The sequence below is a fragment of the Sphingobium sp. GW456-12-10-14-TSB1 genome (genome assembly GCF_059424385.1).
This window is the reverse complement of the sequence record NZ_JBWKZI010000001.1, coordinates 2086243-2143529: the sequence shown is the minus strand read 5'-3', so window position 1 is coordinate 2143529 and position 57287 is coordinate 2086243. Positions and strand designations below refer to the sequence as shown.

Annotated in this window: 50 protein-coding genes and 1 tRNA gene (2 of these 51 only partly in view); 31 read left to right on the top strand and 20 right to left on the bottom strand. The window is 64.0% G+C overall.

Annotation, left to right across the window (positions count from 1 at the left end; genetic code table 11):
- The 4 genes from aspS to AC07X9_RS10435 form a co-directional block, all read left to right on the top strand.
- Positions 1–1399, top strand: the 3' portion of a protein-coding gene (gene aspS, locus AC07X9_RS10450) for an aspartate--tRNA ligase (protein ID WP_017182840.1). Its footprint begins 386 nt before the window's first position; 1399 of the gene's 1785 nt are visible here — the last part of the coding sequence; its start codon lies off the left edge, out of view; the stop codon is at positions 1397–1399.
- Positions 1400–1511: 112 nt separating this feature from the next.
- Positions 1512–2303 carry a polyphosphate kinase 2 family protein gene (locus AC07X9_RS10445; protein ID WP_017182839.1) on the top strand — a complete coding sequence of 264 codons (792 nt, stop codon included), beginning with the start codon at positions 1512–1514 and terminating at the stop codon, positions 2301–2303.
- 84 nt (positions 2304–2387) lie between these two features.
- Complete coding sequence (locus AC07X9_RS10440) at positions 2388–3701, top strand: methyl-accepting chemotaxis protein (RefSeq protein ID WP_017182838.1); 1314 nt, start codon at positions 2388–2390, stop codon at positions 3699–3701.
- A 74-nt stretch (positions 3702–3775) separates the two neighbouring features.
- The gene (locus tag AC07X9_RS10435) at positions 3776–3961 is read left to right on the top strand and encodes a hypothetical protein (RefSeq protein WP_017182837.1); all 186 of its coding nucleotides are present in this window, start codon (positions 3776–3778) and stop codon (positions 3959–3961) included.
- A gap of 116 nt (positions 3962–4077) precedes the next feature.
- Here AC07X9_RS10435 and greB read toward each other — a convergent pair whose 3' ends face one another.
- The gene (gene greB / locus AC07X9_RS10430) at positions 4078–4563 is read right to left on the bottom strand and encodes a transcription elongation factor GreB (RefSeq protein WP_019052976.1); all 486 of its coding nucleotides are present in this window, start codon (positions 4561–4563) and stop codon (positions 4078–4080) included.
- Between the two features lie 81 nt (positions 4564–4644).
- The gene (locus AC07X9_RS10425; RefSeq protein WP_026002330.1) at positions 4645–6732 is read right to left on the bottom strand and encodes a lytic transglycosylase domain-containing protein; all 2088 of its coding nucleotides are present in this window, start codon (positions 6730–6732) and stop codon (positions 4645–4647) included.
- 99 nt (positions 6733–6831) lie between these two features.
- Here AC07X9_RS10425 and dapA point away from each other — a divergent pair, with 99 nt between their 5' ends.
- The 7 genes from dapA (at position 6832) to AC07X9_RS10390 (ending at position 14107) form a co-directional block, all read left to right on the top strand.
- The gene (gene dapA, locus AC07X9_RS10420) at positions 6832–7710 is read left to right on the top strand and encodes a 4-hydroxy-tetrahydrodipicolinate synthase (RefSeq protein ID WP_017182834.1); all 879 of its coding nucleotides are present in this window, start codon (positions 6832–6834) and stop codon (positions 7708–7710) included.
- A 107-nt stretch (positions 7711–7817) separates the two neighbouring features.
- Complete coding sequence (gene smpB, locus AC07X9_RS10415) at positions 7818–8300, top strand: SsrA-binding protein SmpB (RefSeq protein WP_017182833.1); 483 nt, start codon at positions 7818–7820, stop codon at positions 8298–8300.
- Positions 8301–8303: 3 nt separating this feature from the next.
- The gene (locus AC07X9_RS10410) at positions 8304–8900 is read left to right on the top strand and encodes a DUF2062 domain-containing protein (RefSeq protein ID WP_017182832.1); all 597 of its coding nucleotides are present in this window, start codon (positions 8304–8306) and stop codon (positions 8898–8900) included.
- 47 nt (positions 8901–8947) lie between these two features.
- A complete protein-coding gene (locus tag AC07X9_RS10405) occupies positions 8948–11377 on the top strand; it encodes a hybrid sensor histidine kinase/response regulator (RefSeq protein WP_017182831.1) in 2430 nt (809 codons plus the stop codon).
- Between the two features lie 96 nt (positions 11378–11473).
- Positions 11474–11830: a response regulator gene (locus tag AC07X9_RS10400; RefSeq protein WP_017182830.1), complete on the top strand. Its 357-nt coding sequence runs from the start codon at positions 11474–11476 to the stop codon at positions 11828–11830.
- Positions 11831–11929: 99 nt separating this feature from the next.
- Positions 11930–13003, top strand: coding sequence for a recombinase RecA (gene recA, locus AC07X9_RS10395; protein WP_026002329.1), 1074 nt, complete (start codon positions 11930–11932; stop codon positions 13001–13003).
- A 315-nt stretch (positions 13004–13318) separates the two neighbouring features.
- Positions 13319–14107, top strand: coding sequence for a transglutaminase-like domain-containing protein (locus tag AC07X9_RS10390; protein WP_017182828.1), 789 nt, complete (start codon positions 13319–13321; stop codon positions 14105–14107).
- A 119-nt stretch (positions 14108–14226) separates the two neighbouring features.
- Here AC07X9_RS10390 and AC07X9_RS10385 read toward each other — a convergent pair whose 3' ends face one another.
- The gene (locus AC07X9_RS10385) at positions 14227–18444 is read right to left on the bottom strand and encodes a translocation/assembly module TamB domain-containing protein (protein WP_017182827.1); all 4218 of its coding nucleotides are present in this window, start codon (positions 18442–18444) and stop codon (positions 14227–14229) included.
- Positions 18444–20561, bottom strand: coding sequence for an autotransporter assembly complex protein TamA (locus AC07X9_RS10380; protein WP_026002328.1), 2118 nt, complete (start codon positions 20559–20561; stop codon positions 18444–18446). The genes AC07X9_RS10385 and AC07X9_RS10380 overlap by 1 nt, the downstream gene beginning before the upstream one ends.
- Before the next feature lie 148 nt (positions 20562–20709).
- Here AC07X9_RS10380 and recJ point away from each other — a divergent pair, with 148 nt between their 5' ends.
- The 3 genes from recJ (at position 20710) to AC07X9_RS10365 (ending at position 23112) form a co-directional block, all read left to right on the top strand.
- Positions 20710–22476 carry a single-stranded-DNA-specific exonuclease RecJ gene (gene recJ, locus AC07X9_RS10375; RefSeq protein WP_086485761.1) on the top strand — a complete coding sequence of 589 codons (1767 nt, stop codon included), beginning with the start codon at positions 20710–20712 and terminating at the stop codon, positions 22474–22476.
- A gap of 101 nt (positions 22477–22577) precedes the next feature.
- Positions 22578–22652, top strand: a tRNA-Glu gene (locus AC07X9_RS10370).
- Positions 22653–22770: 118 nt separating this feature from the next.
- Positions 22771–23112, top strand: a complete 342-nt coding sequence (locus tag AC07X9_RS10365; RefSeq protein ID WP_017181507.1) for a MerR family transcriptional regulator — start codon at positions 22771–22773, stop codon at positions 23110–23112.
- Here the strand turns inward: AC07X9_RS10365 and AC07X9_RS10360 are convergent.
- From AC07X9_RS10360 to AC07X9_RS10345, 4 genes are read right to left on the bottom strand one after another with little or no spacing between them, the layout of a single operon-like run.
- On the bottom strand, positions 23107–23628 hold the full coding sequence (locus tag AC07X9_RS10360; protein WP_017181506.1) for a GNAT family N-acetyltransferase: 522 nt from the start codon (positions 23626–23628) through the stop codon (positions 23107–23109). The two genes, AC07X9_RS10365 and AC07X9_RS10360, sit on opposite strands and share 6 nt — an antisense overlap.
- Before the next feature lie 14 nt (positions 23629–23642).
- On the bottom strand, positions 23643–24185 hold the full coding sequence (locus AC07X9_RS10355; protein ID WP_017181505.1) for a SixA phosphatase family protein: 543 nt from the start codon (positions 24183–24185) through the stop codon (positions 23643–23645).
- Positions 24182–26935 carry an ATP-dependent DNA helicase gene (locus AC07X9_RS10350; RefSeq protein ID WP_017181504.1) on the bottom strand — a complete coding sequence of 918 codons (2754 nt, stop codon included), beginning with the start codon at positions 26933–26935 and terminating at the stop codon, positions 24182–24184. Before AC07X9_RS10350 ends, AC07X9_RS10355 begins: the two co-directional genes overlap by 4 nt.
- 41 nt (positions 26936–26976) lie before the next feature.
- Positions 26977–27345 carry a PilZ domain-containing protein gene (locus tag AC07X9_RS10345; RefSeq protein ID WP_017181503.1) on the bottom strand — a complete coding sequence of 123 codons (369 nt, stop codon included), beginning with the start codon at positions 27343–27345 and terminating at the stop codon, positions 26977–26979.
- Positions 27346–27471: 126 nt separating this feature from the next.
- Here AC07X9_RS10345 and AC07X9_RS10340 point away from each other — a divergent pair, with 126 nt between their 5' ends.
- On the top strand, positions 27472–29052 hold the full coding sequence (locus AC07X9_RS10340) for a lysine--tRNA ligase (RefSeq protein WP_017181502.1): 1581 nt from the start codon (positions 27472–27474) through the stop codon (positions 29050–29052).
- A 208-nt stretch (positions 29053–29260) separates the two neighbouring features.
- Here the strand turns inward: AC07X9_RS10340 and AC07X9_RS10335 are convergent, their stop codons facing one another.
- The 3 genes from AC07X9_RS10335 to AC07X9_RS10325 form a co-directional block, all read right to left on the bottom strand.
- A complete protein-coding gene (locus AC07X9_RS10335) occupies positions 29261–29731 on the bottom strand; it encodes an RcnB family protein (protein ID WP_017181501.1) in 471 nt (156 codons plus the stop codon).
- Between the two features lie 231 nt (positions 29732–29962).
- Entirely contained in the window at positions 29963–30649 is a 687-nt protein-coding gene (locus tag AC07X9_RS10330) for a 2OG-Fe(II) oxygenase (RefSeq protein WP_017181500.1), read from the bottom strand.
- Positions 30650–30745: 96 nt separating this feature from the next.
- Complete coding sequence (locus AC07X9_RS10325; protein ID WP_017181499.1) at positions 30746–31615, bottom strand: RcnB family protein; 870 nt, start codon at positions 31613–31615, stop codon at positions 30746–30748.
- Positions 31616–31858: 243 nt separating this feature from the next.
- Here AC07X9_RS10325 and AC07X9_RS10320 point away from each other — a divergent pair, with 243 nt between their 5' ends.
- Both AC07X9_RS10320 and AC07X9_RS10315 read left to right on the top strand, forming a co-directional pair.
- Positions 31859–32398: a biliverdin-producing heme oxygenase gene (locus AC07X9_RS10320; protein WP_017181498.1), complete on the top strand. Its 540-nt coding sequence runs from the start codon at positions 31859–31861 to the stop codon at positions 32396–32398.
- Positions 32391–34955, top strand: coding sequence for an HWE histidine kinase domain-containing protein (locus tag AC07X9_RS10315; RefSeq protein ID WP_017181497.1), 2565 nt, complete (start codon positions 32391–32393; stop codon positions 34953–34955). Before AC07X9_RS10320 ends, AC07X9_RS10315 begins: the two co-directional genes overlap by 8 nt.
- Before the next feature lie 10 nt (positions 34956–34965).
- Here the strand turns inward: AC07X9_RS10315 and AC07X9_RS10310 are convergent, their stop codons facing one another.
- From AC07X9_RS10310 to AC07X9_RS10300, 3 genes are read right to left on the bottom strand one after another with little or no spacing between them, the layout of a single operon-like run.
- Positions 34966–35535 (bottom strand): (2Fe-2S)-binding protein, encoded by a 570-nt coding sequence (locus AC07X9_RS10310; RefSeq protein ID WP_017181496.1) that lies wholly within the window; start codon positions 35533–35535, stop codon positions 34966–34968.
- The gene (locus tag AC07X9_RS10305; protein ID WP_017181495.1) at positions 35532–36014 is read right to left on the bottom strand and encodes a DUF2721 domain-containing protein; all 483 of its coding nucleotides are present in this window, start codon (positions 36012–36014) and stop codon (positions 35532–35534) included. Before AC07X9_RS10305 ends, AC07X9_RS10310 begins: the two co-directional genes overlap by 4 nt.
- A gap of 16 nt (positions 36015–36030) precedes the next feature.
- On the bottom strand, positions 36031–37239 hold the full coding sequence (locus AC07X9_RS10300; RefSeq protein WP_017181494.1) for an LL-diaminopimelate aminotransferase: 1209 nt from the start codon (positions 37237–37239) through the stop codon (positions 36031–36033).
- A gap of 143 nt (positions 37240–37382) precedes the next feature.
- Between AC07X9_RS10300 and AC07X9_RS10295 the strand changes: the two genes are divergently transcribed.
- From AC07X9_RS10295 to AC07X9_RS10270, 6 genes are all read left to right on the top strand, one after another.
- On the top strand, positions 37383–39122 hold the full coding sequence (locus AC07X9_RS10295) for a PHA/PHB synthase family protein (protein WP_017181493.1): 1740 nt from the start codon (positions 37383–37385) through the stop codon (positions 39120–39122).
- A 130-nt stretch (positions 39123–39252) separates the two neighbouring features.
- A complete protein-coding gene (locus tag AC07X9_RS10290) occupies positions 39253–40083 on the top strand; it encodes a phasin family protein (RefSeq protein WP_017181492.1) in 831 nt (276 codons plus the stop codon).
- Positions 40084–40194: 111 nt separating this feature from the next.
- On the top strand, positions 40195–40602 hold the full coding sequence (gene clpS / locus AC07X9_RS10285) for an ATP-dependent Clp protease adapter ClpS (RefSeq protein WP_017181491.1): 408 nt from the start codon (positions 40195–40197) through the stop codon (positions 40600–40602).
- Between the two features lie 117 nt (positions 40603–40719).
- On the top strand, positions 40720–42219 hold the full coding sequence (locus tag AC07X9_RS10280) for a catalase (RefSeq protein ID WP_086485966.1): 1500 nt from the start codon (positions 40720–40722) through the stop codon (positions 42217–42219).
- 144 nt (positions 42220–42363) lie between these two features.
- Entirely contained in the window at positions 42364–44151 is a 1788-nt protein-coding gene (locus tag AC07X9_RS10275; RefSeq protein ID WP_026002109.1) for a sensor domain-containing diguanylate cyclase, read from the top strand.
- 77 nt (positions 44152–44228) lie between these two features.
- Positions 44229–44606: a MerC domain-containing protein gene (locus tag AC07X9_RS10270; RefSeq protein ID WP_026002108.1), complete on the top strand. Its 378-nt coding sequence runs from the start codon at positions 44229–44231 to the stop codon at positions 44604–44606.
- 57 nt (positions 44607–44663) lie between these two features.
- Here AC07X9_RS10270 and glpX read toward each other — a convergent pair whose 3' ends face one another.
- Positions 44664–45647 carry a class II fructose-bisphosphatase gene (gene glpX / locus AC07X9_RS10265; RefSeq protein ID WP_026002107.1) on the bottom strand — a complete coding sequence of 328 codons (984 nt, stop codon included), beginning with the start codon at positions 45645–45647 and terminating at the stop codon, positions 44664–44666.
- Positions 45648–45765: 118 nt separating this feature from the next.
- Here glpX and AC07X9_RS10260 point away from each other — a divergent pair, with 118 nt between their 5' ends.
- A complete protein-coding gene (locus AC07X9_RS10260) occupies positions 45766–46194 on the top strand; it encodes a hypothetical protein (RefSeq protein WP_017181486.1) in 429 nt (142 codons plus the stop codon).
- 6 nt (positions 46195–46200) lie between these two features.
- Here AC07X9_RS10260 and AC07X9_RS10255 read toward each other — a convergent pair whose 3' ends face one another.
- On the bottom strand, positions 46201–47505 hold the full coding sequence (locus AC07X9_RS10255; protein ID WP_017181485.1) for a homoserine dehydrogenase: 1305 nt from the start codon (positions 47503–47505) through the stop codon (positions 46201–46203).
- An 85-nt stretch (positions 47506–47590) separates the two neighbouring features.
- Positions 47591–48367: a hypothetical protein gene (locus tag AC07X9_RS10250; RefSeq protein WP_017181484.1), complete on the bottom strand. Its 777-nt coding sequence runs from the start codon at positions 48365–48367 to the stop codon at positions 47591–47593.
- Positions 48368–48716: 349 nt separating this feature from the next.
- Here AC07X9_RS10250 and AC07X9_RS10245 point away from each other — a divergent pair, with 349 nt between their 5' ends.
- The 5 genes from AC07X9_RS10245 to AC07X9_RS10225 all read left to right on the top strand — a co-directional run bounded on the left by AC07X9_RS10245 (position 48717) and on the right by AC07X9_RS10225 (position 51825).
- A complete protein-coding gene (locus AC07X9_RS10245; RefSeq protein WP_017181483.1) occupies positions 48717–49376 on the top strand; it encodes an energy transducer TonB in 660 nt (219 codons plus the stop codon).
- A 72-nt stretch (positions 49377–49448) separates the two neighbouring features.
- On the top strand, positions 49449–50204 hold the full coding sequence (locus tag AC07X9_RS10240) for a MotA/TolQ/ExbB proton channel family protein (protein ID WP_174302239.1): 756 nt from the start codon (positions 49449–49451) through the stop codon (positions 50202–50204).
- A 115-nt stretch (positions 50205–50319) separates the two neighbouring features.
- Positions 50320–50808, top strand: coding sequence for an ExbD/TolR family protein (locus AC07X9_RS10235; protein WP_026002105.1), 489 nt, complete (start codon positions 50320–50322; stop codon positions 50806–50808).
- 24 nt (positions 50809–50832) lie between these two features.
- Positions 50833–51255, top strand: coding sequence for an ExbD/TolR family protein (locus tag AC07X9_RS10230; protein WP_017181480.1), 423 nt, complete (start codon positions 50833–50835; stop codon positions 51253–51255).
- A 240-nt stretch (positions 51256–51495) separates the two neighbouring features.
- Positions 51496–51825 carry a PilZ domain-containing protein gene (locus AC07X9_RS10225; protein ID WP_019053545.1) on the top strand — a complete coding sequence of 110 codons (330 nt, stop codon included), beginning with the start codon at positions 51496–51498 and terminating at the stop codon, positions 51823–51825.
- Between the two features lie 15 nt (positions 51826–51840).
- Here AC07X9_RS10225 and AC07X9_RS10220 read toward each other — a convergent pair whose 3' ends face one another.
- Positions 51841–53628 carry an ABC transporter transmembrane domain-containing protein gene (locus AC07X9_RS10220; RefSeq protein ID WP_017181478.1) on the bottom strand — a complete coding sequence of 596 codons (1788 nt, stop codon included), beginning with the start codon at positions 53626–53628 and terminating at the stop codon, positions 51841–51843.
- A gap of 106 nt (positions 53629–53734) precedes the next feature.
- Between AC07X9_RS10220 and dgcA the strand changes: the two genes are divergently transcribed.
- A complete protein-coding gene (gene dgcA, locus AC07X9_RS10215) occupies positions 53735–54709 on the top strand; it encodes an N-acetyl-D-Glu racemase DgcA (protein ID WP_017181477.1) in 975 nt (324 codons plus the stop codon).
- A gap of 9 nt (positions 54710–54718) precedes the next feature.
- Here dgcA and AC07X9_RS10210 read toward each other — a convergent pair whose 3' ends face one another.
- The gene (locus tag AC07X9_RS10210) at positions 54719–55867 is read right to left on the bottom strand and encodes a mechanosensitive ion channel family protein (RefSeq protein WP_017181476.1); all 1149 of its coding nucleotides are present in this window, start codon (positions 55865–55867) and stop codon (positions 54719–54721) included.
- 17 nt (positions 55868–55884) lie between these two features.
- Positions 55885–56868: a DNA topoisomerase IB gene (locus AC07X9_RS10205; RefSeq protein ID WP_026002104.1), complete on the bottom strand. Its 984-nt coding sequence runs from the start codon at positions 56866–56868 to the stop codon at positions 55885–55887.
- A 105-nt stretch (positions 56869–56973) separates the two neighbouring features.
- On the opposite strand from AC07X9_RS10205, the gene AC07X9_RS10200 reads away from it, so the two are divergent.
- Positions 56974–57287, top strand: the 5' portion of a protein-coding gene (locus AC07X9_RS10200) for a type 1 glutamine amidotransferase domain-containing protein (RefSeq protein WP_017181474.1). 241 nt of this gene lie beyond the right edge of the window; 314 of the gene's 555 nt are visible here — the first part of the coding sequence; the start codon lies at positions 56974–56976; the stop codon falls past the right edge of the window.

Below are 57287 nucleotides of genomic sequence, written 5' to 3'. Positions count from 1 at the left end.
CTTCCTCGACCTGCGGCGCGAAACGCTGCACGCCAATATCGTCAAGCGCACGAAGATCATTTCGGACATGCGCCGCCGGATGGAAGGCGCGGGCTTTACCGAATATTCGACGCCGATCCTGACCGCGTCCAGCCCGGAAGGCGCGCGCGACTTTCTGGTGCCCAGCCGTATTCATCCCGGCAAATTCTACGCTCTGCCGCAGGCGCCCCAGCAATATAAGCAGCTGCTGATGGTCGCAGGCTTCGACCGCTATTTCCAGATCGCCCCCTGCTTCCGTGACGAAGACCCGCGCGCCGACCGGCTGCCGGGCGAATTCTACCAGCTCGACCTGGAAATGAGCTTCGTGACCCAGGAAGAAGTGTGGGACACGATGGAGCCGGTGATCGCCCAGGTGTTCGAACAATTTGCCGACGGCAAGCCCGTCACCCCGGCCGGCAGCTTCCCGCGCATTCCGCATGCCGAAGCGCTGCTGAAATATGGCAGCGACAAGCCGGACCTGCGCAACCCGATCGCAATCGTCGATGTGACCGACCATTTCGTCGGCTCCGGCTTTGGCATCTTCGCGTCGCTGGTCGAAAGCGGCGCCCGGATTCGCGCGATCCCGGCACCCGGTGCTGGCGCGGGCAGCCGCAAATTCTTCGACGAAATGAACAATTGGGCGCGGGGCGAGGGCTATTCGGGCCTTGGCTATATCAACATCAAGGATGGCGTGCCCGGCGGCCCGATCGCCAAGAATCATGGTGAGGAAGCGACCGCAAAGCTGATCGCGGCGCTGGGTCTTGGCGACAATGACGGCGTGTTCTTCGCCGCTGGCAAGGAAGCGCAGGCCGCCAAGCTGGCTGGCCTTGCCCGCACCCGCGTCGGCGAAACGCTGGACCTCATCGACAAGGATCGGTTCGCCCTGTGCTGGATCGTCGACTTCCCCTTCTACGAATATGATGAGGACACAAAGTCGGTCGATTTCGCGCACAACCCCTTCTCCATGCCGCAGGGCGGTCTGGAGGCGCTGAACACGCAAGACCCGCTGACGATCAACGCCTATCAATATGACATGGTCTGCAACGGCTTCGAAATTGCGTCGGGGTCGATCCGCAACCAGTCGCCCGAACTGATGGTCAAGGCGTTCGAACTGGTCGGCCTGTCCCAGCAGGATGTGGAGGATCGCTTCGGCGGCCTCTACCGCGCCTTCCAATATGGCGCGCCGCCCCATGGCGGCATGGCCGCGGGCGTCGATCGCATCGTGATGCTGCTGTGCGGGGCGCAGAATCTGCGCGAAATCACGCTCTTCCCGATGAACCAGAAGGCGGAAGACCTGCTGATGGGCGCACCCAGCGCCGCCGAATTCAAGCAGCTGCGCGAACTGCATGTGCGCGTGGTGGAGCCACAGGCGAAGGGTTGAGTTTTCCTTTTTCGTCATGCTGAACTTGCTTCAGCATCCAGGGTGTCGGACACTGTCCCTGTCGCCTTGGATGCTGGATCAGGTCCGGCATGACGATTGAGGATAGCTGCCCATGACCATCGACCTCGCGACCTACGAAGATGCGCCCAAATTCACGGGCGATTATGATGCGGCGCTGGCTGCGCTCCAGCAACGCCTCGCCAAGATTCAGGTCGCCCATATCCTGCACAAGCGCCGCAGCGTCATTCTGCTGGAGGGCTGGGACGCAGCGGGCAAGGGCGGCATCATCAAGCGGATGTCGGCCGACTGGGATCCGCGCTACTATCATGTCCATCCCATCGCCGCGCCCAATGAGGTGGAGCGCGACCATCATTTCCTCTGGCGCTTCTGGACGCGCCTGCCCGCCAGCGGCAACATCGCGGTCTTTGACCGTAGCTGGTATGGCCGGGTGCTGGTGGAGCGGGTCGAGGGATTTTGCAGCAAGGCCGACTGGAAGCGCGGCTATGACGAAATCAACGCGTTCGAAAAGCAGCAGATCGACGCTGGCATGAACATCGTCAAACTCTTCGTCCACATCACTCAGGACACGCAGGACAAGCAGTTGGCCGAGCGGCTGGACATCCCGTGGAAGCGCTGGAAAACCGGCGCGGACGACTATCGCAACCGGGCCAGGCGCGCGGACTATCTGGATGCGATGCACGCCATGTTCAAAAAGACCGACACGAAACATGCGCCCTGGCATGTCATTGACAATAATCACCGCAAGAGCGGTCGCATCGCCGCGCTGACCTATGTGGCGGAACGACTGGAAGCACTCGTCCCGATGGATTTCCCGGCGGCCGACCCCGCGGTCGTCAAGCTCGCGCAGGACGCCTTTGGCTATCGCCCGGCCAAATCCGCATAAAATTCAGTGAAAACAGTTACTTGTAACAAAAATGTCATGAAATTCTAACGGCTCGTTTACCATTGGGCGGCTAAGGCTCTGGCCATGTTTCATGCCCCCATAATCCCGCCGGACGCGCCCGGCCTGGTCAGCCTGCCCCTGGCGCAGGACAAGCCGGTTATCTGGCTGGGGCGTCCGCTCAGTGAGGCGGTCGATTGCTTCCAGCGGGATTCCGCCCTGCGCCTGCTGCCGGTGCTGGACGCGCGCGACCGGCCCGTCGGCGCGATCTATGAGCGCGACATGCGCCGCATCCTGTTCAACCCCTTCGGCCATGCCTTGCTGCGCAACCCCAGTTTCGGCGGGCGGCTGGACGATCATGTCCGCCCCTGTGCCCTTGTGGACCGGGGTGCGGGCCTCGATCGGCTGGTCGATCTCTATGCCGCGCAGGGGACCGGGTGCGAAGGGCTGATCGTCACGGACGACGGGCGCTATGCAGGCGTACTGGACGGCACCCTGTTGCTGCGCCTGACGGCGCAGCGCGACGCGCAGGTGGCGCTGGCGCGATCGGAACGGGTCGAGCAGATACGGCGCGAAAGTGCTGGCTTTCAGGGCGATGTCGCGTTGCTGATCGCGGACATGGTGGCCATGGCCGACCAGTTGTCGGCGCTCGCAACGCAGGCGGCGGAGCGTGCGGCGGGCGATGGCGCGGACAGTGCGGCGATGGCGGTCGCCGCGGCGCAGACGGCCGATCGGCTGGCGAGCATCGCGGCGGGCGGCGTCGAACTGGGTCAGATATTCCAGGCGATGGAGAGCGAGGCGCGCGATGCGGGCGCAGCGATGCGCGATGCCGCCGCGCGCAGCCGCGCAGGCATGGCGCAGGGCGAGGCGCTGCGGAGCGAGACGGAGAATATCGGCGAAGTCGTCGCCCTGATCGACAGCATCGCGGGCGCGACGGCGATGCTGGCGCTCAATGCCAGTATAGAGGCGGCGCGGGCGGGTGATGCGGGCAAGGGCTTTGCCGTGGTCGCGCGCGAGGTAAAGTCGCTGGCCCAACAGACGCGCGATGCCGCGGCGGGCATCGCCGGGCGGATCGCGCATGTCCGCGCGACGGTCGCTGACGTGGCGGCGGGCCATATGCATATGGATGCGGCCATGGCCCGCGCCGACCGTCTGTCGGCTTCGCTGTTCGACGCGGTCGCCCGCCAGGCCGCTTTCAGCCGCGCCATTGCCGAAAGCGTGGCGGAAGCGGGGTCGTCCAGCGACCATATCCGCTCCGGCGCGCAGGCGATCAGCGGCAATGCGGACGCGACCGTGCTGGGTGCGCGCGCGATGCAGTCGGTGGCACAAAGACTAGCCGGAGAGGCTCATCGGCTGGAAGCGCGCGCGGGCGGCTTCATCATGGCGATCGGCGCGACCTGACGATCCGTAGAAATCCCTCTGGCGTCGCGCGCAAATGGCGATAGGCTGTGCGTCCATAAAAAGGAGAGGAAGCCATGCTCGTCATGTTCGTGGGCACTGACCGCACTGAAACCGCCGTCAACGCGTCGCAAGTCACCTTCGTCTCGTCGGTCAATGACGGCACGCGCATCCGCTTTGGCGAAGGCCGCAGCGTGACCGTGACCGAACCGATCGCTGAAGTGCTCGAAAGCCTCAACCGCTCGCTGCGCCCGCACGACTAGACGCCGTCTCGCTTCTGTTCGCCATGACCGGGCGGCACGGCATCCTGTCGTGACGCCCGCCATGGGTGGCTTGCTATCGGGCGGCGGGCGCGCGCCTTGCACCGCGCAAGCGCGGCTCAGTCCGGATAGCGGATCGCCATCACCTCATATTCCTTCTCGCCCGACGGCAGCATCACGCGGCGCAAGTCGCCGATGGCCGCGCCGCGCAGGGCGCGGGCAATGGGGGAGGACCAGCCGATCCGGCCTGCCTCGATGTCGGTTTCGTCATTGCCGACCAGCGTGACGATGCGGTGATTGTCATCCTCATCGGCGATGGTGACGGTCGCGCCGAAATAGACGCGGCTCTTGTCGCCCTGCTGCCGGGCGTCGACGACCTTGGCGTCCTTCATCTTCTTGGACAGGCGCTTCAGCTGAAAGTCGATCTCGCGCATCCGCTTGCGACCATAGAGATAGTCGCCATTTTCGCTGCGGTCGCCATTGCCCGCCGCCCAGCTCACGACTTCGACGATGGCGGGGCGCTCGACGCCCAGCAAATGGTCATATTCCGCGCGCAATTTGGCAAAGCCTTCGGGCGAGATATAATTGGGATAGGGGGTCGTCATCCCTCGATCCCATAACCGTTCGGGCGGACCTTGTCGAAGCCTTGCGCTTTGCTCAGGGCGAAGGGGGCGACGATAGGCCTCTCAACCCGGCGTCTGTTTCCCCAGATAGCGGCTCAGCACCGCGCTGGTCCCGCGAAATTTCGCCCGTTCCGGGTTCATTGCTTCATAGACGACCGCATTTTCCAGCACCCGCTGCACATAGTTGCGGGTCTCGAAAATCGGGATCTGCTCGATCCAGCGAAGCATGTCCGCTCCGGGCAGGCGCGGGTCGCCATTGGCGCGGATCCACTTGTTCACATTGCCCGGCCCGGCATTATAGGCCGCGACCGCCAGCGGATAGCTGCCGCCATAATAGTCCAGCATCCGCTGGAAATAGCCCGAACCCAGCATGATATTGTAGCTGGGATCGTTGAGCGAGGCGGGATTGTAGCCCAGACCCAGCTTGCCCGCCTGTTCGCGCGCCGTGCCGGGCATCAGCTGCATCAGTCCGCGCGCGCCTGCATGGCTGACGATCTGCTTGTCGAACTGGCTTTCCTGCCGGGCGATGGCATGCACCATGGTCCAGTTATATTGCGCCGTGGGCGGCACGGGCACGCGCGGGAAGGCGCTTTCGCCATAGCCGGTCAGGCCGCTGGAAACGGCGCGACGGCCGACCATGACGCTCATGTCGGTGCGGCCGATCTTTTCGGCCAGTTCCGCGGCGAGATAATGATCGGTGTCGCTGTCGGCATTGTTGGCGATGGCGCGGGCGAATTTGCCCTGATCCTGCCAATAGCCCATCTGCCCCAGCGCCTTGACCGCGCGAACGACGGATCGCTGGTCGAACGCGGCGCGTTCGGCGGCGGAAATCGGCACCGGGCGCTCGACCGTGGCGGGCGCGGGGATCGGGCGGCCCAGCCGTTCGAGCGCCAGCTGACCGTAAAACTGGTCGGGATAGACGCCCGCCTGTGTGAAATAGCCGTTGGCGCTGGCGGCGTCGCCCGCCTGAAGCGCGGCGCGACCGGCCCAATAATAGCCTTTCGACCTGGTCTGGGGCGATTTGGCCGCATCGGCATAGCGGCGGAACATCGCCACCGCGTCGGTCGGACGATTGAGATTGTAGAAGGCGGTCGTCCCGGCCAGCCAGGCAAGACTGGTATAATCGTCCCGCACGCCGATCGGCTGGTCGGACAGGTCGACGCCCGGCGGCACGGCATCGTCAATCTTGCTGGCGATGCCCCAGGCAAAGCTCCACTGGCTGTCATTGGCCGCGGCGCGCGCCTGTCCCAGCAATATTTCGTAGAATTTCTCGACGTTGGTCGGGCGATAGCTGAGCGGGCCGCGATTGGCGAGATATTGGCGTGCCGCGACCCAGTTGCCGCTGTCGCGCAGCCACAACGCCTTGTCGGCGATAAAGCCTGCATCGCTCGCGCCAACTGGTTCGGCGGCCTGCATCAGCATCGCAGCGTCGGCCGACTTGCGGCGGAAGGCGATGCGCGCCTGATAGACGGCGCGCCTGCCCGGCGAGACATAGGCCAGCATGCGCGTCGCCCCGACCGTGTCGTTGGCCCACAGCAGCATGTCGGCGCGCAGGTCGTGATCGGCAGGCGTCAGGCCGGACCCGAAGAGAGACAGCAATCGCGCTTCGTCCGCAGCGCTCAGGCTGCCGCTAATCCAGGCATTGCGCGCGGCGACCCGCGCTTCGTCCGTCCGCCCCATCTGCATCAGCGCGGTGGCGTTGCGGGCGTGGCCGGTCGCGGTGCGCGGCGGGAACCGGGCGAAGAAGGCCGTGACCTGCCGGGGATCATAGCTGTCAGGATTGATGCCGGTTTCGGCCAGCCGCCGCATCCTGTCCTCACCCGGCCAGCCCGGATTGGCGGTGATGAAGCTTGCATAGGTGGAAAAGCCCAGCCCGTCGCTTTGCTGCAGCGCGCGCCACTGGTCGATCGTCGCGCCGATCGTGCCGTCGCTGGCCATGCCGACGCGGGACGCCACCCTGTTCCATTGCGCCCCCGGCGTGTCCTGCGCGGGCAGCGGCTGGACCACGGCGCCGGGCGGGTCGGCGGGCGCTGACGCGGGGGCTGGGCCTTCGGTCTGGGCGCTTGCGCCGGCGGTAAACAGCAACAGTGCAACAAGGGGCATACGGATAATGTAACTTTCAATCATTCGGGGCGTCGCCATGCTGGACATTATCGCAAATGCATCCTTATCAGCGCCTGAATGACGCGCTATAGCGCGCCGCTTGACTGATCATGCCCCGGCCGGCCGGAGAATTGAAGGAGTTTAATCATGTTTTCCGGCTCGATTCCGGCTCTGGTGACCCCGTTTCGCGACGGATCGGTGGATGAGGCGGCGTTTCGCGCGCTGGTCGACTGGCAGATCGCCGAAGGATCAAGCGCGCTCGTCCCCTGCGGCACCACCGGCGAAAGCGCGACCATGACGGTCGAGGAGCATAATCGCGTCATCGCCATCTGCGTCGATCAGGCCGCCGGGCGCGTGCCGGTGATCGCGGGTTGCGGCTCCAACGACACGCGGATCGCGCTCGATCATATGTATGCCGCGCAAGGGGCCGGGGCGGATGCCGCGCTGGTGGTCGCGCCCTATTACAACAAGCCCAATCAGGACGGCGTCTATCAGCATTTCGCCTATCTCGCCGAACGCTGCTCGCTGCCGATCGTCCTCTACAACGTCCCCAGCCGCACCATCACCGACATCGGCGTGCCGGTGATCCACCGCCTGTCGGAAGAATTTCAGACGATCGTGGGGATCAAGGACGCCACCGGGAATCTGGGGCGGGTCAGCGCACAGCGTCTCGCCTGCCGCCCGGATTTCTGCCAGCTTTCGGGCAATGACGAAACCGCATTGGGATTCAACGCCATGGGTGGCAAGGGGTGCATCTCCGTCACCGCCAATGTCGCGCCGCGCCTTACCGCCGATTTCCAGGCGGCCTGCGCTGCGCATGACTGGGATGGTGCCTTGGCGTTGCAGGATCGTCTTTACCCCTTGCATGATGCCCTGTTCAGCGATTCTTCACCCGGGCCTGTTAAATATGCCCTTACGCGCGTGCGGCCCGACATGCCCGGCGACGTCCGCCTGCCAATCACCTGGCCGTCGGAATCCAGCCGGGCCGCGGTCGACCGCGCGCTGGAAATTGCGGGGCTGGTATAGAAGGCCCATCTCCGTTCGGTTCGAGCTTGTCGAGAACTGCGCGGGAAGGGTTCTCGCCCTTCGACAGGCTCAGGATTCTCGAACCGAACGGATGAAAAAGTAGATTAATGGCCCGCCCCCGTCCCGTTACCTTCGACAAGAAAAAGATCGTCGCCGAAAACCGGCGCGCGCGCTTTGACTATTTCATCGAAGATGTGTTCGAAGCGGGCATCGCCCTGCAGGGGACAGAGGTGAAGGCGCTGCGCGGCGGCGAAGGGTCGATCGCCGAAAGCTATGCCGAGGTGAAGGGCAATCAGGTGTTTCTGGTGAACAGCAACATCCCTGAATACAGCCACGGCAATCGCCAGAATCACGAACCCAAACGCCCCCGCAAGCTGCTGCTGCACGAGCGGGAGATCCACAAGATGCACAGCGCCGTGTCGCGGCAGGGCATGACGCTGGTGCCGCTGATGGTCTATTTCAACAGCCAGGGCCGCGCAAAGATCGAACTGGCGCTGGCCAAGGGCAAGCAGAATCACGACAAGCGCGAAACGATCAAGGACCGCGACTGGAAGCGCGACCAGCAGCGCATCATGCGGGACAAGGGCTGAGCCATGGACAACCGCCTCAGCCGCTGGTGGCACGCCAATGCGCCGACGCGCGAAAGCCTGGAGCATAACAGGTTCCTCGCGCCCGTCGCGCACCGCGTGCTGGAACCGTCGCTGTGGCGCTTCACGCGCCGGTCGGTGCCCCGCGGCGTGGCACTGGGACTGCTGGTCGGCATCTTCCTGTTGATCCCCGGTGTGCAGATTGCAGGCGCGGCGCTGCTGGCGCTGCCCTTCCGCGCCAATATTCCTGTCGCGGCCGCCATGACCTTCCTGTCCAATCCCGCGACCACGCCGCTGATCCTGTGGCTGTCGGTCTATATCGGCAACTGGATGCTGGGCCGCAGCGCGGACGCATCGGGCTTCATGACGCTGGTGGATCATCATGCCACGATTGGCCAATGGGCCGCCTGGCTGGTGTCCGAAGCAGCGCCCGCCTTGCTGCTGGGTCTCTCGATCATCTCGATCGTTGCGGCCGCGATCGGCTATGTCATTGCCGACTGGGTCTGGCGTCATCGCATGGGCCGCAAATGGCAGGCGCGCAAATTGAGGATTGGCAAGGCCCATAAAAGCAGCGCATTGGAGAAACCAGCTCCTGTCCTCTAGGATGGGCAAGCGGGTTTGACAGTGTCGATGCAGGGGAAGGGCCGCCCATGGCCGCGCGGGTGAACAGCAATGGGGATGCGTGGCTGACCCAGTCGCGATCGGGTTTTGCCCTGCCGCTTTTGCTGCTGGCGGCGGCACTTTCGGCCGGGCTGATTTTCTATGCGATCGACAATTGGCTGCTGGCTGGCGGATTTGCGGCCACCGTCCTCACCATCGCGGCGCTCATGGCCTGGTATCGCCGCCTTTATCCGCCGCAACTTTCCGACAAGGAAGCGATCCCCGACTGGACGGTCGCCCGCGCTGCCGCTGACGCATCCAGTATGGCGATCGCCGTTACCGATCGCGCCGGGCGGCTGGTTTGCGCCAGCGACCTGTTTGGCGAATGGTTCGCCGGCTATCCCACCCCGCCCGGCATCACCGGCGATCCGGCACTCACCGAAAGCCTGTCGGTCGCTGCCCGCGCCGCCTGGCGCGATGGGGAGGCGAAGGTCGGCGGGATCGCGCAGGGCGCGCTGCGGCTGGATGCGGAGGTGGTGCGTACCGGCCGGGCCGAGGATTATCTGCTCTGGCGCTTTGCCCCGGTGCGCCAGCCCAGCGCGCTGGACGACGTCAACCGCTTCCTGACCGGCGAAGCGGGCCGCCAGCTGGGCGAGGCGGGCGTGATGGCGGTGATGATCGGTGGCGAAGGCCGCATCCGTGCCGCCAATGGCGCCTTCCTGCTGCGCGCCGCCGGGCGGATCGACGCCAATATCACCGGGCGCGATTTCGCCGGCCATATGCGCGTGGATGACAAGGGGCGACTGTTCCTGGCGCGCGAAGAGCAGGGCGGCCTGCCGCTGCGCCTGCTACAGGTGCCGTTGAAGCGGGTGACGCAGGGCAACGGCATGGCGGCGCAGGTCAGCGCGCAGGACGGGCCGATGCTGCTGCTGTTGATCGACGAACCGGCGGGCGGCGGCGGCACGTCGGCGCTTTCCTACATCGAAACCCTGCTGTCGCTGCTGCCCTTTGGCCTGGCCATGGCCGACCGCGACGGGCGGGTGCTGTTCCTCAACAATGCCTTTGCGCGGGTCGCTGGCCTCAAACCCGGCGACAAGCCCAGCTATCCCGGCGATCTGGTTGTGCGGGAGGATCAGGCGGCGGTGGCCGACGCGGTGCGGCGCTTTGCCGTGGGGCCGCAAATGTCGGGCGACATAGCCGTGCGCATGCGGGACCAGCCTGACGAGCCGATCGCATTGAGCCTGGCTGGCGTGCGCGGGCTGGGCGAGGCGGCGGTGCTCCTCTCGCTCAAGGATAATAGCGAGGAATCCAAGCTCAAGCGGCAGGTGGCGCAGGCGACCAAGATGCAGGCGATCGGCCAGCTGGCGGGCGGCGTCGCGCATGATTTCAACAATATCCTGACCGCCATCATCGGCCATTGCGACCTGATGCTGATGCGGCATACGCCCGGCGACAGCGACTATGACGATATTCAGCAGATCAAATCGAACAGCAATCGCGCCGCCGGCCTGACCCGGCAATTGCTCGCCTTTTCGCGCCAGCAGACGCTGCGGCCCCAGATCCTGCAACTGCCCGACATCGTGGCGGACGTCTCCAATCTTTTGAAACGCCTGCTGGGCGAAAATGTGAAGCTGGACGTCAGCCATGGGCGCAATCTGGGCGCGGTGCGCGCCGATCCCGGCCAGCTGGAACAGGTGATCGTCAATCTGGCGGTCAATGCCCGCGATGCCATGCCCGAAGGCGGCACGCTCAATATCCAGACCTATGCCGTGCCCGCGATCAAGGTGCGCGAAATGCGCCAGCAAATCCTGCCGGCGGGGGACTATACCGCGCTGCGCGTATCGGACACCGGGCTTGGCATCCCGCCCGACATATTGGCCAAGATTTTCGAGCCTTTCTTCACCACCAAGGAACTGGGCAAGGGGACCGGCCTTGGCCTGTCCACCGTCTATGGCATCGTCAAGCAGTCGGGTGGCTACATCTTTGCCGAATCCGAACTGGGGCGCGGTGCCAGCTTCGTCATCTACCTGCCTGTCTATGCTGGCTCCGATGCGAATGACGTCGCGCCGGTCAAGCCGCCGGTCAGGCGCAGCGAGACATGGGGCACCGGCACCATCCTGCTGGTGGAGGATGAGGACATGGTCCGTGCCGTCGCAGAACGGGCATTGGTGCGGCAGGGCTATACCGTGCTGACCGCCAGCGACGGCGAGCAGGGGCTGGAGGTGCTGGCAGGCGATGTCGCGATCGACCTTTTGATCTCCGACGTGGTGATGCCCAATATGGACGGCCCCGCCATGGTGGCGCAGGCGCGTCGCGCTTTCCCCGACCTGCCAGTATTGTTCATGTCGGGCTATGCCGAGGAGCAATTGCGCAAGTCGATCGACATCGCCAACGTCGCTTTCCTCCCCAAGCCCTTCTCGGTCAACCAACTGGCCGAAGCGGCGCGGGACGCACTGGCGACACGACCCGTGGCGGAATGACCCTCGAATAAGTTGTGCTTGATCAAGGTAATTATCCTGTCCATTCCCGCACCGATGGGTTAGCGCATGCGCGTATCAACAGGGGATCGCCACGGCATGTCGGACGGCAAGAGCATTTTGATCGTCGAGGATGAAGCGATGATCGGCATGATGCTGGAAGATTATCTCGACGCGCTGGGTTATCGCTTGCATGCGGTCGCCGCTTCGGTCGACGAAGCCTGCGCCCATGCGCGCGACGGCGGCTTTGACGCGGCTTTGCTCGACTGCAATTTGCAGGGTGAGAAAAGCTGGCCCGTCGCGGACATACTGGTCCAGAAAGGCGTGCCTTTCGTCTTTGCGACGGGCGGCATGGCCGACGATCTGCCGACCCATCATGCCGACCGTCCCACGCTTGCCAAGCCCTTCACGATCGGCGCGGTCGAGCGGGCGTTGGGAAAAATATTGGGCGAATAGGAAATTTCCGTTCCCCTCTTGTTCTATTAGAACAAACAGGATACATCATCGCCAGGCGCCGAGAGAATCGACGCAGTCCGCTTGACAGGGATTAGGCCGATGTCCGCTATGCTCACACTCATCGATTCCAAGAAGAACGGGACTATGGACAGACAAAAAGCATTGGACGCCGCGCTTGCCCAGATCGACCGGGCCTTTGGCAAAGGCTCTGCGATGAAGCTGGGCAGCCGGGAAAAGATCGAGATTGAAGCCATCTCGACCGGCTCGCTCGGCCTCGACATCGCTCTTGGCATTGGCGGCCTGCCCAAGGGGCGGATTATCGAGATTTACGGCCCGGAAAGTTCGGGCAAGACCACGCTGGCGCTGCACGCCATTGCCGAAGCGCAGAAGAATGGCGGCACGGCGGCCTTTGTGGACGCGGAACATGCGCTCGATCCGGGCTATGCCAAGAAACTGGGCGTCGACATTGACGAACTGATCGTGTCGCAGCCCGACACGGGCGAACAGGCGCTGGAAATCGTCGATACGCTGGTGCGCTCCAACGCTATCGACGTGCTGGTGGTCGACTCGGTCGCCGCGCTGGTGCCGCGGGCGGAAATCGAAGGCGAAATGGGCGACAGCCATGTCGGCCTTCAGGCGCGCCTCATGAGCCAGGCGCTGCGCAAGCTGACCGGCTCGATCTCGCGCTCCAAATGTATGGTGATCTTCATCAACCAGGTGCGGATGAAGATCGGCGTGATGTACGGCAATCCGGAAACTACGACTGGCGGCAATGCGCTCAAATTCTACGCCTCGGTCCGCCTCGACATTCGCCGCACCGGCCAGATCAAGGATCGCGAAGATATTGTCGGCAATGCGACCCGCGTGAAAGTGGTCAAGAACAAGGTCGCGCCGCCGTTCAAGCAGGTCGAATTCGACATCATGTATGGCGAAGGCATCTCCAAGATTGGCGAAATCCTCGATCTGGGCGTCAAGGCCGGGATCGTGGAGAAATCGGGCGCCTGGTTCTCCTACGACTCTGTCCGCATCGGCCAGGGTCGTGAAAACGCCAAGACATTTCTGAAAACGCATCCTGAGATGGCGGATCGTCTGGAAAAGGCGATCCGGGGCAAGACCGAAGAGGTTGCCGAAGCGTTGATGGCCGGACCCGAAGCGGAGGATGATGACGAATAAGCGCAGATGCTCGTCCGGCCCGATCAGCCGGAACGATCTCTGGCGCAACTCGTCCGCCCCTCGCTTCACGCACTGAAAAGGCCCGCCGCGCACCCCCTGCGCAGCGGGCCTTTTACCGTCCGGCTCCATCAACGCCGACTTTCCGATAGGATCGGGCCAGCGCAAGATAATGTCCGATTTGCCGGGAAATATGCGAAGTTAAGCGGTTCAGTGCGTCCGGCACTTGCGCCCTGCCTGCGCTCTCGCAATGCTCTGCACCCTAATGGCGGCTGGCGCGTTACCGCGTCTCCTTCCCGCTTTTGAAAGGCTCCCCTGATGCGCGTCGCGATCGAGGCGATACTGGACTATGACTTCGCCGAACCGACCGATGTGCTGCTGGCGGTGGAAGCCGCCGCGCTGCCGGATCAGCGCATCGTCAGCCAGTCCCATATCATCAACAATGCCGGGCCATTGACCAACAAGGTGGGCGGCAGCGGCGTTGGCCGGCGCACTTGGACCCGCACCGGCACCGGACGGATGCTCAGCACCTACCGCGCCACCGTCGATGTCGACCGCCCCGCGATCGACCTTGCCAGCCTCGCCAAAAGCCCGCTGCCCAGCCTGCCGGAGGATGTGCTGCCCTTCATCTGGCCCAGCCGCTATTGCGAGGCTGACCGCTTCGTCAGCTTCGTCTGCGGCCATTTCCCCGATCTGGAGGGCGGCGCGCTGGTCGCGGCGCTGCGCGACTGGGTGCGCGACAATCTCATCTATGTGCCCGGCAGTTCCGACGGCACGACCACCGCTGCCGATACCTTCGTTGCCCAACAGGGTGTCTGCCGCGACTATGCCCATCTGACCGCCGCGCTGATCCGCTCCCGCGATATTCCGGCCCGGCTCGTCTCGGTCTATGCCCTCGACCTTGATCCGCCCGATTTCCATGCCGTTGTCGAAGTCTGGCTCGACGGGGCGTGGCGCATCGTCGATTCTACCGGCCTCGCCCCGGTCGAAACCATGGTTCGCATCGCGGTCGGCCGCGACGCCACCGACATCGCCTTCATGACCGCTTTTGGCAACGCCATGATGAACGCCCAGTCGATCCTCGTCTCGCGCGTGGACGAGGGCTAGGCAGCCCGTCCCCGTTCGCCCTGCGCCTGTCGAAGCGTCGTCCTGCTTGATGTAGGGACAGGGCTTCGACAGGTTCGGCCCGAACCGGCAATCTCAAGAGCGCGATGCCCGCGCTCCGCTCAATAATCCTTGGAATAGCGCAGGTTCGCCGACGATCCGGCATTGGTCCCGGTCTTCGACAACAGGCTCAGCGTCCTCGATAGCGCGATCTCCAGCTGGGTGGCGGTAAAGCCTTTGGAATCGGTGATCACCTCCACATAGACATTGTTGGAGATATGCTGCCCCACCGCCAGGCTCGTGCCGCGCCCGGTCGTTTCATCGCCGCCGACAATGCCGATGCGGTCGATTCCCGACGCGCCCTGCAACTTGCCCATCGGGTTCAACCCGCCGCTGCCGCCGCGCAGGCCGTTGAGCGCCGCCGCCAGCTGCACCGCCTGCATCGCAGACAGGTTGGCGACATTATCGCCGAACAATATGCGCGACAGGATTTCGTCCTGCGGCAGGGTGGGATTGGAAATGAACGCGATGTCGGGTTGCTGCGCTGATCCGGTCACCTGTATGCCCGCCGTCACCGTATCGATCCGCGTCTGCGCCTTGATCGCCAGCACCGGGTTCAGCATCGGTCCGTTAAAGGTGATGACCCCCTGTTCCAGGTCGAACTGCTTGCCCGAAAAACTATAGCGTCCACGCAGCACTTCCAGCTTGCCGACAACCCGCGGGTTGGCGGTGGTGCCGGTCACCCGCATCGCTGTCTTCCATTCCGAATCCAGCCCCATGCCGGTGACATAGATTTCATTGTCGGCCCGCACCCGGATGTCGAGCTTCCAGTCAGCGGGCTTCGCCGCCGCCTGACGCGCGGCCTGGCGCTGGTCCAGAATGTCCGCGCCTTCGCCCTTGCGCCGCACGCCCTGCAATTGGCGAATCTCGGTGCCACCCTGCCAGGCGACCCTGTAGCGGGTTTCGGGCAGGCTCAGGTCGCCCTTGATCAGGCCGCCATTGGCCGCGCTGTTGGTGATGGCCAGCGTCCCGCTCACGACGCTGGTGATTGCTTCGCTTCGGGCCAGCCGGGCGCGGTCGAGTTTGATGGCGATATTCATCGGGAACCCGCTGTCGGCGGCAAGGCCCACCGTGCCGGACGCCTGGACCGTGCCGTCGCCTGCCCGGCCGGAAAAGTCGCGCAACTCCAGCCGGTCGTTCGTGAAGCGGCCATCGAGCTTCATCTGGGTGACCCGCGTGCCGAACGTCTCATTTTCATAGGTCAGCGCATTGGCGCGGGCGACGCCGTTGATACGCGGATCAGCCAGTCGCCCGCTGAAATCGGCTGCTACCGCCAGCCCGCCGGTCAGTTGCTGGTCGGCAAGACCCGCGAAGGAAAAGAGAATGTCGGCCGGTCCGGCATAGCGGATGCCACCGCCCAGCGGCGCCGCCTGCAACTGCTCGCTCCAGCTGTTGCCGGGGCCGGGCGGGGCGAGCGTCGCCACGAATCGTCCCAGCGTCGACGAACCGCGCCGGATCAGCCCGCGCAGGTCGCCGCCCGCGCTGGACAGCTTGCCCTCCATGCTCATCGACACGGGATCGGACACGGCGGTCAGGCTGGAGCGCCGGAAATCCGAGATGGCGAGCCGCGTGGTCGCAGTCGGGAAAGCATTGCCGGTCTGCACATAGTCGATCGTCCCGGTCGCCTTGCCGCCAATACCCAGTCCTGGCGAGGCCATGTTGATGATCGCCAGGTCAAAATCCTTGAACCGCATCTGCATGGCCGTGCTGTCGCCAGACCGTCCGGCCAGATCGACCTTGCCCTGCGGCAGGATCAGCGTGGCCGGTTCCAGTCGATAGCCCCCCGGCTCCGTACGGATGATCGCGGGGTTGGCGAGGCGGAAGGGTATATTGCCTGCCTTGCCCTGCAACGCCACGGCATAGAGATCGGGGCGCAGCGCGGCATTGGCCGCGATCGAGAAGGGGACGCCGCTGGAGCCATCGGCCACCAGCTGCGCCTTGCCACGCCCGCCCTGATAATCGACCTTGGCGCGCGCCGTGCGCACCACATAGTCGCCATAGGCAGCGTTGGCGATCTGCACGTCCGCCAGGATTCGGGGCTGATCGGTCAGCACCATGGAGGCGTTGACGATGGCGCGGCCGATGATCACGTCCGCGTCGCCCGGCAGCTTGGCGTTATTGGCGGTGGCGTTCACATCCACGCCCTGCGCCTCGCCAACCGCCGCCAGCCGCACCGCGCCTGTAATGCCTGACCCGTTCAGGCTCAGCTGACCGGCAAAGGGACCGGCCGCGCTCTGCCGCAGCGTGCCTGCCATATCGACCCCGGCAAAGCGGGCCTTGGCGATGTCGATCGTCAACGGGCCAGCGGCGGTACGGATCAGCACATTGGCGAAGAAGGGGCCATAGGGCGATCCGCCGGTCGCTTCGAGCCGATAGCCTGCGGCCTCTCCGTTCAGCTTCGCGACCACATCATTCAGCTGCACGCCGACATTGGGCCGTGCCGCGCGCAACACCGCCTGCGGTCGCTCCATCGTCCCGCGGACGGTCAACTCCAGCGGCCCATATTGGCGCGAGGCGGCGGTGGCGTCGAACGCGATCTGGCCGTTGGTGTCGTAGCTGCCCGAACCCGACTGGATGGTGAAATTGGGCGCCGCGCCCTTCAGCCCGGCGAGCGTGAACTTGCCCTCCGGCGTCATGCCGATCCGCCCGGTGGCGATGGCGTTGCCGCCCAGGAAATCGCGTACCGACGCATTGTCCCAGCGCGCTGTTCGCACACCAAAGCGGCCCGACAGGCCAAAGCCGCCCTTGGGTCCGGGGACCAGCTCTATATCGGTGTTGAGATTGACGATGCCGACGCCGTCGATCCGGTAATCATTGACCCGTCCTTTCAGCGCCCCGCGATAAAGGGCGTTGTCCAGATCAGCGAGGATTATTGCGGTCGCGTCGATCTTGTCGCTGTCGATCTTGAGGTTGTCGCTGATCAACCTCCCACTGGCATAGGCGAAATCGCCCTTCACCCGCAGATTGTTCATCAATCCGCCAGCCGCGGCGTTAAGGCCGGTCACCCGGCTCGCGGTGGCGTTGACGGGAATGCGGATGCGGTCGGCGTCGATCACCGCGCGGCCGGTGGCTTTCAGATTTTCGATGCCGGTGGCGTCGAACGCGAGATATTTGGCGCTGATGTCATAATCGATGAACGGCGTGGCCATCGGCCCGTCCAGAACGATGGCGGCGCGCACGTCGCGACCCTTGACCTTCTCCATGATCGCGCCGGGGGTCAGCAGCGCCGCATTGATCTTCAGCGCGCTGAACCGGCTCGTGCCCAGATCGACCAGGCCCTGCGCATCGGCGGACAGGGCAGGGGAACGCAGCGTCGCCTTCAGGTTGACGCGCCGTTCGTTCAGGCCTGCAAACAGGTCGACGTCCAGCTGCGGCGCAGTCAGGCGATCGACCGTGCCGGCCATCATCAGGCCGGGGCGCAGCGGCCCCTTGGCGGAGAATGCGCCATCACGCGCGGCGACGGCGATGTTGGCGATCTCGCCCTTGGGACTGGTCGCAACGATGCGCCCGTTCCAGGCCTGCCATGTCCCCTTGCCATCCAAGGTCGCGGTCATCCCGTCGGTCAGGCCCGACATGGCGGCAATGACACCGCCCCTGGGCGCGGTCAGCGTGCCGCTCATGGCCAGCCGATTTTGCGCCGGAACCGCGTCCAGCTTCGCCTGTAACCGGTCGCCGCTGTCGACGATCGCGTCGGCGGACAGGATCGCGCGGCCGTCGGCGATATGGGTTACGCCGTCGATCGCGATTTCGCGCTTCTGACCGATGACGGGCTTCGCCAGCACGAATTTGCCGATCTTCAGCCGGTCGACGTCAATGTCCAGATCCGGCAGGATAGGGGCATTGGGATCGGTCGGCGTGGCGTTGAACTGCGGGCTGCGCGCCAGCACCACCAGCGGGGTTTCCAGCAGGCTGACCGAAATATGGTTGTTCACATAACGAAACGGCTTCCACACGACATGCACGCGCGGGGACACCGCGAACACGCCCTTGGGGTCGCGCAGCACAAGATCGTGAATCACCATGTCGCTATAGATCGACCCGTCGATCCGTCCGACTTCGATGGCCATGCCCGATTCGAGTTTCAGCGCCGCGATCTGCTGGATCAGGAATCGCTTGCCCGGCTGGGTGTTGAGGCCCAGCAGCAGGCCCGCCACCAGCACGACCAGCGCCACGACAAGGCCGACGACCCCGATCGCGATCTTCTGCCACAAGGGGCGACCTTCGCGCACGATCACGGCCTCGCTAGGGACGGTCTGGGCGGGGGTGTCATCCTGAGTCATTAGAAGGCCTGCCCAATACCGATATAGACGGCGAATTTGGATTCGCCCGGCTGCCGGTTGATCGGCATTGCAATGTCGGCGCGGAAGGGGCCGAAATTGGTGTAGAAGCGCCCGCCAATGCCGACGCCATAGCGCATGTCGGAAAATTTCGGGATCGCGCTGTTATAGACCTGACCTGCATCGACAAAGGCCACCGCGCCATAATTGCCAAAACGATACCGGCCCTCGACCGCAAATTCATTGACCGATCGGCCCCCGATGGGATCGTTGTTTACATCTTTCGGCCCCAGTTCCTGATAGCCATAGCCACGCACTGATCCGCCGCCGCCCGCATAGATGCGCCGCGATGGCGCGACATCGTCGCGCGACACGCCACTGATCGTGCCAAGCCGGGTGCGCGCCGCGATAACCAGCGAATCCGACACGGGATAATAGCCGGTCAGGTCGAACGTGCCGCGCACATACGGCGAAACATTGCCCTGCAACGACGCTTCGGGCGACACGCGCACACTGGCGCGGAATCCCTTGGTCGGGTTGAGCAGATCGTCGGACCGGTCATAGCCGACCTGCACCGGCAGCGCGCCGATGAAATAGGTCAGCCGCTTGTTCTGGCCAGTCGCCGGATCGATCGTCGTCTGTTCGTTCGACAGCAGGATTTCCGCGCCATAGGTATAGGTCCAGCGCTTCTGGAAGATCGGCGTCGATTGCCGCGCCCAGCTGATGTTCAGCCCGGCGGTGAAGGCTTCATAGGCGTCATATTTCTGATGGTTGATCAGCGCACCGGCCTGAAACGTCTTGTCGCGCTTGCCCGCGTTGGACCGGCGGAACGTACCCGACACGCCCTGTTCCTGCGTGCCCGCGACCACGCCAGCGATCAGCGCGCCTTCGGGCGGAAACAGGTTGCGATGGGTCCATGTCCCTTCGGCGCGGAAACCCTGACCGGTGCCATATCCCACCTCGCCCGCCAGCGTGCGCGGCGGCCCGGCAGCCTGTTCGACGTGCAGGTCGACATATTCGGTCCCGTCCGGCCCCGCCTCGTTGGTGCGAACGGGATCGACCGCGACGCTGGAAAACAGGCCGGTCGCGACCAGTGCCTTGCGCAAATCATCGACCTTGCGGCTGTCATAGACCTCGCCCGGCTTGTAGCGGCGGATCACCTCGATATGATCGGCCCCGAACGCCTGCTTGTCGCCACTGGTGGTAATCTTGCGGAACGTACCGCGCGGCCCGGTGTCGACGGGCAGGGTATAGGCGCCCGTCACCGTCGCGGGGTCGAGCAATATGTCGCGCTCCCCCACCTTGGCGAAAGCATAGCCTTGTTCGGGCAAGCGCAGCGCGACATTGGCCTCCGCGCCTTCGACCGTCGTCGCGACGATATAGTCCCCGGTCTTGAGCGGCAGGCTGTCGCGCACCAGCCCCGGCGGCACGGTCGGCCCGGCCTGCACGATGATGTCGCCCAGCTTGTAGCGCTTGCCCGGCGTCACGGAAATCACGGCGGTCAACGTGCCATCGCCGGTCTGGTCGAGGCTGGCGAGGGCGGTCGCGTCATAATAGCCTTCGGAATAGAAAAGCCGTACCGCCAGCTTCTCATCCTCCTGCGCCCGTGCCTGCACCATCGCGGCGGTCTCTGCCTTGCCATCGCCGTCGATCAGCGCGGATGCATCCCGGAATTCGTCTTCAAGGCCCGTCTTGCCAAAACCCTCGATCCGGGTGGCATAACGGACGTCGGGCAGCTTTGCGTTCGGGTCGCTGTCGGCCGCGACGTTGGCGGGCACGGTTACGCTGTCCAGCGGGGGCAGCGGTTGCGCCAGTTCCTGCTCCTCAGCCGGCTCGATGGCAGGCGGCAATTCCGCCGCTGCGCCGGTCGAGGGCATTTGCTGGTCGATCCAGCTGTCGATCGACGGCAGCGGCTTGGCGGGGTCGCTTCCCTCCATCTGCGGCAGGCGCGCCTCGAACTGGTCGTCCGGCAGGATCGGCTCTTCAGCCTGCGTCGCATCATAGGGCAAGGATGGCGTGGTGGCGGGCGGCGGCGTCTGCGCCAGCAGCGGCAGGGGGGATGCGGTCGCGATAAGAAGGCCCAACATGTGCCGGACATGATGCGCCTGTCTTATTATCATATGTCCGTCACGCCCCTCTGGTCGCCAGCCATGAAGGCGGCCACAAAGCAGCAATACGCTCAAGCAGTTGCCGCGGTTCCGTCCGGCGGGCAATTCGCCGCGACGGCCCGCGCTTCCATCCCTGCATGCAAGCGACTAGAGCGGCGGCATGACATTTGCGCTCAACATCTCCCGCTCCATCACTGGCCAGCCCTGGAAATGGCGGGGGGAGGGGGCGGATGCGCGCGAACCGGGCTATGCGCCCGACGATCTGGTGACGCAATTGCTGCTGGCGCGCGGCTGTCCGCGCGACGCGCTGGATGCGCACCGCAACCCCACGATCCGCGCCTTCATGCCCGACCCCAGCCTGTTCCGCGACATGGATGCCGCCGCGGAACGGCTGGCCGACGCGGTGCAGCGGGGCGAGGATGTGCGCATTTTTGGCGATTATGACGTCGATGGCGCCACCAGTGCGGCCCTGCTCATCCGCCTGCTGCGCGACCTCGGACTCTCGGCGAAACCCTATATCCCCGACCGGCTGATGGAAGGCTATGGCCCGTCCGGTGAGGCGCTGGTGCGGCTGGCGGGCGAGGGCGCGACCCTGATCGTCACCGTCGATTGCGGCGCGCAGGCATTCGAGGCGCTGGCCATGGCACGCGACACCGGAGTCGATGTTGTCGTGGTCGATCATCATAAATGCAGCGCGGCGCTGCCCATGGCGCTGGCCCTGGTCAATCCCAACCGGCTGGATGAAGGGGACGAGGCCGCAACCCATGGTCATCTCGCGGCGGTCGGCGTCGCCTTTCTTCTGGGCGCGGCGCTGGTGCGGGTGCTGCGCGCCCGCGGCTGGTTCGCAACGCGGGCCGAACCGGCGCTGATGGAATTGCTGGACATCGTCGCGCTGGGCACGGTGGCCGATGTCGCGCAGTTGAAAGGCCTGAACCGCGCCTTCGTGGCGCAGGGGCTCAAGGTGATGGCCCGGCGGCGCAATATTGGCCTGGCCGCGTTGATCGACGCCAGCCGCCTGACCCGCGCCCCGCTATGCCATGACCTGGGTTTTGCGCTGGGACCGCGAATCAATGCGGGCGGACGTGTCGGGCAGGCCGATCTGGGGGTGCGCCTGCTGACCACGCAGGATTCTGCCGAAGCCGCGCGGATCGCCGAACAATTGAACCAGTATAATGAAGAAAGGCGCGCGATCGAGGCGGCGGTGCAGGAGCAGGCCGAGGCATTGCTGACGGCCCAGGACAATCGCGCCATAGCGGTGATCGCCGGGCAGGGCTGGCACCCCGGCGTCATTGGCATCGTCGCCGGGCGGATCAAGGAAAAGGCAGGCCGCCCAGCCATCGTCATCGCGCTGGACGAAGATGGCGTGGGCAAGGGATCGGGCCGATCGATCAGCGGGGTCGATCTGGGCGCGGCGGTGATGGCGGCCAAGGATAGCGGCCTGCTGGTCGCGGGCGGCGGTCATGCGATGGCGGCGGGGCTGACCGTGGCGGCGGACCGGGTCGATGCGCTGGCCGATTTCCTTGACGATCGGTTGTCAGGTGCCGTCGCCCGCGCCCGCGACGACCGGGCGCTGCTGATCGACGCCGTGCTGGCCCCCGCCGGGGTCAATCCCGACTTTATCGCCGCGATCGAGGCGGGCGGACCCTATGGCGCGGGCTGGCCAGCCCCCCGCATCGCTGCCGGGCCGATGCGCGTGATCAAGGCCGATGTCGTGGGCAACGGCCATTTGCGCGCGATCATGGGCGGGGAGGATGGCCGCTCATTCAAGACCATCGCCTTCCGGCAGGCCGAGACCGATCTGGGGCAGGCGATATTGGGCGCGCCGCGCGACCGGCGGCTATGGGTCGCGGGTCGGGCGAAGATCGACGACTGGGGTAGCCGCCCGGCCGCCGAACTCCATCTGGAGGACGCGGCCTGGGCGGATTGAGGGTGGAGAAATCCGACACAGGAAAAAGGGGGGTTGACCCCTGCGCCGTCTCCTCCTAATGCCCGCCTCGCTTCGCAGCGCCATCCGGTGGCGCCGCCAACGGCCCCTTCGTCTAGCGGTTAGGACGCGGCCCTTTCACGGCTGAAACACGGGTTCGATTCCCGTAGGGGTCACCATCTTGCAGGCGGGCGTTCGATCGCCGGGCCTCGATGCTGTGCAGTTGCATGTTTTCCGCGCTAACCCGTAGTTTACCGTGATTGACCTTGATGGGTCTTAGGGTGCAACATTGCTGTCATGAAAAAGGCAGAGGGTGCATTGCTGACCATCAGTGAACTGGCTGATGAATTGGGCCTGCCCCAGCATATATTGCGCTATTGGGAAACGCGTTTCCCGCAACTGCGCCCGCTCCAGCGTTCCGGCAATCGCCGCTACTACCGTCCCGCCGACGTGGCGCTGGCCCGTCGCATCCATGATCTGCTCAACATCGAAGGCTTCACTGTGAAGGGCGCGCAGAAGATGCTGGTCGATGGCAATGGGACCGTATCGCCGGATGTGCCGGAGCCAGGGACGCACGATGATCTGCTGGCGCGGCTGGAGGGCATACGCGACCAACTGGCCCGCGCCATTCGCCTATAATTGCCGCGCGTAGATCAGGTCGCGGAACGGCACGTCGCCAACCATGAAGGTCAGCGATCCCACCTCAACGAAATCATGCCGCGCATAGAAGCGCCGCGCCCGGTCATTTTGGGGATAGACGGCCAGTAGCAGGCGGCTGGCCCCGCGCCGCCGGGCTTCCTGCGCAACCAGGTCCATGATCGTATCGCCATGCCCGCCACCCTGCCAGCCCGACAGCAGATAGAGCCGCTTCAATTCCCGGTCGCAGGCCGGATCGGTCGCGATCGGCAGGTCAGGCGGCGTGATCATCGCATAGCCCACCGGCGCGCCAAATGGTGTCTCGCCAATCAGGACGGTCTGCTCAGGATCGGCCAGTGCGGCCTCATAATAAGGGATGCCATGGGCGGTGCGGATATGACTGACCAGCGCCGCGCCGGGATGGTCGTGGGCGAAGCTGGACAGGAAGGTCGCCCCGCCAAGGATGGAAAGCGCAGGGCCATCGTCGGCCCCCGCGACGCGCCAGATTATGGGCGTCATGGCCGCCAGCCCCGTCAGCGCGTCCCCGGACCCAGCGCCGGGTCCAGATCGCGCGGGCGGGTGAAGCTGACCAGCGTGGCGATATTCTCCCGCGCCTCGCTCCAGCGGTCGACTTTGAGGTCCAGCACCGCGATGCTGGCGGTCGGGAACTTGACCTCCACATCCTCGCGCAGAGGATTGGCGCCATCGTCGGGGACGAGATCGAGGATCAACTCCTCCAGCCCCGGATTATGCCCGGCCAGCAGGGCGCTGTCGGTGCTTTCGGGCAGGTCGCGGATGACATCGAACAATGTCGGGGAGGAGGCGAGATAGATGCGCCTGTCCCAACGCGCGTCGAGCGATTCGCCAAAGCCGGTGAAAAATGTCTCCAGCGTCTGCACCACCCGCACCGCGGGCGACGCCACCAGCATGTCGAACTGCATCTGCCGCTGGGCGGCAAACTGGCCCATCAACAGCGCCGCCTTCTCGCCCCGATGATTCAAGGGCCGGTCGAAGTCGCGGGCCACCGGATCGTCCCAGTCGGACTTGGCGTGGCGCAACAGGGTCAGCCGCTTCATTCTCTCTCCAGATGGCTGTGGCCGGATTCGTGTCCCTGATGCCCTAAGGACGCAGTTTCGCCAAGGGTTTCGCGTCGCGAAGCGACACTGACCGCTATGATCGCTTCGTCCAGCGTCACCCGGCGGATCGGCGTGCCGGGCGGAAAGGCGCTGAGCAAGCGACTGGGCATGGCGGCCGACAGGATGACGAAACAGCCCTTGTCCTCGGCCCGGCGGATCAGGCGGCCGAACGCCTGCGCCAGCCGCGCACGAATCAGCCGGTCGTCATAGGCATTGCCGCCATTGGCCAGCCGCCGCGCGGCGTGCAGCACCGTCGGCTTGGACCATGGCACCCCCTCCATCACCACCAGGCGCAGCGAATGGCCGGGCACGTCCACGCCGTCGCGCAGCGCGTCCGTCCCCAACAGCGAAGCGCGCGGATCGTCGCGAAAAATATCGACCAGCGTGCCCGTGTCGATCGGATCGACATGCTGGGCGTAGAGCGGCAGCCCCGCGCGCGCCAGCCGGTCGGCGATGCGGGCATGGACGGCGCGCAATCGCCGGATAGCGGTGAACAGCCCCAGCGTGCCACCGCCCGCCGCTTCGATCAGGCGGCCATAGGCGCCCGACAAGGCGGCGAGATCGCCCCGCTTGATGTCGGTGACGATCAGCACTTGCGCGCGCGCGGCATAATCGAACGGGCTGCCGGCCTCGAACCGTCCGGCGCCGTGGGGCAGGTGGACAGCGCCGCTGCGGCTTTCCGCGTCGCTCCAGTCACCCCCGCCTTTCAGCGTCGCGGAGGTGACGATCACACCCTGTGCGGGCTTCAATACGGTTTCGGCAAGCGGTCGGCTGGGGTCCAGCCAGTGGCGGTGGATGCCAATGTCATATTCCCGCCCCTCGACCCGGTCGACCGTCATCCAGTCGACATAGTCGGGGTCGGCCGGACCGCCGATCCGCGCCAGCAGCGCCAGCCATGCGCTGATCAGGTCGCGCCGCCAGCCGAGCGAGGCCACCGCCCCCTCGATTCGCGCTCGCGCCGCGCCGTCCAGCCAGTCGGGTGCATCCTCGATCACTGCCTCCAGCCGTCGCGACAGGTGCGTCAGCGGGCGCAGCAAAGCATCGAGCGCCAGCGCGGCCTCCTGCGCCGCCTCGACCAGCGGACCATCCGGGGCGGCCAGTTCGGTCTCCAGTCCATAGCCTGCATCGGCCTCGCCCGTGTCCGCGGCACGCGCAAAGACAGTGCCGCGCACGGCCGTAAAGAGGGCTTCAAGCGGTCCGAACGGCTCATCGGCCACGACGCGCTTCAGCCATTCGTCGGCGGGCAGGGCCAGCGCCGCGTCGGTGGCGGCGCGGATCGCCTCTCCGCCCTCCACATCATAGCTGGCAAGGTCGGACAGGCGCGCCGACAGGCCGCGCCGTCGCCCGCGCGATCCGCCCTCCGGCCCCATGATCCAGCGGCGCAGCTCGATCGCCTCCTGTCCCGACAAGGCGACGGAAAAGGTCGAATCGGCAGCGTCAAACAGATGATGGCCTTCGTCAAAGACGATCCGCTGGGGTCGCTGGCCGGTTTCGCGGCCGCGCGCCGCGTTGATCATCACCAGCGCATGATTGGCGATGACGATGTCGGCATCGGCGGACGCGCGGGCCGACCGCTCGATGAAGCATTTGCGATAATGCGGGCAGCCGGCATAGATGCATTCGCCGCGCCGGTCGGTCAGCGCGGTGGAGCCGTTGCGGCGGAACAGGGTGGGCAGCCAGCCGGGCAGGTCGCCGCCGACCATATCCCCATCCTTGCTGAAAGCCGCCCAGCGCGCGACCAGTTGCGCCAATATCGCGGCCCGGCCGCTAAAGCCCCCCTGCAACGCATCTTCCAGATTGAGCAGGCAGAGATAATTTTCCCGCCCCTTGCGGACCACCACCCGCCTGGCCGCGACCGCCGCGTCGGGAAACAGCCGCAGTGATTCGCGGTCAAGCTGGCGTTGCAGCGCCTTGGTATAGGTGGATACCCACACCGTCCCCTGCGCTTGCGCCGCCCAGAGCGAGGCGGGCGCAAGATACCCCAATGTCTTGCCAATGCCGGTGCCCGCTTCCGCCAGCAGCATGTTGGGCTGGTCGCGGTGCGCGCGCGGGCGGAACGGGCCGATCGCGGCGGTGGCATAGGCGCGCTGGCCCGGACGCGCCTCCGCTCCGGCGCCGGTCAGCGTGTCGAGCCGGTCCAGCACCTGCGCCTCGTCCAGCATCACGGTGCGCGGGGCAGGGCGGGGCTGCGCTTCCTCCCATTCGGGCAATTTGGAAAACAGCCAGCGCTCGGCCTCACGCGGCTTGGCGATGCGCGGCGCGACCAGCGGCGACCAGGGCCAGCGCAGCCGGTGCAGCGTCTGCGCCGACGTCCAAGCGCCTTCCCGCTCACGCCAGTCCGGCGATTCGAGCCGGTCGAGCAGGGCCTGCGTCGCATTCTGGAGCAAGGCGGGAATGTCCGCTTCCGCGCCCGGTACCGGCAGGCCAAGCGCTTGCGCCAGCCCCTTGGGCGTGGGGACAAGGAAGCGGGCAGGGTGGAGAAACGCCCAAAGTTCCAGCAGGTCCAGGCCGTTTAGATCGGGATAGCCCAGGCGCTGGCCGGTCAGCGGCGCATTGAGCAGCAGCACCGGCGTTTCTGCCGCGCGACCGATAGCCTGCCCCTTGGCCAGACCTTGCGTCCGACCGCCTTCGCGCAACCAGATGCCGCCATGACTGGCGTGGAGGGCTGGCAGGGATGCTGGATCGATCACCCGCCCCGTTTAAGCGAGCGGGAACAAAAGGAAAACCTGTTTCAGCTGGTCCGGCGGCCAAAACCGCCACCGCCGGTGGCCGCGGCCATAATGCGGGCGCGCGGCTGGAAGGCGACGGGCGTGCGCCGCGCCGCGCGGGCCAGTTCCAGCTGGTCGTACAGCGGACCTTCGTTCAACTCATAGGGGAAGCGAATGCCCATGCGGTCTTCTTCGGACCAGCGCACGGTGCCAAAGGTGATGTGGCCGTCCAGATCGATCTGGCACGATGAACCGGCAGGCAGGGTGCAGCCGACCACTTGCGCGCCGCCTTCGCTCAGGTCGACGATCGTGCCTTCCAGGCTGTCGAGTACGGTCGTGACGACGATGGCGATGTCGACCACGATGCGTTCGCGGGTGCGCAAGATCTGCATGATGCCTCCAGAAGCCTGATTATCCCTCGATAGGGTTAATGAAGCTCTAATATGCGAACGGTTCTTAACGCAGATTTGCCCGCAAAGAGCGTTTCTTTTCGGCCTGTCCGGAGCTAGGGGCATGTCATGACCGCGACCGATCTATTCCGCACCGCCGCCCTGGCGGCCAAGGCCTGGCCCTATGAAGAAGCGCGCAAGCTGCTCAAGCGCTATCCCGATGGCGCGCCGGACAAAGGCCATATCCTGTTTGAAACCGGCTATGGACCATCGGGCCTGCCGCATATCGGCACGTTCAACGAAGTGCTGCGCACGACGATGGTCCGCAACGCCTATCACGCCCTGTCGGATATTCCCACGCGCCTGGTGGCGTTCAGCGACGATATGGACGGGCTGCGCAAGGTGCCTGACAATGTGCCCAATCAGGCGATGCTGACGCAGCATCTGGGCAAGCCGCTGACGCAGGTGCCCGATCCGTTCGAAAAGTTCGAAAGCTTCGCCCATCACAATAATGCGATGCTGCGCGAATTTCTCGACCGCTTCGGCTTCGACTATGAATTCGTCTCCGCGACCGAACGCTATCGGGCCGGGGCGTTTGACGACGCGCTCAAGCAAGTGCTGCGGCGGTATCAGTTGATCATGGACATCATGCTGCCCACCCTGCGCAAGGAACGGCAGGCGACCTATTCGCCAGTCCTGCCCATTTCGCCCAAGAGCGGTATCGTCCTTCAGGTGCCGGTGGAAGTCGTCGACGCCGAAGCCGGGATCGTCCGTTTCGAGGATGAAGGCGAAATGGTCGAACAGTCGATCCTGTCGGGTGGCGCAAAGCTGCAATGGAAGGTCGACTGGGCGATGCGCTGGTATGCGCTGGGCGTCGACTATGAAATGGCGGGCAAGGATCTGATCGATTCGGTCACGCAATCGTCGAAGATTTGCCGCGCGCTTGGTGCCCGGCCGCCCGAGGGCTTCAACTATGAGATGTTCCTCGACGAAAAGGGCGAGAAAATCTCCAAGTCCAAGGGCAATGGCCTGAGCCTTGAGCAATGGCTGACATACGGTCCGCAAGAGAGCCTGGCCTTCTACGCCTATCGCGAACCCAAAAAGGCCAAGCAGTTGCACATGGGCGTCATCCCGCGCGCGGTTGACGAATATTGGCAGTTCCGGGGCAATTATCCTGGTCAGCCGGTCGAACAGCAATTGGGTAATCCGGTCCATCATGTTCATGACGGCAAGCTGCCCGAAGGCCGGTTGCCGGTGACCTTTGGCCTGTTGCTCAATCTGGTCGGCGTCATGGGCGATGCCAGCCGCGATCAGGTGTGGGGCTATCTCACCAATTATGTCGCGGATGCCTCGCCGGAAACCTATCCTGATCTTGACGCGCTGATTGGCCATGCTCTGGCCTATCATCGCGATTTCGTGGCTCCCACCCTCCAGCGCCGCGCGCCCGACGCCAATGAGGCTGCGGCCTTGCGCAGGCTGGACGCGGAACTCGCTGCTCTGCCTGCCGACGCTTCAGCGGAGGACATCCAGAATATCGTCTATGCCATCGGCAAGGATGAGGCGTTCGGTTTTGCCGAATTGCGGGACTGGTTCAAGGCGCTGTACCAGACGCTGCTGGGCGCGGACCAAGGGCCGCGCATGGGCAGTTTCATCGCGCTTTATGGTATCGATAACAGTCGGAAGCTGATTGGTCAGGCGCTGGCAGCCTGAATCGGCGGATTTTACCGGAAAAGCGGAACTTTTCGGGCAGGCGCGCGTTCTGCGCAACGGTCCACCCCCCTTTCGGACTGATGGTGCGTTCTGCGTGCCATCGGCCGCGCTTGTCTGGCAACGGGCGGCGCGGCCAAGTTGGGCGGAAATACAATGAAAACGGCCCCGGACATCGCTGTCCGGGGCCGTTTCCCCATGGGCTGGCCTCTTACCAGAAGAAGCCGCGATGCACCTGGATCACGCGCCCATTGCGGACATTGACCAGCAGCACATCATTATAATGGCGTACCCAGCGCTGGTTCACGCCCGGACGGGGCAGGCGATAGCGATAGGGGTCGGCGATATAATAGCGCGAGTTGTAATAGGCCGGGCGTAGACGGACGCCGACATTCCACTGGTTGTAACGGAACGGCGCGCGCCAGTTGCCGCCGCGATACACGTCGCGGTGCGAGCGGCGATAGTCGCGCCAATCCTCACGAACTTCCTGGCGGGCCTGACGGACATCGCGGCGTTCATCGCGCACGTCGCGACGATCGCCATAACGCTGGGCCTGGCGCAATTCCTGCTTTTCTTCACGCAGATTGCGTTCGCTGCGGCGCACTTCGCCATAGGACTGTGCGGACGCGACACTAGGCGCGACCGTGGCGGCCAGCAGGCCCAGAATGATCAGTTTACGCATAGCATATCTCCTATTTCCTTGGCGGCTGAACCCTGTCCGGCTGGACCGGGTTCCCTGTCGCCAACACAGGGAGATATGGCGCAGCGCGCCTGAACGGCCTGAAAATGAAGCTGTCAGTTTTCAGTCATTTATGTCGCAAAGTGTATCGCTGGGGATGTTCGACAATGCGTGGCAGGGCGCATATCGACGCCGCACCGGCCCTTTCCCGCGCGCATGGGCGAAGGCCCATTCTCAAACAGATCTCGGCGTCCAGGGCCGTTCGCGAAACCATTTGGTGACGACATATTTGGTGCCCTGTTCGACTGGCCGGGCGGCGTGCAGACTGAAATTGTTGGGCGCGCCGTCAGCATCCATATTGTTCCAGATCAGGATCATCCCCTCGACCGGCGGCACCATGAATTCGCAATGGGGAAAATGCGTCTCGCCCCCCGCCTCGACCGGGGAAAGATAGATCATGGTCGTCCAGCTGCGCTGCCCGCCGGTGACACGCATCGCCGGCCAATAGTTGGCTGTGACCGGAAAATAATCGCAATGCAGCCGATATTCCTGGCCGCTGGTATAGCGCTGCCCCTGCAATGTTTCCCCATGATCCGCAGGCAGGCCGGTGAGCGCGCATATACGGTCGCTGATCGCCTTGACCAGCGGATCGAAGGGATCGAGATTGCAACTGTGGCTGGTCCGGTAATCGGCGTTCGCGCTGCCCGAAAACAGGGTCGAAGGCTGCGCGCCCGCATCGATAATGGCGCGCAGATCGGCGCATTCTTCGGGGCTGAGGAAATCCTGCCGCCCATAGATGGCGAGATGGGGCGACTCGATCCGGCTGACCATCGGGTTGCGCTCCAGCCGGGCCTGCACCTGCGCCCCGATCGCCGCGCGGGCGGAGGAGGCGATGCCGCCATCATCGTCACTGTCTGTCATTCCGTCACACTGCCACAGCGGCCGGTACCATGAAAAGACCCCGGCGTGTCACCGCACCGGGGCCAGTATTCCTGAAGGCCACTTCAGGGAGCGCGATTACCAGAAAAAGTCATGGATCACGTCGACGACATAGCCGTCCCGAATGTCCACCAGCAGCGCATCGTCATAATAGCGAATCCAGCGCAGCGTGCCGTAAGCGGGCGGCAGGCGATAGGCATAAGGGTCGTTCAGCCAATAGCTGTTGGAATAGAGCAGGCTGCTCAGCACGATACCCACAGAGAAACGGCGATAGCCATAGTCCCAGCCACGCGGCGCGTAGTAGCGACCCAGACGGTACTGATTGCCATAGCGGTTGCGATAGCTGTTCCAGTCATAGCGCCTGTCCTGCCGCCAGCCCTGATTCCAGCGCTGCTGGTTGCTCCAGCGGGTGCGATCGTCATAGCGGCGGCCATTGTTCCAGTTGCCCACCACGCCCCGATTGTCGTTCCAGCGCCGGTCATCGCGCCGATCCTGGCGATAATCCCGCCGGTCGTCGCGGCGATCGTTGCGCCAGTCCTGGCGATCGGCGCGTTGGTCCTGACGATAATCCTGCCAGTCATTGCGGCGATCGCCACGCCGGTCCTGCCGCGCATCCTGTCGATCCGGCGCGGACACTACTGCTGAGCTGCCGGGATTCCGCCACGGGCGGTCGGCGCGGGGCTGCTGTACGGGGGCCTGGGGCGCCGGTGTCTGCGCAACCGCGCGGTTCTGTCGCTGTTGCCAGCGCTGCGCCTGCTGCCCTTCGCCGCCCATCGGGCGCTGCCCATTGCCGCGCCACTGATACGCTTGACGGTCACCGCCGCCACGTTCTGCACGATCGCCGCGATTGCCACGGCCATTCTCATTGCTCTGGGCATAAGCGGGGGCGACACCGCTGAGCAGCGTTGCGGCCATGAGTCCCGTCAGCATCATCTTCCTGAACATCATCGTGACTTTCTTTGCGCGGGAACCTCCTGTCCCCTCATGCCGCCTTTCTAGGGCGCGCGCGATGTCGCAAGTCTGAACCTGTCCGTCAGCCATTTGAAAGAATCGCGGGACGTAATGAACCCAAATCCCGCCTCGCGCGTTATTTCGTTTTCGTATCGGTCTGTCCGCTAAAAACGGCCGGACCCGGATCAAATGCTGATCCAGATCAGTGCAGGGTGCTTGCCCCCTCTATAGGACTGCCGAGTGAATAAATCTCCCCATGTCAGCGGCGTCCGTCAGGCCCTGCGCGAAGCTACCAGCGACAGTCATAGCCATGTTGATGGCCTATTTTCAGCCTATCGGCTTGATTCAGAAAGCGATTATGCTGCGTTCCTGACGGCCCATGCCCGCGCGCTGGGCGCGCTTGAATCGGTTGCGCGCCCCGAATCGCCACGCCTGCCCATGATCGCGGCGGATCTCGCGGCGATGGATATGGCCATGCCTGCGCCCCTTTCGCTCGCCGATCCCGATCGCGATGGCTATCGCTGGGGGCTGCTTTATGCGCTGGAAGGGTCGCGGCTGGGTGGCGCGATGCTCGCGCGCCGGGTCGCGCCCGGCCTGCCGCATGCCTATCTGTCCGCCGTCCATGGCAAGGGCGGTTGGGTCGCGTTTCAGCAGGCGCTCGATCGGGCAGCCGCTGACGGGGGCGAAGACTGGCTGGACGACGCCGTGCAGGGCGCGCAGGCCGCCTTCGCCCTTTTTGCCGCCGCAACCCGCGCTGAACTGGCCACTGCCCATGGCTGATGGCGGCGGTACAGGCGCGGACTTCGCCGTTAATCTGACCAATTGCGATCGGGAACCGATCCATGTGCTGGGCACGGTTCAACCTTTCGGTTTCCTGATCGCGCTGACAGCCGACTGGCTCGTCTCGCGCGTATCGGCCAACAGCGCTGCCTTCATTGGCCTGTCCCCGGACGACATGCTGGGCAAGCCGGTCAGCGACCTGCTGGATGCCGATGCCATCCATGCGCTGCGCAACCGCATCACCCTGCTGCGCGGCGCCGACTCGGTGGAACGCATCTTCTCCCTGCCGCTGATGTCTGGCGGCGCGCCGTTCGATGTCGCCGTCCATTTTTCCGGTCCGCTGGTGGTGATAGAGGCCGAACCCGCCAGCGCCGACGAGATGGAAGCGAGCAGCACCGTTCGCTCCATGGTCGCGCGGCTGGCGCAGGCCGATGGCATGACGGCTTTCCTGCGCGATGGTGCGCGACAGGTGCGGGCGCTGACCGGCTTTGACCGGGTGATGGTCTATCGCTTCGCCGATGGCGGCGATGGCGAAGTCGTGGCCGAAGCGCTGCGGCCCGGCATCGACAGTTTCTTTGGCCTGCATTACCCCGCCTCCGACATTCCGGTGCAGGCACGCGCGCTCTATCTGCGCAACATTTTCCGGGTGATCGCCGATGTTCATGCGCAGCCCGTGCCGATCGTCCCGACGCTTGATCCGACCGGCGCGGCGCTCGACATGTCGCTCTGCCTCACGCGCGCGGTATCACCCATCCATATCGAATATCTGCGCAACATGGGGGTGGGGGCGTCGCTCTCCATCTCCATCATCGTCGAAGGGCGGCTATGGGGGCTGTTCGCCTGCCACCACTACGCCCCGCGCCTGCCGACCTTTGCCCAGCGCAGCGCGGCGGAACTGTTCGGCCAGATATTCTCGATGATGCTGGAAAGCCGCGAACGCGCGGAGACAGCCGACTATGAGGGCAAGGCGAGACAGGTTGCCGACCGGCTCATGTCGGCCGTGGCGCAGGATCATGACCTGCTGTCCAACGCGCGCTGGCTGGGCGACATCATCTTCGACACGATTCCGGCCGATGGCGTTGGTGTCTATATTGACGGGCAGATCAGCCTGTCGGGGCTGACCCCTGACACGGCGGCGTTCGCCGGCATCGTCTCCATGCTCAACCGCGTCGCCGCCAGTCAGGTCTATACGACTGATGCGCTCGGCCGCGTCCTGCCCGAAGCGGCCGCCTATGCCGATCGCGCCTCCGGACTGCTCGCCATTCCGCTGTCGCGCCGACCGCGCGACTATGTGGTGTTGTTCCGTGCCGAACAGTTGCGCGCGGTGCGCTGGGCAGGCAATCAGGACAAGCATATCGAATATGGCCCCAACGGCCCGCGGCTCACCCCGCGCAAAAGTTTCGAGGAATGGTCGGAACTGGTGAAGGGAACGGCATTGCCTTTCGTCCCCGCGCAATTGCGCGTCGCCGAAGCCCTGCGCACAGCCCTGCTGGAGGTCGTGCTGCGCCTGTCCGATTCAGCGGATGCGGAACGGCAGCGCGCGCATGAGAAGCAGGAATTGCTGATCGCGGAACTCAATCACCGGGTCCGCAACATATTGGCGCTGATTCGCGGGCTTTTGTCCCAGACGCGCAGCAGCGCCGTGTCGGTAGAGGATTTCATCGGCACGCTGGAAAGCCGCATCCACGCGCTGGCCCGCGCCCACGACCAGATCACTGCCGACCGCTGGAGTCCCGCACGCCTCTACGACTTGATAGAGGTTGAGGCGGGCGTGTATCTGGGTGAACGGCGCGACCGGGTCCGGCTGTCTGGTCCCAATGTGCTGCTGACGCCTGGCTGCTTCACGGTCATGGCGCTGGTGATCCACGAAATGCTGACCAATGCCGCCAAATATGGCGCGCTGTCGGACAATGGCACCGTGACGATCGACTGGCGCGTGGATCAGGATGGCAGCCTGCTGATCGACTGGCGCGAAAGTGGCGGTCCGGCGGTGGTCGCGCCCACGCGGCGGGGTTTTGGATCGACCGTGATCGAGCGATCCATCCCCTATGATCTGGATGGCCGCGCCGAAATCCACTACCGGCTGGCCGGGCTGGAGGCGCATTTCTGCATCCCTTCCACCCATGTCGTGTCGGTGCTGCCCGACGTCGTCGGCACGGATCGTTCGCGCCCCGTCGTTGCCGTGACGCCTGCATTGCTCAAGGGGCGTCACGTCCTGCTGGTGGAAGATAATATGATCATCGCCATGGACGGGGAGGACGCCCTGCGCGATCTGGGCGCGGATGTGACGACCGCCGCCACCACCGCCCGCGCGCGCGAAGCCCTTCAACAGCATCCGGTCGATCTGGCGGTGCTCGATTTCAACCTGGGCGCGGAAACCAGCATGCCGGTGGCCGATCTGCTGGCGGAGCAGGGCATCCCTTTCCTGTTTGCGACCGGCTATGGTGACGGACTGGAACTGCCGGATCGCTTCGCCGATGTCACGCTGGTCAAGAAGCCCTATTCGGGCGCGACGCTGGCGCAGGCGATGACGCCGCTGATCGAGGACGCAGCCTAGTCGGGCAGCGCTATGGCTTGGGCGCAGGCGCTGGCCGACCAAGTGCCGGGATCGTACGGGCCGCCTCCTCCGGGGTGATGCCCGGCGGCGGCGCGGCGGCGCCCTGATCGCCTGTGCCCGTATCTTCGCCCCGCATGATCCGCCCGGCCCGGCGGATCGCGCCGCGCAGCCGGGGATAGATGCCGCACCGGCAGATATTGGTGATCGCCGCGTCAATTTCCGCGTCGCTTGGATCATTGGTCCGGCGCAGCAGCACCGACGCCGCCATGATCATGCCGGGGATGCAATAGCCGCATTGCGACACATTGTCGGCGGCGAACGCCTGTTGCAGGGGATGACCGCGATCGGGCGACAGCGCCTCGATCGTGGTGACGAAACGCCCTTCGGTCTTGCCGATCGTCACTTGGCAGGAGCGTACCGCTTCCCCGTCTATATCCACCGTGCAGGCGCCACAGTCGCCCGTGCCGCAGCCATATTTGGTGCCGGTCAGGTTCGATGCGTCGCGCAGCGCCCATAGCAGCGGCGTGTCCGGGTCCATGCGATACTGGACTGGCCGGTCATTGACGGTGAAGCGCGTCATTCGGCGTCCGGCTCTTCCATCTCGGCCTTATGGTACAGGACTTCGTTGCGGACATGGATGATCTTCGACCCCAGCCGGATCTCCTGAATGAAGGTCGCAAAGCCGCCTGCCTGCAACAGCATCGCCAGGCTGAACAATATGGCGATCGGCGTCCCCAGATGGGCGTCGAACAAATTGCCCGCAAACAGCAGGATGACGACCAGACAGACGGCGCAGGCGGACGCAACCGACAGGAAGATCGCCATATTGACGACGCTCATTCGCTGGTCGAGGACGCGGATTTCATGCACCAGCCGGTCATGCTCGCGTCCGCGCGTGGTCAGGATCGCCGCCTCCACCGTCCGCGCCCGGTCGATGATCCGCGCCAGCCGGCTGACGGAGACATTCAGGAACGCGCCGATCCCGGCGAGCAGGAACACCGGGGCAAGCGCCAGCTGGATCGTCTGAGAGACCAGCGAAACCTGGGGAAGGGGGATCATGGCGCGACTGCGATCGTCAAGCCGCGCCCTTGGCTGGCGTATTGACGCCCATCGACTGAAGATATTTCTTCACGTTGCGGGCCGCCTGCCGCAGCCGCTGTTCATTTTCCACCATGGCGATGCGGACATAGCCTTCGCCATCCTCGCCATAGCCGACGCCCGGCGCAACTGCGACCTTGGCATGGGTCAGCAATTGCTTGGAAAATTCCAGGCTGCCCATATCCTTCAGCGCAGGCGGCAACGGCGCCCAGGCGAACATGGACGCGGGTGGGGCGGGGATGTCCCATCCGGCGCGGCCAAAGCTTTCGACCAGCACGTCGCGGCGCTTGTGGTACAGTTCGCGATTCTTCTGCACGATATCCTGCGGCCCGTTGAGCGCGGCGCAGGCCGCCGCCTGGATCGGCGTGAACGCGCCATAGTCGAGATAGGATTTCACCCGGCTCATCGCCGCGATCAGTTGCTTGTTGCCGACCGCAAAGCCGATCCGCCAGCCCGCCATCGAATAGGTCTTGCTGAGCGAGGTGAACTCGATGGCAATGTCCTTCGCGCCGGGCACCTGCAGGATGGACGGCGTCGGGTTGCCGTCATAATAAAGTTCGGAATAGGCAAGGTCGGACAAGACCCACACCTTATTCTCCTTCGCCCAGGCGACCAGTCGCTCGTAAAAGGCCAGGTCCACCGTCTCGGCGGTCGGGTTGGATGGATAATTGACCACCAGGATCGACGGGCGCGGCACGGTGAAGGCCATGGCGCGGTCGAGCGAGCGGAAATAATTGTCGTCCGGAGTCGTCGGCACCGACCGGATGGTCGCGCCCGCCAGGATGAAGCCGAACATATGGATCGGATAGCTAGGGTTGGGGGCCAGCACGACATCGCCCGGCGCCGTGATCGCGGTGGCCAGGCTCGCCAGACCTTCCTTGGATCCCATGGTCACGACGACCTCGGTTTCCGGGTCGACATCCACGCCGAAGCGGCGGCCATAATAGTTGGCCTGCGCCTTGCGGAGGCCCGGAATCCCCTTCGACTGGGAATAGCCATGGGCGTCGGGCTTGCGCGCTACCTCGACCAGCTTGTCGATGACATGGGACGGCGGCGGCAGATCGGGATTGCCCATGCCCAGGTCGATAATATCCTCTCCCGCCGCGCGCGCGGCCGCCCGCATCGCGTTCACTTCGGCGATGACATAGGGGGGCAGGCGTTTCATGCGGTAGAATTCTTCGGACATTTTGGGGGCTTTCCTGAAAGCGCTCGGTAGGGAATAGTGCGTGTCGCGCCGTTGCCGCGTCACAATCTGGCTATAACCGGCCAGCTTGCGCCGCGCCAGAAAAAGCGATGCGATGAAACGATGCCAGGAACAGGAGAGTGGCCATGGATAAAGCCGACATCATGGAGCCGCATCTGCCTACGCTGGAACAGATGCAGCAATGGACCCACGCAATTGGTCAGGCCCAGCAACTGATGCTGGAACAGGCGGCGGGCGCTGCGGGCCAGACGCTCCCCTTTTCGCCCGAAACGGTGGCGCGTATCCAGACGAGTTTCGCTGACGAAGGGCTGGCGATGTGGCAGCGCTTCATCGATTCAGGCGGTATGTTCCGCGACAAGCCCGAACCCGTGCCCGCCGACAGCCCGGCCGCGCGCAAGGACCGCCGCTTTGCCGATCCCGCCTGGACCCAGCACCCCTTTTACGACCTGATCCGGCAAAGCTATCTGCTCGTTTCGGACTATATGCTGCAACTGGCCGATGCCGTTGACGGTGTCGATCCCAAGCAGAAGGCGAAGCTGCGCTTTGCGACCAGCGGCATGCTCGATGCGCTTTCGCCCTCCAATTTCCCGCTGACCAACCCGACCGTGGTGGAAAAGACGATCGAGAGCGGTGGCGAAAATCTGGTCAAGGGCTTGCAGCATATGCTGGCCGATCTGGAAAAGGGGCAGCTGACCCATACCGACGGCACCCAGTTTGAACTGGGCGTCAATATCGCCGCGACGCCTGGCAAGGTCATCCATGAAACCCCGCTCTACCAACTTATCCATTATGCGCCTTCCACGCCGGATGTGCTGGCGACGCCGCTCATCATCTTCCCGCCATGGATCAACCGCTTCTATATCCTCGACCTCAGCCCGCAGAAAAGCTTTGTCAAATGGGCGGTGGATCAGGGGATCAGCGTGTTTCTGGTCTCCTGGAAATCCGCCGACGCATCGATGAAGGATCTGATCTGGGACGATTATATCCTGCGCGGCCAGATCGACGCGATCGATACGGTGCGCGATCTGCTGGGCGTGCCGAGCGTACATACGATCGGCTATTGCGTCGCGGGCACCACGCTGGCGGCAACGCTGGCGCTGCTGGCCGCGCGCGGGGAAGGGGGCAAGGTGGCGAGCGCGACCTTCTTCACCGCCCAGGTCGATTTCAGCCGGGCAGGCGACCTGACCCTGTTCATCGATGATGAACAGATGAAGCTGGTCGACCAATTGTCATCGCAGGGGTTTCTGGACGGGCGCTATATGGCGCTCACCTTCAACCTGCTGCGCGGTCGCGACTTGATCTGGAACTATGTCGTCAACAATTATCTGTTGGGGCAGGATTATCCGCCGTTCGACCTGCTCTACTGGAATGGCGACACGACCAATCTGCCCGCCCGCTGGCACCGGGATTATCTCACCCAGCTCTATCGCGACAATCTGCTGGTGGTGCCCGGCGCCATCACGGTAGACGGCACGCCGATCGATCTCACGAAAGTCACGACGCCCGCTTATGTGCAGGCGGGGAAAGAGGATCATATCGCGCCGCTGGAAAGCGTGTGGAAGCTTACCGAAAATCTGTCCGGGCCGGTCCGCTTCCTGCTGGCAGGGTCGGGGCATATCGCCGGGGTCATCAATCCTCCGGCGGCGCAGAAATATCAATATTGGGCGTGCGAGGATAGCCAGCCGACGCTCGACGCCTTCCTGACCGCGGCGCAGGAAAACAAGGGCAGCTGGTGGCCCGACTGGCGCGCCTGGATCGAACGACTCGATCCGCAGACCGTCCCGGTCAAAGGGGCGCGTGTGCCGGGCAAGGGCCGGCTGAAGGCGGTGGAAGATGCGCCCGGACGCTATGTAAAAGCGCGGTAATCGCGCTTTTTCCAGCCCTTGGATCGCCTCCTCCGCCCTGCTGCGTGACGCTTTTGTTGCAGCGCACAATAAGCCTTGCAATCACATGGCAAAGCGACTATTGTGCACTGCAACAAATGGAGGAAAGTCCATGGCCGTAACACCCAAGACCGGACGCAGCGCCCCGCGCGCTAAAAGCGCATCGACGACCTTGTCGGCCAGCGAAGCGCTCAAGGCTGCCGAAGCGGCGATTGCCCCCGCACCCAAGAAAGCGCCCCCGCGTAAGGCGGCGGCGTCCAGCGTGAAAGCAATCGACGCCAATCCCGCTGCCGTTGTTGCAGCGACGACCGCCGTCGACGCGCCGCCGCTTCCGGAACCGGTTGCCGAACCAGAGGCACAGGCGCCCGTAGACGCCACGCCGCCTGAGGCTCCGGCCGAACCCGAAATGACCAAGAGCTTGCCCGAGCAGGCCGAACCGTTCGCACTCAAGACGCTGTCCGCCATAGAAGGAACCAAAACGATGAACGACGTAATCGAAACCGGCAAGAAGTTCGCTGAAGACGCCAAGGCGAAGCTGGAAACCGTTTATGCCGACATGAACGAAAAGGCGAAGGCCAGCGTCGAAAAGTCGACCAAGGCCATCGAAGAATTCAGCGACATCGCCAAGGGCAATGTCGAAGCGATGGTCGAATCCGGCAAGATCGCAGCCAAGGGCATGGAAACCCTGGGCCAGGAAGCTGTCGACTACAGCCGCAAGAGCTTTGAAAAGGCGACCGCCTCTTTCAAGTCCTTCGCGACCGTCAAGACCCCGACCGAATTCTTCCAGCTGCAAAGCCAGATGTTTTCGAGCAGCTTTGACGATTTCACCAAGGAAGCCGCCAAGAGCAGCGAAGCGATGATGAAGCTGGCCAGCGATGTTGCCAGCCCGCTGACCGCCCGCGTGACCGTGGTGACCGACAAGGTGAAGTCGCTCGCTGCCTAAGCGATCGGACGAACAGCATCAGGGCGCGCTCTCCCTATCGGGGGGGGCGCCCTTTTTGCCGTCTGCAAAATTGATGGTTACCATCGCATCCAGCCATGGCGGCCCCTTGCCATGGGCCGGCAAATTGCCATATCCTCGACCATCATGACCAGCATTTTGACAGCATCTATGATCCCCGCGACGATGACGGGGGAGGATCGGGACGATCCAGGCGATGGCACCGGTCCCAGCGTCGGCATCGCCACGCGCACCCGGACCCGCACGAAAAAGCCGTCTCTCTACAAAGTGCTCATGCTCAACGACGATTACACGCCGATGGAATTCGTCGTGCACGTCCTCCAGCAATTTTTCCGCATGGATATGGAGCAGGCGACTCGCGTGATGCTGCATGTTCACCAGCGCGGCGTGGGCGTGTGCGGGATTTTCAGCTATGAAGTGGCCGAAACCAAGGTCAATCAGGTGATGGATTTCGCCCGTCAGAACCAGCATCCGCTGCAATGCACGCTGGAAAAGGCCTGATCGCCGACCTACGCCTAATTTACCGTAAAATTCGATCAGTCAGCATGTTTTAATCAATTTCTCTGGAACCTGAGCGCCGCTTATCCTTTCATCATTCGCAATATGAGGATGATGACCATGGCCGATAAGCCCATAATGACGACCAGCGGCGGCGCGCCGATCGCTGATAATCAGAACAGCCTGAGCGCTGGCCCGCGCGGCCCCCTGCTGTTGCAGGACTATCAGCTGCTGGAAAAGCTGGCCCACCAGAATCGCGAACGCATCCCCGAACGTGTCGTCCATGCCAAGGGCTGGGGCGCCCATGGCACGCTGACCATCACCGGCGACATCAGCAAATATACCAAGGCGAAGGTGCTGCAACCGGGCGCGCAAACGCCGATGATCCTGCGCTTTTCGACCGTCGCTGGCGAAGCGGGCGCGGCCGACGCCGAGCGCGACGTGCGTGGCTTTGCGATGAAATTCTACACGCCCGAAGGCAATTGGGATCTGGTCGGCAACAATACCCCGGTCTTTTTCGTGCGCGATCCGCTGAAATTCCCCGATTTCATTCATACGCAAAAGCGCCACCCGCGCACCAATCTGCGTTCGCCCACGGCGATGTGGGATTTCTGGTCGCTCAGCCCGGAATCGCTGCATCAGGTGACGATCCTGATGTCCGATCGCGGTCTGCCGACGGACGTGCGCCACATCAACGGCTATGGCAGCCACACCTTCAGCCTGATCAACGACGCCAATGAGCGTTTCTGGGTCAAATTCCACTTCAAGACGATGCAGGGCCACAAGCATTGGACCAATGAGGAAGCGGCGCAGGTCGTGGGCCGCACCCGTGAATCGACGCAGGAGGATTTGTTCGAGGCGATCGAGCGCGGCGAGTTTCCGAAGTGGAAGGTCCAGGTGCAGATCATGCCCGAACTGGATGCCGACAAGACGCCCTACAATCCGTTCGACCTGACCAAGGTGTGGCCGCATGCGGACTATCCGCCGATCGACATTGGCGTGATGGAGCTGAACCGCAACGCGGACAATTATTTCGCGGAAATCGAGCAACTGGCGATGTCGCCGTCGAACATCGTGCCGGGCATCGGCTTTTCGCCCGACAAGATGCTTCAGGCGCGAATCTTCAGCTATGCCGACGCCCATCGCCACCGCATCGGCACCCATTATGAGGCATTGCCGGTCAATGCCCCCAAATGCCCGGTGCATCATTATCACAAGGATGGGGCGATGCGCTTCACCCCCAACAACCCCAATCCGGCGGCCTATTATGAGCCGAACAGCTTTGGCGGGCCGGTCGAGGACAATAAGTTTCTGGAGCCGCCGCTGCGGATTTCGGGTGATGCAGACCGTTGGAACCACAGGGAGGGCAATGACGATTTCAGCCAGCCCCGCGCCTTGTTCGAACTGTTCGATGCGGGCGAGAAGGACCGGCTGTTCGCCAATATCGCCGCTGCCATGGGCGACATTCCCGACTTTATCGAGGAACGCCAGTGCAAGCTGTTTGACGCCGTCCATCCCGATTATGGGGCCGGCGTGCGGGCTGCGCGCGCGAAGATCAAGGATCGCAACCCGTCCATCTCGGCGCCAACCGATGAATTGCTGTCCGACGCATCGGCCTGACGGCGCGGCCAGATTTGCATGACGATCGACCCCGGCGCCTGACACGCGCCGGGGTTTTTGCATCGTTATTACAGGGGCTTTCCCCGCTCGCGGGCATTCATGGTGAGCAAATATTAAGGATGCCGCGCTAGCCTCCCCGCCAATATGCAACGGTCCGCTCTTCGTCACTCCTCCTCGATCTTCGCGCCTGTTGTCACTGGCAGCGTCTATTTCATCGTGGCGACAATGGCGTTGCTGATCTCTCGTTTTGAAGGTGGCCTTGCCTTCATCTGGGGTGCCAATGCCTTTTTGATGGCGGAGTTGCTGACGTCGCGCACCCGCTACTGGCCGCGCGCGATCATGGCCTGCGCCATTGCCAGCACCTTCGCGACTGCGTTGTTCGGCATGGGTCCATTGGCCGCGATCCCCATGGCGGCGATCAACGTCGTCGAATCGCTGATCGTGGCGATCATCTGTCGCCGTTTCGTACCGGATCGCCGGATCATCGGATCGATTCGTCCCCTCGTGGTGTTCATCATCGCCCTATGCGGCGTCGCCAATGTCGTCGCCGGGGTTATGGCGGCGGCGGTCGCCTCCTTCATCACGTCCGTGCCGTTCGGCGCATCCTGGCTGCAATGGTATAGCGGGCATGTGCTGGGCGGGCTGACATTCGCGCCGATCCTGATCCTGCTGTTGCAGGGCGAATGCGGTCGCTGGCTGCGGGATACGCCGAAGCGGGTCAAGGTCGAGGCCATCGTGCTGCTCGCGCTGTTCACGCTGGCCATCGTCCATGTGTTTTTCTGGGCCAGCTATCCGCTACTGTTCGCGCCACTCCTGCCGCTGGTTCTGATTGCCTTTCGCACCGGGCAGGTGGGTGCGGCGGCCTCCATCATCATCCTGGCGGTGGTTGGGGGAGCGGCGACCGTGCAAGGGCTCGGCCCGCTGAACCTCGTTCCCGGAACGGTCGGCGCGCGGGTGCAATATTTCCAATTCTACATCGCGCTCAGTTTTCTGCTCAGCATGTTGATCACGGCCGAACTCAACAGCCGTCGCCGCCTGTTCCTGATGTTGCACGACAGCGAGGCGCGGTATCGCGCCATTGCCGAACATAGCGGCGATGTGGTGCTCAACATCGGCGTGGACGGTATCATCCGTTACGCCTCGCCATCGGCCGCTGAACAGATTGGCTGCGCGCCAGACCTGTTGATCGGCCAGTCCGCCGCCCATCTGGTCGATCCAAAGGACCGGAGGATCGTCATCGCCACCCATCGCCGCGCGCTGGCCAATCCCGGCGTCAGCCACACCGTCGAATTCCGGTCCCTGCTGTCCGGCGGCGATCCGCAATGGTGCGAAATGGTGAGCCGCGCCGTGGTTGACGAACGGGGCGTCGCCAGTGGCGTCGTAAGCATGATCCGCGACATGTCCCGGCACAAGGCGCGCCAACAGGCGCTGCAAGACGTCGCATCGCATGATTCGCTGACCGGAGCGGATAGTCGCGGCGCCTTCCTCGAAAAGCTGGAAGCGGAAATCCTGCGCGCACGCCATGGCGCGCGGTCCTGCCTGCTGTTGATCGACATAGACCATTTCAAGGCGGTCAATGACCGCTATGGCCATGGCGCAGGCGATCGGGTGTTGAGCGCTTTTGTCGAACGGCTGCGGCCGGGATTGCGGGGTATTGACAGCATCGGACGTCTGGGCGGCGAGGAATTTGCGATTTTGCTCGTCGATAGCGACATTGATCGGGCCAGCATGATCTGTGAACGGCTGCGCGCTCGCATGGTCGCGCCGATTCCCGTGGGGGAGGCGGGGAGCGAGGCCATCTCCGTGACCTTCAGCGCCGGACTGGTCCGACTGGACGGTGGGTCAACGCGATCGGCGATGCTGGAGGCCGCTGACAAGGCGCTCTATCGCGCCAAGCATAGCGGCCGGAACTGCCTGCGCCTGGCGGCTTAGCTGCTTTTGGGGCCATCGCGCATAAATCATGATGATATGTTGTAACTTATAACGGTTTGGCCTATGTAGCGACCAGCATGTCGCAGACCATTCGCCACTTTCTGATGTCCGGCCGTCTCGATCGCTTTGCGATCGCGCTGTCGGGCCTGTGCCTGGCGCATTGCTTTATCACGGCTGTCGTGCTGGGCCTGCTGGCGACGGCGGGCGGTATTTTTGAAAGCCCGATCTTTCACGAAGCGGGACTGGTGCTGGCCATCTTGATGGGCGCGATCGCGCTCGGTCATGGCGCGCTGGTCCATCGGTTCATGATGCCCGCGGCGATCGGAGCGCTGGGGCTTGGGGTGATGGCAGGCGCGCTGACCATGGACCATGGCTGGCAGGAAAGCGTCTATACGCTGATCGGCGTCGGCATCCTGGCACTAGGGCACGATCTCAACCACCGCGCCGGGCGCTAGGCCCACAAAAAAAGGGAGCCATCCGACTCCCTTTCCCTATGTTCGGCTCGCTGTCGGTCAAACCGGCTTGTGGTTCAGCCGATGTTCGCCCTTCACCCAACGTACCGTGCCGGTGCTGGCGCGCATCACCACGCTCTCGGTCGTCAGCTTGCCACCCGGCAGCCGCTTGACCCCGTCGAGCAAAGACCCGTCAGTAACCCCGGTGGCGGCAAAGATGCAGTCGCCCTTGGCCAGTTCCTTCAGGTCATAAATCTTGTCGAGATCGGTGATGCCCCATTTGCGGGCGCGCTGCTTTTCATCCTCGTTACGGAACAGCAGCCGTCCTTTGAACTGTCCGCCGACACAGCGCAGCGCGGCGCAGGCCAGCACGCCTTCGGGCGCGCCGCCCGATCCCATATAGATGTCGATCGTGGTTTCAGGATCGGTCGTGGCGATCACACCCGCCACATCGCCATCGGGGATCAGCATGATGCCGCAGCCGATCGCGCGCAGTTCCGCAATCAGCTTTTCATGGCGCGGCCGGTCCAGCACGCACACGATGATGTCGGACGGTTCCACGCCCTTGGCGGCGGCGACCGCCTCGACATTCTCCTTGGCTGACCGGCTCAGGTCGATCACGCCGTCGGGATAGCCCGGCCCTACCGCGAGCTTGTCCATATAGACGTCGGGCGCGTTGAGCAGTCCGCCCTCTTCGGAAATCGCCAGTACCGCCAGCGCGTTCGGACCGGCCTTGGCAGTGATGGTCGTGCCTTCCAGCGGGTCGAGCGCGATGTCGATCTTGGGTCCGGTGCCGATCGCATTGCCGACCTTCTCGCCGATATAGAGCATCGGCGCTTCGTCGCGCTCACCTTCGCCGATGACGACGGTGCCGTCCATATAGAGGTCGTTGAAGGCCAGGCGCATGGCTTCTACGGCGGCAGCATCGGCTGCCTTTTCATCGCCCCGGCCGATCAGCTTGGAAGCGGCAATGGCCGCCGCTTCGGTGACGCGGACCATTTCCAGCACCAGAACGCGATCCAGCGTCGAACTTGCCTGTACCATCTTCATCCCTCTGCCTATCCTTATGGCCAGAGCGGATAGGCCGTTGCCCCGTCCTTGTCGAGCGACGAAGGAGGCCGGTCATCATGCGGCCATGATTGCATGATTAACAGGCAGAGCGATGAAAGCTCTGGCCAGCCTCCTCATTCTCGCCGCACCGGTAACCGCCCATGCGGCGGATGACGAATTGATGGCCGCGTATCGCAGCAAGACCCAAGTGATAAAACCCTGTGACCGCAGCGGCGATGCGATCGTCGTGTGCGGCAACCGGGCCGAGCGTAATGCCCGCGAACGCCTGCCCTTGCCGCGCGAGCCGGCGCAAAATGGCGGCATCGTGCGGGGGGATGCGCCGCGGGCTTCGGCGGCGGCCGTGCGGCAGGGCAGTTGCGGGGTGGTTGGCGGGCAGGGGACAGGGTGCGTTGGCGGCCTGTCGGTGTTCAAGGTGGCGGATGTCATGGCCAGGACTGTCACCGCCATTATCGATCCCGATGCGGATCTCGCGCCGCCACCGCCGCTGCCCGATCGCTTTGAGGGCGCCGGGCAGCATTAGCGTCGTTCAATCCAGAATATGCATCACCATCGGCGTGCCGATCAGGCTGTCCGATCCGGCCAGGCGATCGAGCGTGTCGCGGATGCAGCGTTCCTCGCCCGCATGGGTCACGATGGCGACCAGCACGCCATCATCCTGATGCGCGCCGCGCTGGATCATGCTTTCGATAGACACGCCTGCGTCGCGGGTGGCCGCTGCGATTTCCGCCAGCACGCCGGGACGGTCCTGTACCATGAAGCGCAAATAGGTGCGGCCCACCCTTGCGCCAGCATCGGCGGTATTTTGCGGCGTCAGCGCGGCGACCGGCATGGCGAAGGCATCGCCATATTCGTCGCGCGCGACATCGATGAGGTCAGCGACCACGGCTGATGCTGTCGGCCCATCGCCCGCGCCACGGCCCTGGAAGAAGAGGCGGCCGACAAAATTGCCCTCCGCCACCACGGCGTTCAACGATCCATCGACATGGGCCAGCGGATGGTCGAGCGGCACGAGCATCGGGTGGACTCGCTGGAACAGCCCGTCCGCGCCGTTTTGGGCCATGCCGACCAGCCGGATGCGGAAACCCAGCGCAGCGGCCTCGGCAATGTCGGCGGCGATGACATGACGAATGCCGGTCGTGGCGACAGCGGCGAAATCCAGTTCGGTGCCAAAGGCCAGGCTGGCGAGGATGGTCAGCTTGTGCGCCGCATCGACGCCATCAATGTCGAAACTGGGGTCGGCCTCGGCATAGCCCAGTTCCTGTGCTTCCTTCAGTACCTCGTCAAAGCCCCGGCCTTCCTTTTCCATCGTCGTCAGGATGTAATTGCAGGTGCCGTTGAGAATGCCGTAGACGCGCGATATTTCGTTCGCGGCAGCGCCTTCGCGCATGCCCTTTATCACCGGGATGCCGCCAGCAACCGCAGCTTCATATTTGAGCGCAATGCCACCCTTTTCGGCTAGCCGGGCAAGGTCCAGCCCATGATGGGCCAGCATCGCCTTGTTCGCGGTGACGAACGGCTTGCCCGCATTCAGGCAGTGGCGCGCCAGCGTCAGCGCCGGACCATCCGACCCGCCGATCAGTTCGACCACGACGTCGATATCGTCGCGCGTCGCCAGGCTGTTCATATCGTCCACCCATTCATAGGGGGACAGGTCGACGCCGCGATCCTTGTTCCGGTCACGCGCCGAAATCGCGACGACCTGAACCGGGCAACCCGCGCGCCGGGCAATCAGAGCCGCATTGGTGTTGAGCAGCCGGATGACGCCTCCGCCCACCGTGCCTAGGCCGACGAGCGCAACGCGCAGCGGGGCATGGCGGTGCAGATTGGTCATAGGGGCGTCTTTCTCTATAATCAGCGCGGATGATGAAGCCCGCGCTGATAGCGACAGGTGCGCGTGGGTCCAAGCAAAAGCTGTATCAGGCGGGCGTCCGCGTCCGTCCGCACGGGCCCAGTGCGTCGATCACCACGCGATAGTCTGCGCGGGCCGCTTCGGCGTCCTGCACGGACAGGGTCCGCACCGCGCGGGCGGGCAGGGCAGGGGGCAGCGTGCAGGCCAGGCGATACCAGAGCAGGCTGCCCGGCGCCGGCGCCTTCGCCGCTTCATCGACAATCTCGCCCAGCGCCACTGCCCAGCGGGGCTGCTCGCCGGGGCGACGGAGGATCGAGAGCGAGACGGGGTCGCCATTTTCGGTTCGCAGGAAAATCTGGGTCTCGCCCTCGCCAGCCACCGTGCCGGCAACATGGAAAGCATCGCCCAATCCCAGGATGCGGGGCGGCGCATCGCGTGCGACCAGCGCGGACAATATGGTTTTCACCCGCTCGATCTCTGCGGGGGTAGCCGGGATCTGCGCGTCGCGGGCAACCAACTGGATCTGGCCGGGCCGCCCGCCGGGCCGCGCGAACAGGATGACCTGCGCCTTTTTCAGCTTCGGCAATTTGCCGCGGGCGTCGACAGGCGCATCGTAGAGCCAGCTTACAAGGGGGGCGATTCCCGCCTCGCCGCGAATCAAACCCATGACGTCGCCTTCCACGAACAGCCGTTTATGGCCCGCCGGGACGTCCCCGGCCTGTTCGGGCTTCAACGGAATGATGTTGCGGATTCGCACATGGGCCACTAGCGGCGCGGTGTCCGCCAGGTCGACAATGTCGGCGTAGGACAAGCCGGTGGCGGCGGGCGCTGAGCGCGTTGTCATCGGAAGATGTTGCGCTAAAACAGGGAAAACCGGGAGATTTACGGCTGAAATGAGGCATGGCAGCGCGAGCCGGTAAAGCAGGGTGGAGGATTTCATGATCAGCTTCGTCCTATATTTTTGGCTCGTGGCAAGGATGTCACAGGCAAGTCATTCCGCTATGAAATGGTAACCGCAAATGAACATATCGATAAAGCGTTTGCGTGCCACGATGTGCCGCGATAGGAGTTTGTGCGGTAGCAATTGGACGGACAGTGGCCGAAGGTGGCCGGGATAGCCCGGTCGGCTTGGGTCGTTTTTGGCTGATTTGTATAAACCACTGGTAAGATGAGTTAAGGAGTGTCGTTGCCGAATGGCCTATGCTGACCACTCGCAAGGATCGAGTCGGACCGTCTCGATCATCATCGTCGCCCTGATTCACGCTGTTCTTGGCTATGCCTTCGTCACCGGTCTTGGCATGAAATATGTCAAAAAGGCGGCAGAACAGCTGAACGTGATCGACGTGAAGGAAGAGCCGCCACCACCGGACGAGGAGCCGCCACCGCCGCCGCCAGACCAGCCGGTCGAGCCGCCGCCGGTTGTGGCCCCGCCGCCGATCGTGCAGACCCCGGCGCCTGCGCCGACCATGACTGTAGTTAGGACGCCGCCTCCGGTGTTCAACCCCGTCCCGGTCGCTGCCCCGCCGCCACCGCCGCCGCCCGCGGCGCCGCCTGTCGCCGCAACCCGCGCAACGCCGCGCAGTTCGCCCGGCAGCTGGCTCAGCGATGCGGACTATCCGAGCCGCGCCCAGCGCGAAGAACGCTCGGGTACGGCCGGCTTCCGCTTGCAAATCGGTGCGGACGGTCGGGTAACCGACTGCACCATCACCTCCTCGACCGGCCACCCGGATCTCGATGAGGCGACCTGCCGCCTGCTGCCGCGTCGCGCGCGGTTCAAGCCGGCCAAGGGGTCTGATGGTGCGGAAATGCCCGATACGTACAATGGCCGTATCACCTGGCGTCTGCCGGAATAATCCAAACGGGCAAGGCGTGCGCCCGGCGCCGCCTCGCTCTAGCTTGATCTCATTGAGAGGGAAGTCTTGAACATGTTGATGTATCTCGCAGCTGCGGCGCCGAAGCCGGAAAACCCCTATGGTCTGATGGAAGCCCTGGAACAGGGCGGTACCATCGCCTGGACCGTGTTCATCATTCTGTGCGGCATGTCGGTCGGCACTTTCTACATTCTGTTCACCAAGCTGATCGAACAGCAGAAGGTGATCAACCAGGGCAAGAAGGTCCGCGCGACCTTCTGGCGCGCCGCCAACATCAAGGAAGGTTCGGCCAAGCTGGAAAAGAACTCTGCCTACAAGCAGATCGTCGATGACGGCATCAAGGCGCAGGAAGAACATACCAAGCTGACCGATCCGGTCGAAGCCCATGACTGGCTGCACGGTTCGCTCGGCCGTTCGGAAGCCGCGATCAACTCGTCGCTGGGCGGCGGTCTCGCCTTCCTCGCAACCGTTGGTTCGACCTCGCCGTTCATCGGTCTGTTCGGTACGGTTATCGGCATCTATCGCGCGCTGATCAAGATCGGTGCAGCCGGTCAGGCGTCGATCGACGCGGTCGCCGGTCCCGTCGGTGAAGCGCTCATCATGACCGCCCTGGGTCTGGCCGTGGCCGTTCCCGCGGTGCTCGCCTACAACTTCCTGCAGCGCCGCAACAAGTCGATTGCCGAACAGCTGAACGGCTTCACGGTCGATCTGCTGGCCTATCTGGTGTCGAACGGCGCGGTTAAGCCCAGCGTTGCTCCGGCTCCCGCCGCACCTGCTGCCAAGCCGGTTGCTGCGCCGACCAAGGCCTGATTGTCTTGAGATGCCGGCGTGGGAACCGGGTGGCCGCTGCGACTACCCGGTTCCCCGCCGACCATGGCCCTCGCGATGGTGAGGCGCCATCGACACCAATGTTAGGATATTATCAATGGCAATGAGTGTTGGCCCCGGCGGCGGTGACGACAAACCGTTGTCCGACATCAACACGACGCCGCTCGTCGACGTCATGCTGGTGTTGCTCATCATCTTTCTTATCGCGGTTCCGGTCGTCGTCCAGACGGTCGAACTGCAACTTCCCAAGGTGGCGTTCGAGCCGACCACGACGAAGCCGGAAAATGTCTCCCTCTCGGTCACGACCGGTTCGGACGGCAGCTGCGCAGTGTATTGGAATTTGACCAAGGTTGATTCCAGCGATCTGCTCAACCGCGCGGTGGCGAAGCTCGAAGCGGACATCAAGAAGGCAGGCGGCGTCGAAAATATGACGCCCGAAGACATGCCCGAAGTGCATATCCGTGGCGACATCAACACCCCCTACCGGTGCATCGGCGGTACGATCTATACGATGCAGCGCGCCGGTTTCCCCAAGGTGGGCTTCATCTCCGAGCCGGAACCCGGCACGACGACGACCCGCCTCTGACCGGCTGATTAAGGAGATTTCGCTATGGCCATGAGCATGGGTTCCGATGAAGGCGAACCGATGATGGAAATGAACACGACGCCGTTGATCGACGTCATGCTCGTTCTCCTCATCATGTTCATCATCACGATTCCGATCCAGACCCACGCGGTCAAGATCGACCTGCCGCAGAACGCACCGCCGACGAACACCCCGATCGATCCGGTGAAGAACAAGGTTGCCATCGATTCTGCCGGGGTCATCACCTGGAACGGTTCGGCGATCGATCTGCTGACCCTGCGTCAATATCTGCAGCAGTCGCTGCGCCTGCCGGTCGAGCCGGAACTTCAGTTCCAGCCGAACGCGCAGACCCGCTATGTCACCGTTGATGAGGTGCTGGCGGAGATCAAGCGTGCGGGCGTGACGAAGCTGGGCTTTGTCGGCAACGAACAATATGGCAACTTCTAAACGCTGATTGCCTGCGTCTGTCAGCTTGCACTAAGACTTCCCGTTTTTCCGGGCGGGCAGGGCGGCATCCGGGTTTTGATATTGCCCATGTTTCAGGGGTCGCCTTCGGGTGGCCCCTTTTTTATGCGCTCGGCCCCGCCCGGCCGACCGGACAGCGCGCCCGCTTCAGGGCAGACTTATTAACGCTTTGCTTACGCCGATCGTCGATAATGGCGGTCGAAGGGCAGGCGATAGCGAACGATGAGCGCCGACAGACAGACTGATGTGGACCGAAAGGCACGGCTGGCAGAGCGCAGCTATGTGCAGATCGGTGTGCGTATTCGTCGTCCTGGCGAAACCTGGTTCAGCAGCCGCATAGCCGACGTATCCGTCACTGGCTTTCGCCTTCAAAGCTTCATGAAACTCACCTGTGGCAGTGAATTATGGGTCATGTTGCCGGGCTTCGAAGGTCGTCGTGCCCGCGTCTTGTGGACGCGCGGCCATGAAGCGGGTTGCGCCTTCGAACGCCCGCTGCATCCCGCAATCCTTGATCATATCGTCAAGCTGAGCAGCGGTTCCGCCCTCGCCTGAGCAGGGCGCCCCAGATCAGGCCGAGGGCGCATCCTGAAACTGCAAACTGGCCAGACGCGCATATAGGCCGCCCTGCGCCACCAGCGCGGCATGATCGCCCTGCTCCACGATCCGCCCTTCGTCCAGCACGATGATCCGGTCGGCGGCGCGCACGGTCGCCAGCCGATGGGCGATGACGATAGTCGTGCGCCCCTCCATCAATCGGCCGAGCGCATCCTGCACCAACCGTTCCGATTCGGCGTCCAGCGCAGACGTGGCTTCGTCCAGCAGCAGGATCGGCGCGTCGCGCAGCAGCGCACGCGCGATCGACAGTCGTTGCCGCTGCCCGCCCGACAGGCGCGTACCCGCTTCCCCCATCGGACTGTCCAGTCCCTGTGGCAGCGCGCGCAGGAATCCCTCCGCATTGGCGGCGCGCGCCGCGTCCCAGATCTGATCGTCGGTCGCGTCCCACCGCCCGTAACGCAGATTGTCGCGGGCCGATGCCGCAAAAATCACGCTGTCTTGCGGCACCATCGCCATCATCGCGCGCAATGCGGCCGGGTCGGCCTGCGGCAAGGGGACATCATTCAGCCGGACAGTACCGGACGTGGGATCGTAGAATCGCAAAGCCAGCTGGATCAGCGTCGATTTGCCAGCGCCTGAAGGCCCGACCACCGCCACCGTTTCGCCGGGCGCTACGTCGATCGACACGCCATTCAGTGCCGCCTGGTCGGGCCGGGTGGGATAATGGAAACGCACATCATCAAATGTCAGCCGCGCGCCGGACACGGCGGTCGGAATGATCGTCGGGCTTTCGGGGGGCAAAATGTCGGGCGTCGCCGTCATCAGCTCATGCAAGCGGCTGGCCGCGCCAGCACCCCGCAGCAGATCGCCCCAGCTTTCAGACAAGGAGCCGAAGGCGCCCGCCACCAGCCCGCCAGTCAGGACGAACGCAGCGATGCTGCCCCCTGAAAGCTTCCCCGCGGCGACATCCAGCGCGCCCTGCCACATGACCGCCGTGATCGATCCGAACACCAGCGATATCACCACCGCCGTCATGATCGCCCGCAACCGGATGCGCCGACGCGCGGTGTCGAACCCCTTTTCGACCGTCGCGTCAAACCGCGCCGCCTCGCGCCGTTCCTGCCCGAATGCCTGGACGATTTTCATCGCCGCCAGCACTTCATTGGTCACGCTGCCGACGTCGGCGAGCCGGTCCTGGCTGGCGCGGGACAGGGCCCGGACCTTGCGGCCCAGGCTCAGCAGCACCAGCAGGATGACGGGGATGCCCAGCAGCAGCATCGCCGCCAGCTTGGGCGCAAGCGCGAACAGATAGATGAGGCCGCCAACGCCGGTGACCATGTTGCGCAGCGCGATCGACACGGTCGATCCGACCACCTGTTCGACGACAGCCGTATCGGCGGTCATGCGCGATGCGATTTCGGAAGGGCGGTTTTCCTCGAAGAAGCGCGGCGCCTGTCGCAGCAGATTGGCCTGTGTCGCGCTGCGAATATCCGCGACCACCCGCTCGCCCAGCCAGGACACGAAGTAAAAGCGCAGCGCGCTCGCCACCGCCAATATGATGACGATCAGCAGCAGATATTCGAACCAGCGGCTGATGTCGCCGCCGCCCATGAACCCCCGGTCGATCACCAGCCGGAAGCCGCTGGGGATGCCCAGCGTCGCCGCCGACGACACGATCAGCGCGATCAACGCGCCTGCAATGCGCCCCGGATAGCGCTTCGCGAAACCCCACAGCATTGTCAGGCTGCCGAGCGCGGGACGGGCGCTGGCGCGCGGCGACGGGGTGGGTATGTCCTCCATGCGCGGCGCTTAGCAGGCTGCCCGCAATGCCTCAATGGGGCGGGGCTGGTGGCGCGCGCGACTTTCGCGCATATGCGGGCGATCCGTTCACGCATTGGAGCCGCCAATGATCCACCTATTGTCCGCGACCGTCGAACGCTGGCCGGTCGCAGGCGCGTTCATCATCAGCCGCGGGGCCAAGACCGATGTGGACGTGGTCGTCTGCACCGTTGGCGATGGCACCTATGTCGGCCGGGGCGAAGGAACGGCAATCTATTATGAGGGCGAAACGGCGGAAGGGTGTGCGGCGGCGATCCGCGCCTATGCCGGGCCGCTCGACCGGCAGGCGTTGCTGACGCATATGCCACGCGGCGCGGCGCGCAATGCGCTCGATTGCGCGCTATGGGATATGGAGGCAAAGCGTGCGGGTGCGCCGGTCTGGCAACTTGCCGGCCTTCGCCAGCCCGCGCCGCTGCCGACCGCCTTCACCATCAGCCTGGGCGATCCGGCAACGATGGAAGCCGCCGCCAGGACGGCGGCCGGGCGCGGTTTTGCCCTGCTCAAATGCAAGCTGACGGGCGAGGGCGACCGGGCGCGCATCGCCGCCGTGCGGGCGGGCGCACCGGACGCGCGACTGATCGTCGATGCCAATGAAAGCTGGCATGATCTCGATATTGCGGCGGAGGCGCAGGCGCTGGCCGACCTGGGCGTCGAAATGGTCGAACAGCCCGTGATCCATGGTCAAGAGGCGGCGCTGGCCGGAGTCCGCGCGCCCTTACCGCTGTGCGCGGATGAAAGCTGCCATACCAGCGCGGACCTTGACCGGCTTGGCGACTTTGACGCGGTGAACATCAAGCTGGACAAGGCCGGTGGTCTGACCGAAGCGCTGGCGCTGCGTCAGGCGGCGCGGGACCGGGGGTTTCGCGTCATGGTCGGCTGTATGCTTGGCACCTCGCTTAGCATCGCGCCCGCTGCGCTGGTGGCGCAGGGGGCGGACTGGATCGACCTTGATGGCGCGCTGCTTCTGGCGCGGGATCGCGACGGGGCGCTGATGCTGGCCGATGGCCTGCTTCAGCCCGGCAGCCTGTGGGGCGCAGGCTGACGCCGCAGTTCAGACACCACGTACCGGCTGCACTTCTGCATAGGGCATGATCATCTGCCCGTCCGGCGCGGCGGTGAAGGTCGTCTGGGTCGGATAGGCAAATTCCAGCCCGGCGTCGTTGAACCGCTGCAATATGGCGAGGCCAACCTTGTGCCGCACCTGATATATCGAATCCCAGTCCGGCAGATACACGTCGAATTCGACTTCGAAATCCAGGCTGGATGCGCCGAAATTGACAAAGCCGGATCGGACGAAATTACCACCATGGGCTTCGATGATCTCCTTGAGAATGTCGGGGATCTGCGCAGCGAGTTGAGGCGGGGTCTGGTAGATGACGCCGATGGCAAATTTGATGCGGCGGTGATCCAGCGTGAAATAGCTGGTGATTTCCTTCTGCAACAGATTGGCGTTGGACATCACTTTCTTTTCGCCCGTGATGGCGCGCATCCGCGTGGATTTCAGGCCGATCTTCTCGACCGTCGCGGTTGTGGTGTCATAGGTGATCGTCTCGCCCCGGCGGAACGGCTTGTCGAAAATGATCGACAGCGCGGCGAACAGGTCGGAAAAAATCCCCTGCGCGGCCAGACCAATGGCGATGCCGCCAATGCCCAGACCCGCGACCAGGCCGGTCACATTGACACCCAGATTGTCCAGCACGACGATGGTGGCGATCGCGAACAGGGCGAATGTCACCAGAACGCGGATCAGGCCCATCGCATTGGCCAGCGTTTCGCCCTGACCATCCTCTGCCAGCGTCTTGCGCTCGATCAGCCCCAATATGATTTCCCGCGCCCAGATCGCGCCCTGCAACACGGCCGCGATGGTGAACAGGAAGGCGATGGTCTTGAACAGCGCGGCGGGCGGATCGGCATAGCCAGCGACCAGCTTGGCCGCGACCATCAGCATGAAGAAATGGGTGGTGCGCGCCACAGCACGGCCCAGCACATTGGTATAGCCAAGCGGGTCGCCAAAGTCGCCGCGCCACCTTTTGCCGAACTGGCGCAGGGCGGTCAGCGCGAGATAGATGAGAATGCCTGCGCCAATGGCGATGGCGATCTGGACATAATGGACCGACAGCCATTCGCTGGTCGATCGCCACATCTCGACAAGATCGGGGGTATGCACTTTTACGGCGGCGGGTTCAGTCGTGTTGGCCATGTCGGTCCTGTTAGCCTTTATCCGGCAAGCGTGTCGAGAAATGCGATGAGTCCGCGCTCTTCGCGAGACAAATAGCGTGTACGGCGCGGCAGGCGAAGCCCGGCGCGCCATTCATCCTGTCCATCCTTGCACAATTCCAGCAGCGCAGGGTGGACATAGCTTTTGCGGCTGATCGCCGGCGTGTTGCCGAGCGCGGCGGCCACTGGCTCCAATAGGGCCTTCATCGACACCGGCCCAGCGGCCAAAGTGGCAAAGGCGATGGTCGATGCCCCCCAGGTGCGGAAATGCTTGGCGGTGAAGGCACCGCCCATGGCCTGCGCAATATAGGCGTTCACATCGCTCGACGTGATCGGGCGGGCATCGCCATCCTCATCCAGATATTGGAAGAGATGCTGGCCGGGCAAATCCTGCACATTCCGCACGAAGCGCACCAGCCGCCTGTCGGTCAGCGTCACCAGATGCTGCTTGCCCGACTTGGCGCGATAGCGCAGCGTCAGCGCCTTGCCGGTCAGGTCGACATGACGGCGGCGCAGCGTCGTCGCGCCGAAACTCTTGTTAGTAGTGGCATAATATTCATTACCCACGCGCAACCGGCCGAGATCCAGTAACCGCACGACCGCGGCGATGGTCCGCTCCTTGCGCAATCCACGCCGCGACAGGTCCGCCTCCATTTGCGCCCGCAATTTCGGCAGGGCGCGACCGAACGCGGCGCAGCCTTCATATTTCTGTGCGTCCCGCCCGGCGCGGAATTCCGGGTGATAGCGATATTGCTTGCGGCCCCGCTCGTCATGCCCCGTCGCCAATATATGGCCATGGGGCATCGGGCAGAACCAGCAGTCGCGATAGGCGGGCGGTAGCGCGATGGCATTCAGCCGATCAATCTCTTCGCGATCGGCAATGCGGCATCCGTCTGGCTGATAATAGCCCCAGCCATTTTTGAGAGCGCGTCGCGAAATGCCGGGGATGCTGTCATCCACATGGATGAGGGGTTGGCTGGCCATATTTTCCTTCTCATGGCCAAAAACCCACCTTTCATCGCTTCGTTCCGCAACGTGTCGGGCCGTGGTCCGTTTGCCTGTTTCCATACAGGTGCAAGGAGAAGCCCCATGCCCGCCATTAATAACAGCCGCATCCTCATCATCGCGACCGACGGGTTCGAGCAGTCCGAATTGTTCGACCCTCGCGACGCCCTGATCGAGGCGGGAGCCAGCGTGACCCTCGCTTCGCCCGATCTAAATCCGATCCAGGGCATGAAGCATGATGAAAAGGGCGACACCATAACCCCCGACATCCGCCTCGATGCCGTCAGGATGGAGGAATATGACGCTCTGCTACTGCCCGGCGGCGTCGCCAATCCCGACACGCTGCGCACCAATGCGACGGCGGTGTCGGCGGTGCGCGCCTTCGTGACCGCGGGAAA

Excerpts from the sequence above, each read along its gene's own strand:
- AC07X9_RS10445 (WP_017182839.1), top strand. The coding sequence starts at position 1,512 with ATGACCATCGACCTCGCGACCTACGAAGATGCGCCCAAATTCACGGGC.
- AC07X9_RS10440 (WP_017182838.1), top strand. The coding sequence starts at position 2,388 with ATGTTTCATGCCCCCATAATCCCGCCGGACGCGCCCGGCCTGGTCAGC.
- AC07X9_RS10435 (WP_017182837.1), top strand. The coding sequence starts at position 3,776 with ATGCTCGTCATGTTCGTGGGCACTGACCGCACTGAAACCGCCGTCAAC.
- greB (WP_019052976.1), bottom strand. The coding sequence starts at position 4,563 with ATGACGACCCCCTATCCCAATTATATCTCGCCCGAAGGCTTTGCCAAA.
- AC07X9_RS10425 (WP_026002330.1), bottom strand. The coding sequence starts at position 6,732 with ATGTCCAGCATGGCGACGCCCCGAATGATTGAAAGTTACATTATCCGT.
- dapA (WP_017182834.1), top strand. The coding sequence starts at position 6,832 with ATGTTTTCCGGCTCGATTCCGGCTCTGGTGACCCCGTTTCGCGACGGA.
- smpB (WP_017182833.1), top strand. The coding sequence starts at position 7,818 with ATGGCCCGCCCCCGTCCCGTTACCTTCGACAAGAAAAAGATCGTCGCC.
- AC07X9_RS10410 (WP_017182832.1), top strand. The coding sequence starts at position 8,304 with ATGGACAACCGCCTCAGCCGCTGGTGGCACGCCAATGCGCCGACGCGC.
- AC07X9_RS10405 (WP_017182831.1), top strand. The coding sequence starts at position 8,948 with ATGGCCGCGCGGGTGAACAGCAATGGGGATGCGTGGCTGACCCAGTCG.
- AC07X9_RS10400 (WP_017182830.1), top strand. The coding sequence starts at position 11,474 with ATGTCGGACGGCAAGAGCATTTTGATCGTCGAGGATGAAGCGATGATC.
- recA (WP_026002329.1), top strand. The coding sequence starts at position 11,930 with ATGTCCGCTATGCTCACACTCATCGATTCCAAGAAGAACGGGACTATG.
- AC07X9_RS10390 (WP_017182828.1), top strand. The coding sequence starts at position 13,319 with ATGCGCGTCGCGATCGAGGCGATACTGGACTATGACTTCGCCGAACCG.
- AC07X9_RS10385 (WP_017182827.1), bottom strand. The coding sequence starts at position 18,444 with ATGACTCAGGATGACACCCCCGCCCAGACCGTCCCTAGCGAGGCCGTG.
- AC07X9_RS10380 (WP_026002328.1), bottom strand. The coding sequence starts at position 20,561 with ATGATAATAAGACAGGCGCATCATGTCCGGCACATGTTGGGCCTTCTT.
- recJ (WP_086485761.1), top strand. The coding sequence starts at position 20,710 with ATGACATTTGCGCTCAACATCTCCCGCTCCATCACTGGCCAGCCCTGG.
- AC07X9_RS10365 (WP_017181507.1), top strand. The coding sequence starts at position 22,771 with ATGAAAAAGGCAGAGGGTGCATTGCTGACCATCAGTGAACTGGCTGAT.
- AC07X9_RS10360 (WP_017181506.1), bottom strand. The coding sequence starts at position 23,628 with ATGACGCCCATAATCTGGCGCGTCGCGGGGGCCGACGATGGCCCTGCG.
- AC07X9_RS10355 (WP_017181505.1), bottom strand. The coding sequence starts at position 24,185 with ATGAAGCGGCTGACCCTGTTGCGCCACGCCAAGTCCGACTGGGACGAT.
- AC07X9_RS10345 (WP_017181503.1), bottom strand. The coding sequence starts at position 27,345 with ATGCAGATCTTGCGCACCCGCGAACGCATCGTGGTCGACATCGCCATC.
- AC07X9_RS10340 (WP_017181502.1), top strand. The coding sequence starts at position 27,472 with ATGACCGCGACCGATCTATTCCGCACCGCCGCCCTGGCGGCCAAGGCC.
- AC07X9_RS10335 (WP_017181501.1), bottom strand. The coding sequence starts at position 29,731 with ATGCGTAAACTGATCATTCTGGGCCTGCTGGCCGCCACGGTCGCGCCT.
- AC07X9_RS10330 (WP_017181500.1), bottom strand. The coding sequence starts at position 30,649 with ATGACAGACAGTGACGATGATGGCGGCATCGCCTCCTCCGCCCGCGCG.
- AC07X9_RS10325 (WP_017181499.1), bottom strand. The coding sequence starts at position 31,615 with ATGATGTTCAGGAAGATGATGCTGACGGGACTCATGGCCGCAACGCTG.
- AC07X9_RS10315 (WP_017181497.1), top strand. The coding sequence starts at position 32,391 with ATGGCTGATGGCGGCGGTACAGGCGCGGACTTCGCCGTTAATCTGACC.
- AC07X9_RS10310 (WP_017181496.1), bottom strand. The coding sequence starts at position 35,535 with ATGACGCGCTTCACCGTCAATGACCGGCCAGTCCAGTATCGCATGGAC.
- AC07X9_RS10305 (WP_017181495.1), bottom strand. The coding sequence starts at position 36,014 with ATGATCCCCCTTCCCCAGGTTTCGCTGGTCTCTCAGACGATCCAGCTG.
- AC07X9_RS10300 (WP_017181494.1), bottom strand. The coding sequence starts at position 37,239 with ATGTCCGAAGAATTCTACCGCATGAAACGCCTGCCCCCCTATGTCATC.
- AC07X9_RS10295 (WP_017181493.1), top strand. The coding sequence starts at position 37,383 with ATGGATAAAGCCGACATCATGGAGCCGCATCTGCCTACGCTGGAACAG.
- AC07X9_RS10290 (WP_017181492.1), top strand. The coding sequence starts at position 39,253 with ATGGCCGTAACACCCAAGACCGGACGCAGCGCCCCGCGCGCTAAAAGC.
- clpS (WP_017181491.1), top strand. The coding sequence starts at position 40,195 with ATGGGCCGGCAAATTGCCATATCCTCGACCATCATGACCAGCATTTTG.
- AC07X9_RS10280 (WP_086485966.1), top strand. The coding sequence starts at position 40,720 with ATGGCCGATAAGCCCATAATGACGACCAGCGGCGGCGCGCCGATCGCT.
- AC07X9_RS10275 (WP_026002109.1), top strand. The coding sequence starts at position 42,364 with ATGCAACGGTCCGCTCTTCGTCACTCCTCCTCGATCTTCGCGCCTGTT.
- AC07X9_RS10270 (WP_026002108.1), top strand. The coding sequence starts at position 44,229 with ATGTCGCAGACCATTCGCCACTTTCTGATGTCCGGCCGTCTCGATCGC.
- glpX (WP_026002107.1), bottom strand. The coding sequence starts at position 45,647 with ATGGTACAGGCAAGTTCGACGCTGGATCGCGTTCTGGTGCTGGAAATG.
- AC07X9_RS10260 (WP_017181486.1), top strand. The coding sequence starts at position 45,766 with ATGAAAGCTCTGGCCAGCCTCCTCATTCTCGCCGCACCGGTAACCGCC.
- AC07X9_RS10255 (WP_017181485.1), bottom strand. The coding sequence starts at position 47,505 with ATGACCAATCTGCACCGCCATGCCCCGCTGCGCGTTGCGCTCGTCGGC.
- AC07X9_RS10250 (WP_017181484.1), bottom strand. The coding sequence starts at position 48,367 with ATGACAACGCGCTCAGCGCCCGCCGCCACCGGCTTGTCCTACGCCGAC.
- AC07X9_RS10245 (WP_017181483.1), top strand. The coding sequence starts at position 48,717 with ATGGCCTATGCTGACCACTCGCAAGGATCGAGTCGGACCGTCTCGATC.
- AC07X9_RS10240 (WP_174302239.1), top strand. The coding sequence starts at position 49,449 with ATGTTGATGTATCTCGCAGCTGCGGCGCCGAAGCCGGAAAACCCCTAT.
- AC07X9_RS10235 (WP_026002105.1), top strand. The coding sequence starts at position 50,320 with ATGGCAATGAGTGTTGGCCCCGGCGGCGGTGACGACAAACCGTTGTCC.
- AC07X9_RS10230 (WP_017181480.1), top strand. The coding sequence starts at position 50,833 with ATGGCCATGAGCATGGGTTCCGATGAAGGCGAACCGATGATGGAAATG.
- AC07X9_RS10225 (WP_019053545.1), top strand. The coding sequence starts at position 51,496 with ATGAGCGCCGACAGACAGACTGATGTGGACCGAAAGGCACGGCTGGCA.
- AC07X9_RS10220 (WP_017181478.1), bottom strand. The coding sequence starts at position 53,628 with ATGGAGGACATACCCACCCCGTCGCCGCGCGCCAGCGCCCGTCCCGCG.
- dgcA (WP_017181477.1), top strand. The coding sequence starts at position 53,735 with ATGATCCACCTATTGTCCGCGACCGTCGAACGCTGGCCGGTCGCAGGC.
- AC07X9_RS10210 (WP_017181476.1), bottom strand. The coding sequence starts at position 55,867 with ATGGCCAACACGACTGAACCCGCCGCCGTAAAAGTGCATACCCCCGAT.
- AC07X9_RS10205 (WP_026002104.1), bottom strand. The coding sequence starts at position 56,868 with ATGGCCAGCCAACCCCTCATCCATGTGGATGACAGCATCCCCGGCATT.